Below are 41,893 nucleotides of genomic sequence, written 5' to 3' on the forward strand. Positions count from 1 at the left end.
CGAGGTGTACGACGTGACGCACATCACCGATGGTCATGCGGCGCTCGAGCGCATCCTCAGCGAACGCTTCGACGTGTTCGTCATCGATCGCCGTCTTCCGGGACTCGATGGCGTCGCGCTCGTCCGAGCGGCACGCACGGCCCGGATCACGACGCCCGCGCTGCTGTTGACCGCGCTCGGCGCGGTGGCCGACCGCGTCGACGGGCTGGATGCCGGCGCCAACGATTACCTCGTCAAGCCCTTCGATTTCGACGAGCTGCTCGCCCGGCTTCGCGCACTCGTGCGCGGACACCGCGCGGAGGGACGGCGACGATACCTGGGCGAGTGGACCTTCGTCGCCGATTCTGATGCCCTGTACGGCGCCGGTGGCGAGCGCGTCACGTTGACGGCGACCGAGGCCCGGTTGGTGGCGCTGCTGTCCGAGAGCCCGGAGCACGTCTACTCGCGCGAAGAGATCCTGCGGGCGGTTTTCGCCTCCGACGATGCGGTGAGCTCTGTGGACACCTATGTCCACTACATCCGCCGCAAAGCCTCTGCCGGCATCATCGAGACGGTCCGCGGGCGCGGCTACCGCGCGGGGAGCCCCGTATGAGCGAGGAGGCGGACCGCCGCCGCATCCACCGCGCCGCCCTCCGGGTCGGCGCGCTCGTCGGGGTCGCCTCGGCGATCGTCGTCGCGGGGGGCGTCGCAATCCTCGTGACGGTGCTGATGCTGTCGGCACGGCCGGAGCTCCACCGCGGCGACGGGGACGGCGGCCCCCGGGGCGGCGACGGGGACGGCGACCGCATCGTCGTCGATGTCGATCACATTCTGCCGTGGGTCATCGGACTGGGACTTCTCGGGGTGCTGCTGTTGGCCCTGGTGGCGTGGGTGGCCGCACGGCGCGCCGTGATCCCGCTCGGCGCGGCGCTTCGACTGCAGCGACGATTCGTCGCCGATGCCAGCCATGAGATGCGCACACCGCTGACCGCTCTGACCAGCCGGGTGCAGATCCTCGAACGCCGCTACCGACGCGGGGAGGACATCGACGAGACTCTGGCCGCGCTGCGCGCGGACGCGACGGTGATGGACGATGTGCTCACCGACATGCTGCTGACCGCAGAGGGGGCCAGCGCGCCGGCGTCGCCGACACCGGCCAACGACGCGATCGCTGCCGCCCTGCGGACGATCGCGCCCCTCGCCGACGCCGCCGGGGTGACCGTGCGGATGACCGATGCGACGACGGCGCTCGTCGCGATGCCGCGGGTGACTCTCACACGCCTGTGCGTCGCGCTGCTCGACAACGCCGTCCAGCACACGCCCGCAGGCGGCACGGTGCAGATCTGGTCCACGTCCGACGCGCGCACCCTTCAGGTGCGCGTGCGCGACGAAGGCCCCGGCATTTCGGAGGCCGATCGCGAGCGCATCTTCGAACGGTTCGCCCGCGGCGCGGAGTCTGGACGGCGGCGGGGGTTCGGACTCGGACTCGCGCTCGTCCGGGAGGCCGCGGCAGCCGTCGGAGGAACCGTCTCGATCGAATCGACCTCGCCGTCGGGCACGACGATGACACTGCAGCTCCCGACGCGCTGAAAGCCCTCGTCCCTCTCAGGCCGCTGTCTGCGCGGGAACCGTCTGGACCCCGACTCCGGCCACCCACCGACGAACGCCGCCGTCCGTGACGGTCATCGCGGAACGCAACGGAGCACCCCAGAGCCACGCGAAGTCCTCGTCGCCGGCGACGGCGAGCGCCGTGGCCCACACGTCGGCGGTGGTGAGATCGTCCGCGACGACGGTGGCGCTCACTGCGGCGCGCACCGGCACACCCGATCGGGGGTCGACGAGATGCGCGCCGCGCTCTGCGGTGCCCGACGTCGCGACCGCGCCGTTGCGCAGCCGCAGCATCGCGAGCACCCCGCCCGGCCGCACCGGATCGGCGATGCCCACGTTCCACGACCAGTCCGCGCCGCGTGCGGTCCATACCCGCAGGTCGCCACCGACATTGATGCCGACGGCCATCACACCGGCGTCAGCGAGCAGCGGCGCGAGGTATGCGCTCGCCGCGCGATCGGCGGCCCAGCCCTTGACGTACCCGGTGGGGTCGAATCCGCCAGACCACGACGCGCTGAACCGACCGCCCGTCGCCTCCTCCCGCTCGCGGCAGGCTGCCTCCACCTCGCGCACCCGCGGGTCGGCAGCGGCCAGCGCGAGCGCACCGCGCCGGAGCCGGGAGATCTCCGACGCCCGGCGAAACGGCGAGAAGAGCGCCTCGAGTTCACGCAGCTCGGCGATGGTGGATGCCGCGGCATCCACCGCTGCCGCAGGCACCGCCCGTGCCATCGGTCGACCGACGACGTGGATGCTGACGATGGTGCCCATCAGCTCGGCCGTCCAGGCACGTCGGACAGGCGGATTCATGCCGACGCCTGGTCGATCGCCGATTGGAGCGAGTCGAGGTAGCCGGTGCTGGTGTACGTCGCTCCCGAGATCATGTCGATGGCCGCGCTCTGGGCGGCGAGAGTCTCGGAGATGAGTTGCGGGAGTGCATCCTGGTTGATCTGTCGGTCACGACTGTCGTGATCGGGATAGGCCGGAGTCTGCACATCGGTGATGGCCCCGCCCGAGACGGTGATCTTCACTTGCACGGCGCCGTAGCGGGTGTTCGCTGCCGCTCCGCTGAACGTGCCGTCGGACAGCCCCGTCTTGGCCGGGGCGGCGTTCGCTGCCGCATCGGGCGTGGCGGCCGATGCCGGTGCCGACGCCGCAGCGGACGGCGTCGGCGCCGCGGCGGCCGCGGCGCGCGGTGTGGCTTTCACCGGTGCGACAGCGGCGGTCTCCTGCTCCGGCAGCGACGTGCGGTAGCTGAAGATCAGCACCAGGCCGCTGACGGTGGCCAGGATCGCGTAGACGATTCTCTTCATCGTGTTCTCCTTCTCGGCTCAGACGCCGAACGCCTCGCTGTGGATCTGAGCGGAGGGCACGCCCGCCGCTCGCAGATCTCGTCGGACGGCCGCCATCCACGCCGGGGGGCCGCAGAGAAACACGTCGTGGTCGTCGAGATCGCGCACCATTCGACGCAGCAGCTCATCGCCGCGTCCATCCGCGAACGCTCCCGGCATCCAGGTCGAGCCGGAACGCCGGCGCGCGCCGTGCAGGGCGACGTGACGCACGCCCCGCTCGCGCACGAGGCGATCGATGGCGACCGTCTGCATCGATTCCTCCGCACGGTGGTCGCGGGTCACGAGCGTCGCATCTCCGGGCGCGTAGGGCTGCTCCTCCAGCAGAGCGACGAGCGGCGCGACGCCCGCCCCAGCCCCGAGCAGGAGCATCCGGTCGCGGGTGCGGACGTCTCCGGTGAACTCTCCGTACGGCCCCTCGATCAGTACCCGCGTTCCACGACGGAGCGTCGCGAGTCGTCGCGTGCCGTCTCCCACCATGCGCGCCGCGACGACGAGTTCGCCCCGGGCCGGATCGGCGGCCAGCGATAGCGGGTTGCCCCGCGTCCACCCCGCGCCGTCGAGGAAGCGCCAGACGAAGAACTGCCCGGCGCGAGCCCCCAGTCTCTCCAGCCGCCGTCCGCGCATGCGCACCACGACACCGAGCGGTCCGTCCGCTTCGACCGACACGACACGGATGCCGTGGCGCGCCGATCGCCACAGCGGCAGGGCCACGCGGAAGACGATGACGGCGGCGGCCGTCACGGCCCAGAGCCCCCACCAGTACATCTCCGCGAGAGGGTGGGCGGCGAAGTCGGCGCCGGTCCACAGCATGTGCGGGATCGCGAGACCGACGCCCAGGTACCCGTACAGATGCAGGAGATGCCACGACTCGTACCGCAGCTTCCGACGCGCGCGCCGCACGCTCGTCACGACGACGAGCACGAGCAGGGCAGTGCCGACGGTGGCCAGGAGCATTCCGGGGTAGTTCCAGACGAAATCCCACAACTGAACGAAGACGTTGACGTCTGCCTGTGCGGCGTAGCCGGCCACCAGCAGCGCAATGTGGGCCAGCAGCAGCCAGAACGACCAGAAACCGACCCAGCGGTGCATCCGCGTGATCGCGTCACGTCCGAATCCGCGCTCGAACACCGGAACCCGCGCCATCAGCAGCACCTGGTACAGCAGCAGGTTCGCCGAGACCAACCCGGTGATCCGACCGAGGGTGTTGAGGGCGTCGGCATCCATCGCCGTGAGGTCGCCGACGGCGCCGCCCGCGACCCACAGCGCGACGACGAACAGACTGGTCGCCCAGATCACCGCGATCGCGAGCAGACGCCAGGCGTTGGTTCGCACGCGTGCCGGCGGGGCCGGCGCATCGGCGAGCAATGGAGTGAGCCAGTCGGCCTCTGTGGTCATGGCATGAGCGTGGCTGAGCCGTTCTGAGACAGAGCCAAGAATCGGCAGCTCCCCGCAAATGCAAAGACATCGCACAGGAGCGCGGCGGCGATGCCCCGCAGCGCTGTCAGCAGCCGCAGCTGTGACGGATGAGGAGACGGGGAGCGAAGACCGCGTCGAAACGGCTCTGGCCCTCGGGCACCGGCCCGGCTTTGCCCGCGAGAATGCGCGCGGCGGCGCGCCCCATCGCTTCCATCGGCTGCCGCACGCTCGTCAACGCCGGGACGCTCAAGCGTCCCGCGAGGATGCCGTCGAACCCCGTGACCGCGACCTGCTCGGGCACCCGCACGCCCAGCGCGGACAGGGCATCGAGCGCCATCAGTGCATGCTGGTCGGTCGCGCACACCAGCGCGCGCGGCAACGCCCCGCGCGCCTGCAGGTCGGCGAGTTGCTCGACCATACGGTGCGGTCCGCGCACCGTGCCATCGATCGGCTCTTCGCGCGGGCGCTGGCCCCATCGAGCGAGCGACGCCCGATACTCCAGGAAGCGCTGCGTGTTGTCGAAACCTTCCTGGCGCCCCACGAAGGCGACGTCGTCGTAGCCGTGGTCGTGCACGAGGTGATCGATGAGTCCCCGCATGCCGCCCGCGTTGTCGACGCGCACGCGGTGGTGCGGGTCGTCGCCCGGGGCGACGCTGAACAGCACGGTGGGAATCGTCGCCGGCATCCGCAGCAGGGCGGCGGGCAGCACCGGAGAGGGGAAGATCGCCAGCCCGTCGACCCGTCCCGCGGTATCGGCGACCGAGACGTCGCTGTCGGAGCCGCTGGAGAGCACCACGGGGCGCCCCAGCATCCAGCATTCCAGCGCGAATCCGCGCTGGACCTCGTCGACGTAGAGAGGGAACGCGCGCGGGTCGGCGAGGGTCTCGTCGTCGGTCAGCGACCACGGGATGATATCGCCCGCCGGCAGCGGCGTCGGGCGGGCATCGGGACGCGGCGGCGACACATCACGGGGTTCTGCCCGCTCGAGCATGAGGTCGAAGGCGTGCAGTCCGAGGATGCCGGTGCGCCCATTGGCCAGGCCGCGGGCCGCCGCGCTCGGGGCGTAGCCGAGCCGGCGGGCGGCGGCGAGTACGCGCTCGCGCGTGGCTTCGCTGATGCGCTCGGGCCGGCGGAAGGCGAACGAGACCGACGCGATCGAGACGCCCGCCTCTTGCGCCACGTCGTAGACGGTGGGGCGTCGTGAGGCAGCGTCGGTCATCCTCGGCCCCTCCTCGTCGCGGCGTGCACCCGGCCTCACCCGGCGGCGGGGCCTCCCCCGCCCGACCGCGCAGAGAGCTCGAGGCCGAAGTGCACCGGGAAGAGGGGATCGCCCGTATCCGACGGTACATCCTCGCGCGACGCACGGACGGCATCCATCGACCGCGGAAGCTCCACGGGCAGGCGCCCCTCGGGGGCGATGCGGCCGGTGAGCACGTCGAGCACGGCGCGCGCCGAACTGCCGAAGTCGACGACGATGGCCGACGCGAACTCGGCGAACGGCGTGAGGATGCCGGGGCGGTCGAGGTTGACGACGAGCACGAGCGGGCACTGCTCGGCGATGCGCCGCATGCGGTAGACCCGGCCCGGCGGGAACTCGAGCGAGCCCTGGTGGAACCATGCCTCGAGGAAGAGGTCGTCGCGCGGCTCGAACGGCGCCCCGAGACGAACCAGCGCGAGATCCGCCTCAGCGGGATCGTCGACCGCACGGCCGAGCCCGGCCACATCCTCCGGACGGAAGCCCTCGATGTACACGCGGCGATCGGCGAGGGCGGCAAGGGGCAGCACGGGGTCGCCGTCGCCGTGCGGGGCGCGATTGAGCACGACCGTGAGCGAGCGCGCCTGGGCATGCTCGCCCTCGGCACGGAACTCGGCGTTTCCGACGATGCGCTCCGCCTCGTCGGGGTCGACGAACGGGTTGTCGAACAGGCCGAGCTGGAACTTCACCCGCAGGATGCGGCGGGCCGACTGGTCGATGCGCTGCTCGGAAACCCGTCCGGAGCGCACGAGGTCGAGGAGCAGATCGACGCACTCCTCACCGCCGAACTGGTCGGCACCGGCATCCAGGATCCTGAGCATGCGCTCGCTCGGCGAGAGCTCTTCGACGCCCCACGCGCGCGCGGGCAGCACCTGATCGCCGACGTGGTTGTCGTTGACCAGCTCCCAGTCGGTGACCACGACCCCGTCGAACCCGAGCTCACCGCGCAGCAGATCGGTGACGATCTGACGGTTGTAGCCGAAGCCGACCTCCTCGATCGGCACGCCGTCTCGTTCGAGCCCGACCGGCATGCCGTAGTACGGCATCATCGCGGCCGTGCCCCGACGGATCGCCTCGCGGAACGGCTCGAGGTGATACTCGAACATGCCCCCCGGGTAGACCTGCTCCCGCCCATAGGGGAAGTGCGCGTCCTCACCGTCCTTCTGCGGCCCTCCACCGGGGAAGTGCTTGGTGGTGCAGGCGACGCTGTCGGGGCCCAGCTCATCGCCCTGGAAGCCCTGCAGGTAGGCCGCCGTGAACTCGGCGACGCGCGCGGCATCCTGCCCGAGGGTCTGTGCCTGACGACCCCACCGCGGTTCGGTCGCGAGGTCGATCTGCGGATGGAGGGCGGCGCGGATGCCGACGGCGCGGTACTCCTGCCGGGCGACCTCGGCGAACCGGCGAACGGTCTCGACGTCGTCGATCGCGGCGAGCCCCAGCCCCTCCGGCCACTGCGAGAACGGGCCCGCGGCGAATCCGACCCCGGTGTTCTCGACGAAGGCGTGTCGCGGGTCGGTGCTGATCGTCACCGGAACGCCGTGCGGGGTCTCGGCCGCCAGCGTCTGCAGGTTGTTGTTCCATACGGCGGCCTGACGTGCGCTGCGGATGGCGTGCACATTGAAGTGCGAGATGTTCTTGCCCGCCACGACGGTGGTCGTCGGCGACTTGGAGATGCGCCCGGGCGTCTCGAGCAGTTCTCCCTGCTCCCCCACCTCGATGACGGTCTGGAACATCAGACCGCACTTCTCCTCGAGGCTCATCCGTCCCACGAGGTCGGCGGCACGGTCGTCGGCGCTCAGGCGCGGATCTTCGTAGGGATCCATCACCCCGTTGCCGTTGAGGTCGCGAAAGGGCGTGCCGTCGGGCGCGGTGAGGAAGGTGGGGGTCATGGAGTCTCTTTCTCGAGGCGGGTCGCGGACGCGGGGCTCACTTGAGCCCGGTCGTGGCGACGCCCTGGATGAAGTAGCGCTGCAGGAAGACGAACAGCAGCAGGATCGGGGCGATGATGAGCACGGAACCCGCCAGCAGCAGGCCGTAGTCCGTCGCGTTCTGGCCGGTCGAGTACAGCGACAGCGCGACCGGCAGGGTGTACATCTTCTCGGTCTGGGCCGCGACGAGGGGCCAGAGGAAGTTGTTCCACGAGGCGAGGAACGTCAGGATGCCGAGGGTGGCCAGCGGCGGACCGCACAGCGGCATGACGACGCGCGCGAAGATGCGCAGTTCGCCCGCGCCGTCGATGCGCGCGGCTTCGATGAGCTCATCGGGGATGCCGAGCATGAACTGCCGCATGAGGAACACCCCGAGCGGTGTCGTGATGAACGGGAGGATGAGCGCCGCGTAGCTGCTCGTCAGTCCGAACGACGACACCATCACGAACAACGGGACGAACGTGACGACGCCGGGGACCATGAGGGTCACGAGCACGACACCGAAGAGGATCTTCTTTCCAGGGAAGTCCATCTTGGCGAGGGCGTAGCCGACCATCGAGCAGAAGATGAGGTTGCCGAGCACCGTCAGCAGTGCGACGACGACGCTGTTCGTGAAGAAGCGGCCGATGTCGAGCGGGCCGAACCACTGGGCGAAGTTGTCCCAGGTGAACTCCCGCGGCCACCAGGTCGGCGGACGCTGCAGGATCTCGCCCTGCGTCTTCACCGAGCCGAGCAGCATCCAGGCGAACGGCAGCATCCAGGCGATGAGCCCGACGACCAGCACGGTGTACGTGACGGCGCGGCCGGTGAAGGCTCGGCGGCTGCGCCGCGTGCGCCGGGGTTGCGCAGTGACGGAAGCGGTCATGACGAGGTCCTCTCAGTCCTTCGTCCGCAGCAGTCGGAACTGCAGCAGGCTCAGTAGCGCGATGGCGAGGAACAGGATGTAGCTGGCCGCCGAAGCGACGCCGTACTGCCCGAAGCCGAACTGCTTGAAGGTGTAATAGGCGACCGACAGGGTCGAGTCGAGCGGGCCGCCCTGCGTCATCACGAACGCCTCCTCGAAGAACTGCAGGAACCCGACCGAGATGAGCACGGCGCCCAGCAGAAGGGTCGGGCGCAGCATCGGGAGCGTGACGGAGGCCAGTCGGCGCCAGGCGGAGGCGCCGTCCATCATGGCGGCCTCTTTGACGTCGGTCGGAATGGCTTGAAGTCCCGCGAGAAAGATCACCATGAGCGTGCCGACGTTGCGCCACACGGCCATCGCGATGAGCGAGGGCAGCGCCCACGTCGTGTCGTTGAGCCAGTCCGGTCCATGGATGCCGACGATCGCGAGCGCACTGTTGAGCAGGCCGTCCGGCTGAAGAATGTACCGCCAGACCACGGAGACGGCGACGATGCTCGTGACCACGGGAGCGTAGAAGCCCACCCGCAGGAACGAGACGATGCGGCCCCCGCCCGAGTTCAACGCCAGTGCCAGCGCCAGCGCGACGGCCATCGTCACCGGGATGCCGACGACGACGAACGTGCCCGTGACGGTCAGCGACTTCAGGAACGTCGGGTCGGTCAGCACCTTGACGTACTGGTCGAGCCCCACGAAGTCCACGGAGAACGGCGAGCGGATGTCCTGGGCGCGGAAGTCGGTGAACGACATCGCGAACGATCCGACGATCGGAACGATCATGAACGCCGCGAAGACGATCACGAACGGGAGCGCGAAGCCCCAGGCGATCCAGCCCTGGCGTCGCCGGAGGGACGAGCCCGCGCGGCGACCACGGCCGCGACCGGAGGAGGCGGCGGCCGCTCCGGTCGCGGCCAGTGATGCCTGCGTCATGTCGATCAGCCCAGTCCGAGGGCGTCGGCCTTGCTCTGCAGCTCCTTCATGGCATCCGCAGGGCTCTGGGTTCCGAGGCGCACCTTCTCGAGCACGGCGTCGCCCGCGGCCGCGACCTGCACCCAGGTCGTCGTCGCCGGCACCGACTTGGCGGTCTCGAGCTGCGTACCGAAGGCGGCGAGCGTCGTCTGCGAGGCCAGCGCCTGGTTCTTCCACGCCGCCTGGACGGCGGGCAGGTCGCCGGTCTTCTCGTACCACTGGGCCTGCGTCGTCGGCTCGGTCAGCCACTGCGCGAGCTTCCACGCGGAGTGAGCGTTCTTCGAGTTCTTGAACACCGTGAGGTTCGCGCCACCGCTGAACGAGGTGGACGATTCCTTCGTGGGCAGCACGGCGGTGGCGAACTTGCTCGAGAAGTCAGCGCCGCCGAGCTTCTCCAGGGCGCCGATCATGAAGGGGCCGTCGATGAGCATCGGCGTCTTGCCCGCGACGAAGTCCGCCTCCTGCGCGCCCGACGAGCGGTCAGCGGCGGGGTTGGCGATGCCCTTCTGGAAGAAGCTCTGGTAGTACTCGTACCCCTCCACCATCTGCGGAGTGTCGAGGGTCCAGTTCTTGCCGTCGGTCAACGAGGCTCCGTTGGACCACGGCATCCACAGGGTGCCCTGGAACGAGTCGTTGCCACCGGGCAGACGGATGCCGTACTCCGCGCCGGCCTTGGACTGCATGTCGGCGGCCATCTGGCTGAGTTCGTCCCACGTGGCGGGAGCCTTGGTCCAGCCTGCCTGCGCGGCGAGGTCGGTGCGGTAGTAGAGCACGCGGGTGTCGACGTACCAGGGCGCGCCGGTCATCCGGTCGCCCACCTTCGTCGACGAGACGGCGCCCGGGAACGACCCCGAGGTGTCGAGATCGGTCGGCACGGTCTGGAATGCGTCGGCGAAGTCAGCCATCCAGGTCGAGCCCATCATCGCGATGTCGGGCGTCGTGCCGCCGGCGATGGCGGTCTGGATCTTGCTGTACGCGGCATCCCACGGGATCGCGGTGACCTCCACCTTGACGCCGGGATTGGCGTCTTCGAAGGTCTTCACGAAGGCGGGCAAGGCTTCACCCTCGGCACCCATCGCCCACATGGTGATGGTGCCCGTGGCCGGCTCGCTTCCGATCGTCGTGGCGGCGTCGGGTGCGCTGGCGGTGTCATCTGCGCGACCGCATCCCGCAAGCGCGAGAGCGCCGACGGCGACCAGAGCGATGGCTCCCAGTCGTACGTGTTTCATGGTTCCTCCTCGAACGGGACACCCGCATCAGTGTCGGAGCCCACTTTACTTATGCGCATAACCTACGTCAAGACCGGGCTCGGCAGAGAGGAGGGCGCTTCAGTCGGCGCAGACCGAGGGGCGCAGGAAGCCGCGCACGAACTCGTCGAAGAGAGCGGTCATGTCGACGGTGTCATCGAGCAGCCACTGCTGCTGCAGGCCGTCCATGACGGCGCTGATCAGACGCGCGGCGCGCTCCGGATCGATGTCGGGGGCGATCTCCCCCGCGCGCTGGCCCGCACGCAGCAGCGCGGCCGTGGCCTCCGCGCGAGAGCGGTAGCGTGCCGCGAAGTCACCGTGGAGCGGATGGTCGGGGTCGGCAGCCTCCGCCACCACCGTCGTGTAGAGCGACGTGAGCCCGCGGGTCGTCTGGTTGTAGGCGACGACCTTCGCCGTTTGATCGAGGAGTCCATGTTCCGCCGGCTCCCCCGCGGCAACGCGCACCCGTTCATCGCGCTGGCGCAGCACCTCCGCGAACAGTTCTTCCTTCGATGCGAAGTGGTGGAGCAGGCCCGCCGGTGTCAGGCCCACCCGCTTGGCGACCTCGCGCAGCGAGCCGCTCATCGAGCCCGAGCGCCCGAACACGAGCACCGCCTCATCGACGATCTGCTGGCGTCGGGCCTGACCCTTCGGGTAGCTCCCCCGCGCGCGCGAGGGAGCTACCCGATCAGCGTTGTCGTCCGATGCCACGAGAATCCTCCCCGGCATCCACGCTAGGGCTCAGGGACGCGGACGCCCCCACGACGAGCCGAACACCTGCTGCGCAATCGCCGGTTCGAGGTTCTGCTCCATCGCCGCGTCGACCATGTAGGCCTTCAACGAGTCTCCGGTGAGCTCATTGCCGATCGCCGCCATGATCATCGACTGGTCGAGCGAGAGGTAGCGCTTCGCGATGGTGTCGCTCTTGACCGCGACGGCGTCGTAGAACCCGCCCGGCCCGTACGCCCCGAGCGTCCGCTCGATCTTGCGGAGGTTGTCCATGACGCCCTTGTGGTCGTACGGCAGGGCGAGGAAGGACGCGTGGGGCGTCACCACGCCGTCGCCGAAAGTGGGATTCGGGTTGGTGCCGGTGCGGCATCCGGGACGGTCGATGTCGACATCGGTCTTCTCCCGATCGGACGTGTAGCCGTCGCTGCGCATGCCCGCCAGATCGACCCCGTACTCGGAATAGCCGCCGAACGGATCACTGGCCGGCGAGAAGCCCCAGTATCCGTACTTCGCGTCTCGGAGTCCGTGATCCTTCTGCACCTGCACCGTGATCGGGTGGTTCCGTCCCCACGAGCGCGGACCCCACTGCGCCTCCGGCACGAAGAGGTCGGGCATGAGCGACTCGAACATGCTGCCGCCCCAGCTGGGCACGAACGACATGCCGTCGTAGGAATACGTGCCCTCATAGACGTCGACGCCGTCGTAGTGGCGGGTCGTCCCGGTGGGCAGCTGCTCCTGCCAGGCCCAATCGCAGCCTGGCGGCATCGTGCGATGGGTGCCGTAGAGACCGGTCGCGGGGATGGTGCCGTCCGAGATCGCCAGATACGTCGCGATGCGGCTCTCACTCACCGTCGTGTCGTAGTGGTGGCAGGTGTAGTACGCCGTCTCGCCGCTGCCGTTGTACATGGGAGCGGCGACCGCGCAGCCGTCGCCGGGAGGCGCTTCCCAGAACCCGCCGCGGTTCGTGCCGGCAGGCAGTCCCGCCGCACCGGCGGGGTCGAAGAAGGCGGAGAAGTCCATCGACCGGTACAGCGCGTCGGCGCGATCGTGCAGCGACGGCTCCGCCTCGCGCACGATACGCAGCCCCGTCGCCAGCCAGCCGTTGTCGACCGTCGAGAGGAACGGATGGATCGTGTCGCCCGACGTCGGGAAGACCGTGAGCTTGGCGCCCGTCGCCGGCGCGTACCAGTTGTAGTACATGCCGCTGGCGGTGTTGCGCTCCATGTGCTCGAGCATGGTGATCGTGGTCGTCAGTCGCTGGCGAGCCTCGTCGGCGCCGATGATCCCGAGGTCACGCGCCGTGACCGTCGACCACAGATAGCCGCCGATGTTCGTCGGCGACGTGTAGCCGGAGGCGGATGCCGGATCGAGATCGCCCTCGATGTTGTCGTCGACCAGCCCGGTGTCGGGATGGGCCATCGCCGCCATGGAGGTCCACGTATCGGTGGCGTATCTCAGCAGCTCCCGGGCATCCTTCCCACCCGGATGTCCCGGGTGGCCCGGCCGGTGCGGACCGCCGTCGGGCGCTGACGATAGCGCGGACTCGGGCGGGGGCGCGGCCGTAGCGGGTGCGGCGGCGGCGAGGCCACCGATCACGAGTGCGGCGATCGCGGCCGTGGCCGCGAGGGTCTTCTTCATGGCGTGCTCTCCTCGTCGAAAGCGCTCCGCGGTATCGGAGCCGCGCAAAAAACCTTTCATGTGTCAGGTATTTGCGCAACCCCCTCGCGTCGACGCCGCACCGCGGCCGCAGACTCAGGCGGAGCCGTCGTCGAGGTTGTCGGAGAGGATGCCGAGCACCTGCGCACGCACGAGGCGCGCACGCTCGCCGAGGGCTCCGGCCACGGTGTCGACGAAGGCCTCGACGAAGGCGGCGTGCGCCACCCGCGACGTGTGGGCGAGCTCCTCGCGGAAGCTCACCCCCGTCGGGGCGATCACGAGCGAGAGGTCGGCCAGGTCGGCGAGCGGGCTCGACGCGAAAGACGTGAGCGCGATCACCCGAGCCCCCGCCGCCCGCGCGCCCTCGGCAGCTCGCAGACTGGCAGCATTCGCACCCGAACCGCTGACGACGATGCAGACGTCCGCCGCCGAGAGCTGTCGCGCCGCGATCTGCTGCGCGATGGCATCCGCGATCACCTCCGCCGGTCGCCCGACCGCCGTCAGCCGCATCGCGAGGTCACTCGCGACCGGGGCCGACAGCCCGTTGGCCACGACGAGCAATCGCGTCGCGCCCGAGACGCCGGCGACGGCGGCCGAGACGTCGGCCTCGGTCATCAGACTCACCGCCGTCGTGAGCGACTGCGCCGCGCGGGCGAGGGCGGCCCGGAGTTCGCCGAGCGGCCCATCGCCGTGATCGAGTTCGCGCTCGGTCTGGGCGCCCAGCTCTGCGGCCAGCGCGACCCGCAACTGCGGGTAGCCGCGGTAGCCGAGCGACTGGCAGGCGCGGACCACCGATGACCGCGCCACGCCTGCCCGATCGGCCAGTTGCTGCGCCGTGAGTTCCACGACGGCGTCCGGCTCGGCGACGATCAGGTCGGCAACGCGGCGCTCGGTCGGCTGCAGGCTGTTGCGCATCGCGGCGATGCGCACCGTGGTCGGAGCGTCAACGGGCACGCGGACCCTCCATGATTCGCCGGCGGAGCATGCCGCTGACGGCATCGATCGCCATCGTCACGACGATGACCACGATGAGCAGCATCCCCACGGTGGACCACTCCCGGTACTGGGTGTAGGACGTCAGCATATCGCCGATGCCCCCGACGCCGATGAGGCCCAGCACGGCCGATGAGCGCACGTTGATCTCGAAGCGGTAGAGCCAGAACGACAGGAACACGGGCTGCGCCTGCGGCCACACTCCCCACCGCAGCACCTGAGCGGTAGATCCACCCGCGGCGCGCGCGGCCTCGATCGGGCCGGCGGGAACGGCTTCGACAGCCTCGTACCCCCACTTGCCGAGCGTGCCGATGCCGTTCACCGCGAGGGCGAGGGCACCGGTGAGAGGCGTCAGGCCGGTCACCGACAGGATGATGATCGCGATGATCAGCTCCGGCACGGCACGGACCACCGAGAACACCAGTCGCAGCACACCGCGCAACCACACGAGACCGAACCCGCGGGCGGCGATGAGGCTGAGGGGCGTGGCGAGCAGGATGCCGAGGACGGTGCCCACCCACGCCATCTCGATGCTCCGCCAGGTCTGCCACAGCGCTTCGGGCAGCTTCGACCATTCCGGCGCCGAGAACATCAGCCAGAGGTAGCGGCCGATGTCGGCGGGAAGATCAGCGAGTCGCCCCCACGCGATCTGCACCGACCAGAACGCGGCGACCACGATGACCGTCACGACAACGGTGGCGATCGGTCGCCACAGCGAGCGGCGACGCGTGGGGAGCTGAAGCGTTTGCGGCGCCCGGGGAACGCGGGGTGCCCGCGGAGCGAGGACGGTCATACGAGCCTCCGGCGGATGGCGTCGCTCACGAGGTCGATCACGACGACGACGATGAGCACCTCGAGGATGATGAGCGAGAGCTGGTCGTAGCGATAGAAGGTGCGGACCGCGTCGATGAGCAGGCCGATGCCGCCGGCACCGACCAGGCCGAGCACGGTCGACGCGCGCACGTTCAGCTCGAAGACGTAGAGCGTCTGCGAGACGAACGCCGGCCACGCATCCGGCAGAGCGATGGCGCGATTGATCTGGGCTTGAGTGCCGCCGGCCGCACGCCCGGCTTCGATGGCCCCGGCATCGGTGGCGTCGATCGACTCGGAGACGAGCTTGACGATGATGCCGACGTTGAAGATCGCGAGCGCGATGATGCCCGGCAGCGCCCCGACGCCGACCATCGCGACGAGAACGGCGGCGTAGACGAGTTCGGGAACCGCGCGGATGACGTTGAGCGCCGTCCGCACGACGCCGCGCACCACCGGATGCGGGTTGGTCGGACGCGCGGCCCAGAACGACAGCGGCAGGGAGACGGCCGCCCCGACGACCGTGCCGAGCACGGCCATCTGCAGCGTCTCGACCATCGGCGCGACGGTGCGCGGGAAGAACGACCAGTCGGGTGTGAGCAGTTCGATGATCTTCGTGGCGCCGTTTCGCCAGTTGGCGATGATCGGGGCGATGTCCAAGCCCACTCCGATGCCGGGAAGGCACGTGATCACGGTGATCGCCGCGACGATGGCCACCGCGATCCACACCCGGCCCCGTCCGCGCGGACGGGGAGGAACCGATAGTGCCGCACTCACCGGTCGAGCCGATCGTCGCCGGTGAGCGAACGCCCGTAGATGTTCTCGAAGTCGGCATCCGTGGCACTCGACGCTGACCCGTCGAACACGATCTCTCCACCGCGCATACCGATGATCCGGGCGCCGTATTGACGCGCGAGATCGAGCAGGTGGATGTTGACGAGCACCGTGATGCCGAGGTCGGCGTTGATGCGGCGGAGGTCGCCCATCACGCCGTGCGCGGTGGGTGGGTCGAGGCTCGCGACCGGTTCATCGGCGAGGACGATCCGCGGCTGCTGGGCGAGGGCGCGCGCGATGGCCACGCGCTGCTGCTGCCCTCCCGAGAGCGCCGAGGCGCGTTCCCAGACCTTCGCGAGGATGCCGACCCGTTCGAGCGCCTCGAACGCGATCTGCTTGTCGGCGTCACGGTAGGCACCCACGAGGGTCCGCCACCGCGACGTGTGCGTGAGGCGTCCGACGAGCACGTTGTTCAATACAGTGGTGCGCCCGGCGAGGTTGAACCCCTGGAACACCATGCCGATCTGCCCGCGCAACTGTCGCAGCCGGCCGCCCCGCGCGGTATCGACGCGCTGACCGCCCACCGTGACGGTCCCTTCGGTGACCGGCACGAGCCCGTTGATCGTGCGGATGAGCGTGGACTTGCCCGACCCCGACAGCCCGACGATGCAGACCATCTCGCCGGGGGCGATCTCGAGGTCCACGCCGCGCAGGCCCACGGTGCCGTTCGGGTAGCGCACGGTGACGTCGTCGAGGCGGATGCCCCAGGGCGTCGAGGCCGCAGCCTCGACGCCCTGGGTGTGGATCAGATCGGTCACTGCAGTCCCAGCTGCTGGGCGGCGCGCGCGACGACGTCGAGCGACGCCGGGTTGGCCGGGGCGAGCTTGGTGATCGAGTAGATGCTCTTGAGCACCGCGGAGCCCGCATCGGTGGTGGAGTACGACGCGAGAGCCTGGGTGATCTTGTCCTGCAGCGCGGGCGAGAGCTTCGACGAGACCGCGACACCGTCGTTGGGGATGGGGTCGCTCAGCGCGAAGACGACGACTTTCTGACCGACGTCGGGGGTGTCCTTCTTCACCAGCGTGCGGGCGTCCCAGAAGCTGAAGCCGACCTCGGCATCACCCTTGTACACGGCCATGACCGATGCGTCGTTGGCCGTGACGGGGATCTTCTGGAAGCCGTTGTCGATGTCGATGCCCTTCTCCTTGAGAGCGAGCATCGGGTAGATGTAACCGGCGGGCGAACCCGGGCCGAGCACGGCGACCTTCGCGCCGGCGATCTTGGTGATGGCGTCGAGGCCGCTGGGCGTGGCCAGCTTGTCGGTGCCGTTGCAGTAGAGCATGCCGTCCTTGTCGACGGGGGTGTCGGAGCAGTACTTGCTCGGGTTGTTGGTCATGAACTGCGCCGGGTAGGTGATGGCACCGTTGCGCTCGGTCTGGAGAACGACCTTGGCGCCGTAGCGGTCGCTCGCCTGCCACAGCTGCAGCGACGGGAGGAAGCCGATCTGGGCCTGGTCGGCGCCCATGGCCTCGACGGCGGCCTGGTAGTCCTTCGAGACGACACCGGTGACCGGGATGCCGAGGGTGGAGCTGAGCATGTCGGTGAGGGGCTTGGCCGTGTCGACGAGGCCGGCCTGATCCTGCGACGGAACGAGGGCCAGCACGAGCGAGGTCGGGTCGGCGGCGGGAGCCGCAGAGCCGGATGCGTCGGTGCTGCCGGAGCAGCCGGCGAGCGCGACGGCGGCCACGAGCGCCGTCGCGGCGGTCGCAGCGAGGCGGAGGCGGGAGATACGCATGAGGTTCCTTCGATGTCGGGTGGTGCGTGTGTGCGGGAGGGTCAGCGGGCGTACGCGTGCGCGCGCACCCAGTCGGAGAGGGCGGGAAGCAGTTCGGGAAGCGTGCGGGCGTGGAAGTCGGGCGATGCCGACGGGTCGGGGTACCCGCCGACGAGCGCGGTCGCGTGACCGCGCTCGTGCGCGGGGGCCAGGTCGTTGCGCCAGATGTCGCCGACGGCGAGCACCGCGGCATCGTCGCCGAGGCCGTCGAGCATGTCGGCGAGGCCGTCGGGCTTGCCGGCGCTGACGACGATCCGATCGAAGTGCCGGTCGAGCCCGAGCGCCGAGAGGGCCTCAGGAATGCGCACGCCGGGGGCGTTCGTGACGAGGATGCGCTCGGCGTCGACGTCGGCGAGGAACGCGGCGAGGCCGTCGGGAGCGGTGATCGGGGCGGCCTCCGAGGCGAGCTGCGTCCGGCTGGCCGCGTATCCACGGCTGAGCGCATCGGGAGTTGCCCCGGCGGCCACCGCCAGCACGCGCACGAGGTCGTAGGCGTCGATGGCGGCATCGTCGGTGGCCTCTGCGCTGCCCGCATCCGCACCTTCGGTGGCGGCGAGGCCCGCCGCGACGTCGTCGACGAAGGACGGCCCCAAGCCGGCCTGCTCGGCGACGGCGCGCGCATAGGCGCGCACCGGACCGTCACCGAGGGCGACGGTACCGTCGAAGTCGAAGATGAGGATGGGACGAGGCACGAAACTCCTTGAGGGCCGCCGAACACGAGTGGACGCTTCGTCCATAGTGAGGGAGAGTTGTGGACGCAATGACCACACCAGATGAACAGCGGGTAAAAAGTCGCCATGAGATCGCGCGGCTCGATGTCGTCGCGCACGCCGCGGCATCCGACCCGCGTGCCGCACTGGACGCTCTCCCCTGGCTCGGCGCCGCGATCGACGCGGATGCCGCTGCGGGACGCTTCGTCACGTGGGGCCGATCGACGGCGATCGATGAGAACACCGGCACCGCGGTGGTGCCAGCGCCGGTCTTCGAGGCGCTGCACTCCCGCGCCGGAATCGACGCGCATTTCCCGGTCGGCAACGCGGGACTGCTGCATGTCTACGGGTACCTGCTATCGACCGAGCCCACACCCTACGGCCTCAAACGCGAGCGCTGGCTCGACGGCACCCTCGCCCAGGCGTACGGTCTGGCCGCCGACGCATTCCACCCGTGGGTCGTCGCGGAGGACGACACCCTGCTGGTGCGCGTCACGAACGCGACGACCGCCCTCCTGTCCCGCGAACCGGCCCGACGCGAGCGCATCGGCGACACCGAGGCCCTGATCGCGATCGGCCGACACGCGGCATCCGACCCGTCTGGACCATCAGCGCTCGTTTACGCGCTCGTCCACGGCGAGGAGCGACGACTCATCACGACGTTCCCGGTCGCCGATCCCGCCGCCGTGCTGACGTCCGTCGCGCAGGACGGCCCTCGCCTGCGGTGGAACGCGGTCGCGTAGCCTCACTTCCACGTGCCCCAGACAGGCGATCTGCCGAGAACAGGCGCTCGTGGCGGCATCCATCCTGCGCCGGGCAGATCGCCTGCGCCGCGGCGAACGGCGGTCAGCCGCGCGGCGCGTGCGCCTCGAGGAACTCGTACAGATCGGTCGTGTCGACTCCCGGGAACGCACCGGTGGGCAGCGTCGCGAGCAGAGTCCGCGGCGTCCGCACGTTCGGCCAGGCCTGGTCGCGCCACTGGGTCTCGAGCTCGGCGGGAGCACGGCGGCAGCACACCTCGACGGCATGGCGCGAGACGCCGCGGTTGGTGGTCTCGCGGCCGACGAACCACTTCGTGTCGTCGAAGCGCACACCCACCGACACCGAGTGCGCCCCCTCGCTGGAGGTCTCCACGCGCGCCGTGCACCAGAACGTGCCGTTGCCGGTGTCGGTGTACTGGTAGTACGGGTTGAACTTGTCGGGGATGTCGAACACGACCCGACTGGTCCACCGGCGACAGCACAATTGCCCCTCGATCGATCCCAGACGATCGGCGGGGAAGTTCACGTCGTCGTTCTCGTAGGCCTTCGTGATGGTGCCCGACTCGTGCACCTTGAGGAAGTGCACGGGGATGCCGAGGTGACGGGTCGCCAGGTTGGTGAAGCGATGCGCGGCCGTCTCGTACGACACCGAGTACGCGTCGCGAAGGTCTTCGATCGACAAGGCCCGACGCGCCTTGGCATCGGTGAGCACCGGAACGGCGTGCTCCTCGGGAATCAGCAGCGCTCCGGTGAGGTAGTTCGTCTCCACGCGCTGGCGCAGGAACTCGGCGTACGAGCGCGGCTCGGCGTGCCCGAGGATGCGGCTGGCCAGCGCCTGCAGCACCGCCGTGCGCGAATCGCCCTTCGCCGGCACCGTGCTCGACAGGTACAGCCGGCCGTGCTTGATGTCGGCAACGGAGCGGGTGGATGCCGGCAGGTCGGCGACGTAGTGCAGAGAGAAGCCCAGGTGGGCGGCGATGTCCGAGGCCGTCCGCTGGGTGAGTGGACCGCCGGGGTGATCGACGGCGCGCAGGATGCCGCGGGCATGCTCTTCCAGCTCGGCGAAGTAGTTGTCCTGGCGACGCATGAGGTGACGCAGATCCACGTTCGCGCGTCGGGCCTCCTCGGGAGTCGCCGAACGCTCGTCGCCGAGTCGTTCGATCTCGCCCTGAAGGGCCAGGAGGGCACGGAGGGCGTCGTCGGGAACCGTCTTTCCGATGCGGAAGGGCTCGATGCCGAGCGCTCGGAACGTCTGCCCCTTCATCGCACGCTCAAGCGCGATCTCCAGCGTCGCCCGCTCCTCGAGGGGCTCGGCCTCGAGCAGTTGGTCGACCGTCGCTCCCAGGGCCTTCGCGATCGCTCGCACCAGCGTCAGCTTGGGTTCGCGCTTACCGGTCTCGATCATCGAGAGCTGACTCGGCGCCCGCTCGACCGCGGCGGCGAGCTCATCGAGCGTCATCCCCCGGGCGGTGCGCAGTTGGCGGATGCGTCGACCGATCGTCAGCGCGTCAGCCTCCTCCCCGGCCGAGGAAGAAGCGGCGGAGAGCGGAACATCGACGTTCGTCATGTCGGGGATTGTGTCACAGAAAGAGAAGATCGATCAAACTTCACACCGTCTTTGGTTAGTCCTGGTCGCAATATTCACCCACAGTGGAGTCACGAGCCACTGCCGGCATCACCCCGGCATCCGATGAAGGAGAGCATCATGACGATCCAGGCCACCCCAGGTCAGCCGCCCCTCCGCGCCGGCGACCAGACGCAGACCGCTGCCGAGCTGGAGGAGATCTGGGCGAGCGACCCACGCTGGGACGGCATCGCCCGCACGTACACCGCCGAAGACGTCATCCGCCTGCGGGGGTCGGTCCGCGAGGAGAACACTCTCGCCCGCCGCGGCGCCGAGAACCTCTGGAACCTGCTCCACACCGAGGACTACATCCGGGCTCTCGGCGCCTACACCGGCGGCCAGGCCGTGCAGCAGGTGCGCGCGGGGCTGAAGGCCATCTACCTCTCCGGTTGGCAGGTTGCCGCCGACGGCAACCTCGCCGGCCAGACCTACCCCGACCAGAGCCTCTACCCGGCCAATTCGGTGCCCGCCGTCGTCCGCCGCATCAACAACGCGCTGATCCGTCAGGACCAGATCGAGCACGCCGAGGGCGAGGTCACCCAAGACTGGCTGGCGCCGATCGTCGCGGATGCCGAGGCCGGCTTCGGCGGCCCCCTCAACGCCTACGAGCTGGCGCAGTCGCTCATCCAGTCGGGTGCCGCCGGCATCCATTGGGAAGACCAGTTGGCGAGCGAGAAGAAGTGCGGCCACCTCGGCGGCAAGGTGCTGGTGCCTACGCAGCAGCACATCCGCACCCTGAACGCGGCTCGGCTCGCCGCCGACGTCGCCGGCGTGCCGACCGTCATCATCGCCCGCACCGACGCGCTGGCGGCCGACCTGCTCACCAGTGACGTCGACCCGCGCGACCAGGAGTTCACCACCGGAGAGCGCACGAGCGAGGGCTTCTACCGGGTGCGCCCGGGGCTCGAGTCGGTGATCAGCCGAGGCCTTGCCTTCGCACCGTTCGCCGACCTCATCTGGGTCGAGACGGGCGAGCCGGACATCGAGCTGGCGCGGGAGTTCGCGAAGGCCATCCACGCCGAGTTCCCGGGCAAGCTGCTCGCCTACAACTGCTCACCGAGCTTCAACTGGAAGCGCCACCTCAGCGACGATCAGATCGCGACGTTCCAGCAGGAGCTGGCCGACCTGGGCTACAAGTTCCAGTTCATCACGCTGGCCGGCTTCCACGCCCTCAACTACTCGATGTTCGACCTCGCCTCCGGTTACGCCGAGCGCGCGATGAGCGCGTACGTCGAGCTGCAGGAAGCCGAGTTCGCTGCGGAATCCCGCGGCTACACCGCCACCAAGCATCAGCGCGAGGCGGGAACCGGCTACTTCGATGTCGTTTCCACGGCGCTCAACCCCGACAGCGCGACCCTGGCTCTGGTGGGATCCACCGAGGCACAACAGTTCCACTGAGACCCCCACTCACCCTCCACACAGAAAGAGCAGGGCCATGACTCCCACCGCCACGGGCACCGCGCCCGCATCGACCATCACCATCACGGGACCGATCCGGGACCGCTACGACGAGATCCTCACGCCGGAGGCCATCGCCTTCCTCGCCGAGCTGCACGTGCGTTTCGCCGGCCGCCGTCACGACCGCCTCGCGGACCGGATGCGGCGCCGTTTCGAGATCGGCAACGGGCACGACCCGCAGTTCCGCTCCGACACGGCCCACATCCGCGAGGACGCCGACTGGACGGTCGCGGGCGCCGGCCCGGGCCTGGAGGACCGCCGTGTCGAGATCACCGGCCCGACCGACCCGAAGATGACGATCAACGCGCTCAACTCGGGGGCGAAGGTGTGGCTGGCCGACCAGGAGGACGCCACGAGCCCCACCTGGCGCAACGTCATCGAGGGTCAGCTCTCCCTGTTCGACGCGATCCGCGGGCAGCTGTCGTACACGAGCCCCGAGGGCAAGGAGTACCGCGTCACCGCCGAGCGCACGCCCACGATCGTGATGCGCCCGCGCGGCTGGCACCTGGTGGAGAAGCACATCCGCTACACCGACCGCGCCGGCCGCGACCTCGCGGCATCCGGTTCACTGGTCGACTACGGGCTGTACTTCTTCCACAACGCGCAGCGGCTGATCGACAACGGGGTCGGCCCGTACTTCTATCTGCCGAAGATCGAATCGGCCGAAGAGGCGAAGCTCTGGGACGACGTCTTCACGTTCAGCGAGGAGTACCTCGACATCCCGCACGGCACCATCCGTGCGACGGTGCTCATCGAGACGCTGCCTGCCGCGTTCGAGATGGAGGAGATCCTCTTCGAACTTCGCGACCACGTCGCCGGGCTCAACGCAGGTCGGTGGGACTACATCTTCTCGATGATCAAGAACTACCGCGGCCGCGGTGCACGGTTCGTGCTGCCCGACCGCAGCCAGGTCACGATGACGGTGCCGTTCATGCGCGCGTACACGGAGTTGCTCGTGAAGACGTGCCACAAGCGCGGAGCCTTCGCGATCGGCGGCATGAGCGCCTTCATCCCCAACCGTCGCGACCCCGAAGTGACGGCGCAGGCGTTCGAAAAGGTCGCCGCCGACAAGAAGCGCGAAGCCGGCGACGGTTTCGACGGCACGTGGGTGGCTCACCCCGACCTGATCCCGGTGGCGCAGGCGGAGTTCGACGCCGTGCTCGGCGACCGCCCGAACCAGCTCGACCGTCAGCGCCCCGAGGTGCACGTTCAGGCGTCGCAGCTGATCGACGTGCACATCGGTCTGCCGATTTCGGCGGCTGGCGTGTACGGCAACGTGTCGGTGGCGATCCGCTACATCGAGGCCTGGCTGCGGGGCCTCGGCGCCGTCGCGATCGACAACCTGATGGAGGACGCCGCGACGGCGGAGATCAGCCGCAGCCAGGTGTGGCAGTGGATCCACCAGGATCGCTCGACCGCAGACGGCACGCGCATCACCCGCGAGTACATCGAAGAGCTCATCTCGCGGGTGCTCGCCGAGGTGGAGCGTGGGGATGATGACCGCTTCGACGACGCCGCGGCGATCTTCCGCGACGTCGCCCTCGGCGAGGATTTCCCGACGTTTCTGACGCTCGGGGCGTACGCCGACTACCTGGACGACTGAGCCCGCGCTCCGACGACGGGGGTGGATGCCGCGGCATCCACCCCCGCTTCGCGAGTGCCTTGACAACTTTAGCTAATGCCATTAGCTTTATGGCTATGACATTGACACCCTCTTCATCCGCCACTGCCGCGTTCGCGCAGCTCGACGTTCACTACCTCATGCGCCCCGAGGGCCGGCTTGGGTACCGCCTCACCGGCGACGGTCCGCTCGTCGTCTGCGTGCCCGGTATGGGCGAGATCGCCGCCAGCTACCGCTACACCGTCCCCGCCCTGCGCGACGCGGGCTTCCGGGTCGCCGTGATGGACCTCCGCGGGCACGGCGAGTCCGATGCCACCTTCTCGGCCTACGACGACGCGGCCGCCGGCACCGACATCCTGGCGCTCATCGCCCACCTCGGCGGCCCCGCCATCGTGCTCGGAAACTCGATGGCCGCCGGCGCGGGAGTGTGGGCCGCAGCCGAGCAACCCGCCGCGGTCAGTGGACTGGGCCTGCTCGGCCCCTTCGTCCGCAATGCGCCGACGAACCCCGTGGCCGCCGCTCTGTTCCGTGTGCTGATGCTGCGGCCGTGGGCACGCGGAGCCTGGCTCGCGTACCTCCCCCAACTCTCCCCCGGTCGTAAGCCTGCCGACTTCGCCGAGCACCGCGACGCGATTCGCACGGCGATGAAGCGTCCGGGTGCCACCGCAGCGTTCGCGCGGACGACGCGCACCGACCACGCCGTCGCAGAAGAACGCCTGCCCCGTGTGACCGCGCCCACACTGGTCGTCATGGGCACCGCCGACCCCGACTTCTCCGACGCGCGCGCCGAAGCTGCGTGGATCGGCGAGCAGCTGAGGGCCGAGGTCGTCCTCGTCGAGGGCGCCGGTCACTATCCGCAGGCCGAAGAACCCGACCAGGTCAACGCCGCTCTGGTGTCGTTCTGCCGGACGGTCGCCCGTGCCTAGGGCCGGGCTCTCGCACGATGCCGTGGTCGCCCTCGCTTTGGAGGCCACCGACGACGTCGGCACCGAGGCGCTGACCCTCGCCGAGGTCGCCGCGCGCGCCGGCGTCAAAGTGCCGAGCCTCTACAAGCACATCGCGTCGCTCGATGTCCTCCGCAACGCCGTCGCGACCGCCGCGACGCACGAGCTCGCGCACGAGCTGCGCGTCGCGGCGGTCGGCGTCTCGCGGACCGAGGCCCTGGGCCGCCTGTGTCATGCGTATCGGGGATACGCCCTGCGGCATCCGGGTCGCTACGCCGCGACGCAGCGCGCGCCCCTGCCCGGCGAACGTCGAGAAGCGGCGCATGCGGCGGCCGCAGAGGATGTGCAGACGGTCGTCTCGGCGACGCTGCGGGGCTACGACATCTCCGACGACCAGCTGATCGACGCCACGCGAGCACTGCGCGCCGCCCTGCACGGCTTCTGCGCGCTGGAGAACGGCGGCGGCTTCGCGATCCCGATCAGCGTCGACGAGAGCTTCGCGCGGATGGTCGACGGCCTCGACCGCATGCTGTCGACCTGGCCCGCGTGAAGCGAACGAGACAACCGATGCCGGTCGTCACTCGCGGCCGGGGTCGATGGGCGCGAACCGACGCAGCCCTTCCCCGGTCGTGAGTCGCGAGGCGGCCAGCGAGCCCGCGACCGCGAGAAAGATCGGCACCAGCAGCGTGAACCCCGTGCCGGTGAACTCGATGATGAGGGCGATCGCGGTGAACGGCGCCCGCATGGTGGCGGCGAGGAACGCGCCGGCGGCGACGATCGCCAGCGCCGTGCCGTCGGCGCCCGGCCAGATGAACGACCACCCCGCGGCGGCCGCCGCACCGAGCGCGGCACCGATCGCCACGGACGGTTGCAGGGTGCCGCCGATCGCGCCCGAACCGAGCGAGATCGACGTGGCGATGTACTTCATGACGGCGAGCGCCAACAGCAGGTAGGCGGGCTGCGCCAGGTCGAAGCCCGCCGTGGCCAGCGCCCGACCGTTGCCGAGGAGCAGCGGAAAGAACGAGCCGAGCACGCCGACGGCGGCGAAGGTCAGCGGTAGGGCGACGAGCAGCTTCCAGCCGGTCGGACGCCGCGTGGCCAGGCGCGCGGTGACCGCCGAGAAGCTGGTCGCGCCCCACCCCATCAGCGGTCCGATGAGGAGCGCCGCGACGATCAGCGACGGGGAGACCTCGACGGCGGCGACGCGGTACAGCGACTCGTCCGCGACGAGCGGGCGCGCGACGGTCGTCGCGATGGCGCTGACCAAGAGAGCGACGACGGCCGCACCGGCGCTGAAGCGGGCGAGAAGGATCTCGATGGCGAACAGCGCGCCGGCCAGCGGCACGTTGTAGACGCCCGCGAGACCCGCACCGGCGGCCGACGCGATGAGGATGGTGGCCCAACGGGCGTCGAGACGGAACCAGCCCACGAGCTTCGAAGCCGCCATCGCCGACAGCTCGCGCGGTGCGACCTCCTTGCCGATCGAGGCGCCGAGGCCCACGGAGCTCACCTGGATCACGGTATCGGCCAGGGTCTCCCACAGCGGCATGCGGTGTCCGGCAACACCCTCTTCGACGCTCGCGATGCGCCGCCCGAACCGCCGCAGCAGGTACCAACCAACGGCGGCGATCACCCCCGCGGCCGTCAGGCTCACCATCGGCAGCCACCACGGCGAGGGTAGGGCGAGGCCGTCGAGGAACGGGCCTTCGGCGGTGCCCCACACGAGGTGTTCGACCGTGTGCACGATCCAGACGAGCAGGAGCACGGCGAGGCCCGTGGCGAGACCGACGGCGAGGGTCGCCAGGCCGAGTCGCAGCAGACCGCCGAGTCCGGCGAAGCGACGGGGGCGGTGTCGGGCGTCTCCGGTCACGACGTCACGTTAGCGCACGCGCAGGTATCCGCCTGGGCCGAGGACAGCCGCGACCACTACGCTTTCCCCTGTGACCGAACGCGCTCCCCTGTCCCGCAAACTGTCCGCGATCGCCGAGTCCGCGACCCTCAAGGTCGACGCGAAGGCGAAGGCCCTGCAGGCAGCCGGCCGACCGGTGATCTCCTACGCGGCGGGTGAACCCGATTTCCCCACGCCGCAGTTCATCGTGGATGCCGCCGCGCACGCCCTCCACGACCCGGCGAACTACCGCTACACCCCCGCCGCGGGGCTGCCGGTGCTGCGCGAGGCGATCGCCGCCAAGACGCTGCGCGATTCCGGACTCGAGGTCTCCCCCGCCCAGATCGTCGTGACCAACGGCGGTAAGCAGGCTGTCTACCAGGCCTTCCAGGCCGTGGTGAACCCCGGCGACGAGGTGCTGCTGCCGGCCCCGTATTGGACGACGTACCCCGAGGCGATCGCGCTGGCCGACGGCATCCCGGTCGAGGTCTTCGCCGGCGCCGACCAGGAGTACAAGGTCACCGTCGAGCAGCTCGAAGCGGCCCGCACCGACAAGACGACGGTGCTCGTCTTCGTCTCTCCGTCGAACCCGACCGGGTCGGTCTACACCCCCGAAGAGACGACCGCCATCGGTCAGTGGGCGCTGGAGCACGGCATCTGGGTCATCACCGACGAGATCTACCAGAACCTCGTCTACGAAGGCGCGCGCGCCGTGTCGATCGTGGAGGCCGTGCCTGAACTCGCCGGCCAGACGATCCTCGTCAACGGCGTCGCGAAGACCTACGCGATGACCGGCTGGCGGGTGGGCTGGATGGTCGGACCCACCGACGCCATCAAGCTCGCCGGCAACCTGCAGTCGCATCTGAGCTCCAACGTCAACAACGTCGCCCAGCGCGCGGCGCTGGCAGCCCTCACCGGGCCGCAGACCGAGGCTGAGCAGATGCGCCAGGCGTTCGATCGCCGCCGCACCCTGATCGTCGCCGAGCTGGCGAAGATCCCCGGGGTGACCGTGCCGAACCCGCTCGGCGCCTTCTACGTGTACCCCGATGTCACGGGCCTGCTCGGACGAGAGTGGAACGGCGTGCACGTCGCGACCTCTCTCGAGCTCGCCGATCTCATCCTCGACCAGGCGGAGGTCGCTGTCGTTCCGGGTGAAGCGTTCGGCCCGTCGGGCTACCTGCGCCTGTCGTATGCCCTGGGCGACGACCAGCTGCTCGAAGGCATCCAGCGGTTGCAGAAGCTCTTCGGCACCGCCTGATCAGCGTGTGAGCTCCGGACACACCGACCGCACTCAGAAATCACATAGGGGCACGCGGGACGATCGCATCCCATGCGTTTGTCGTCCTCATCACCTGTCTCCGCGTCTCGCCGGTCGCGGCGCCCGCGCAATGCGCTGCTCGCGCCCGCACGACATCCGGCGACGGCGCTGATCGTGGCGCTCGCGACGCTGGTGTTCCTCATCAGCGCAGGCCTGGCGCTGCGCGCGGCACCCATCGACGCTGGCCTGTCACGCGCGATGAACGCGCTGCACATCGACGGTACGGGCCAGGTGACCGCGCTCGTCTACGACCTCTTCTCGCCGGTGCCGGCGATCATCATCACCGTCATGCTGACGGGGCTCGTCTGGGCGATCACGGGACGACTCGCCCTCGCGGTCGCCTTCGCCGGCACGATCGCCCTGACGTGGATCCCCGCCGATCTCGTGAAGATCGGGGTGGACCGGCCCCGTCCCGACGCGACCCTTCTCCCCCACCCGGTGGCGCACATGCCGATAGATCCGTCGTATCCGAGCGGCCACGTCGTGTTCGTCACGGCCATCGTGGTGACCATCATCGTCATGCTGAAGGGCTCGCGGTGGCGGCCGACCGCGATCGTCGTCGGCGTCGTGCTCGTCGCGGTCATGGCAGGATCGGTGACGGTCATCGGCGTTCACTACCCGACGGATGCCGCTGCGTCCATCCTCTGGGTACTCGGCGTCTTCCCGGCGGCGCGGCTGATCTGGGTGCGGATGATCATGCCGCTCGTCCCGTTCCTGCGTGAAGTGCCGCGAAGCGTTCCCCACGATGCTCCAGGCGTCCGACGCCGCGGCTGAGCCTCAGAGCTCGACGCCGACGAGCACCGGCTCGGGCTGCAGCAGCAGGCCGAACTCGGACTGCACGCGGTGCTGAATGTAGCGAGCCAGTTCCGCCACTTCCCCCGCGGTGGCGCCGCCGCGATTGGTGAGGGCGAGCGCGTGCTTCGTCGATAGGCCCGCTCGCGAGCGCGGCAGGCGGAACCCTTTGCCCAGACCGGCGTGTTCGATGAGCCACGCGGCGCTGACCTTCACGTCCGGCTGGATCGAGACCGGCGTGGGCACCAGGCCGTCGTACGCAGCGAGCGGGATGACCGTGACAGGTTCGACCGCAACCGCCACAGGCCAGCGCGGGCACTCGGGCGGCAGCGTCCGGGCGAAGGCCGCCGAGACGATCGCGTTCTGGAAGAACGAACCGGCGCTGTGGGTGTCGACATCGTCGTCGTCGAGCACCATGCCCTTCGACGCGCGTGTCTCCAGCACGGTCTGGCGGATCCAGCGCAGCGAGACGGCGGCATCCGGAGCCAGGCGCAACGCCTGGCGCAGCTGGCCGCCCCGCACCGGCACGTCACCGTGGCCGACGTCGTCGAGCTCGACGGTGAGCGAGACGATCACACCCGAGCGGCGCGATCCCTGGCCGTAGTGCTGCTTGAGCACCGACGTCCGAAAGCCCAGTTCGAGCTCACGCGCGGACACCGTTTCAACCTCACCCGTCGCCTCATCGAGCAGCTCGACCTCGACGAGGGTCTCGACGATCTCCTGCCCGTAGGCGCCGACGTTCTGGATGGGGGCCGCCCCGGCAGACCCCGGGATGCCGCTCATCGCCTCGATACCGGCGAGACCCGCCGCGACGGTGTACTCGACGAGGTCGTCCCAGTCGTGACCGGCTTCGACGCGCAGACGCACGCGACCATCGGGGGCACCCTCGACCCGGGTGATGCCGTCGGTACGAATCAGCACGACCGTGCCCTCGAAGGGCTCGTCACCCACGAGGAGATTCGATCCCCCGCCGAGAACGAGCCACGGGTCACCGTCGGCCCAGACGCTGCGAAGCGCGTCGATGAGCTCATCACGGCTGCGGGCCTCGATCATCCGTTCCGGCACACCGCCGACGCGCAACGTGGTGAGCTGCGCGAGCGGAACCGGGGCGATCTCGGCCATCAGGACTGCCGGCGCACGCGCACCTGCGCCTTGCCCAGCACGGTGGTGTCGCCGAACGTGACGGTGAGATCGATGCGGGCCGTCTCGTCGTCGACGGCGCCGACCTTCGCCGACACGACGACGTCGGCGCCTGTCTCGGCATCCACGACGACCGGGCGGGTGAAGCGCACGCCGTATTCCACGACGCGGCCGGCGTCGCCCAGCCACTCGACGATGGTCTCGACGGCGAGACCCATCGTGAGCATGCCGTGGGCGAGCACGCCGGGGAGTCCGACGCGCTCCGCGACGTCGTCGCGGTAGTGGATGGGGTTGAAGTCGCCTGACGCGCCGGCGTAGCGCACCAGCGCCTCACGGGTGAGGTGCACGGAGCGCTCCGCCACCACCGCACCGACCTCGAGCGATTCCGTCGTGGACGTCATGCGACCTCGCCTCCGATCAGCAGCACGGATGTCGCCGTGACGACGTGGGCGCCGTCGGCATCGATCACGGTGGACTCGCTCGTGACCATGGCGCCGGCACCGAACGGGCGGACGCCGACGATGCTCAGCTGCGCCGTCAGCTCGTCACCGGCGACGATCGGGCGCGTGTAGCGGAAGCGCTGCTCGGCGTGGACGGCGCGCTCGAGCGCAATGCCGGAGTCGGGCACCGCGAGCAGCTGCTGCAGCGTCAGGTCTTGGATGACGATCGCGAACGTCGGAGGCGCGACCACATCGGCGTAGCCGAGGGCGCGAGCGGCCTCGGGGTCGACGTGCTGCGGCGCGTCGGCGAAGATGGCGCGCGCGAACTCTCGCACCTTCTCGCGACCCACAAGATAGGGGGCGGTCGGCGGGAAGGAGCGGCCGACCAGCTCGGGATTCACTGACACCCCTCGATCCTACCGAGGGCGGGTCTTCTCCATCCGTCCCGTCGCGCCGTATCAGAAACGCCGTGACGACCGATCGCGACGGGAAAGTCGTCAGCGCGCCCGGCGAGCGCGCACGGCGCGGATGGCCATCTGGACGGCGATGAAGGTGAGGAAGACGGCGAAGAGGATGTTCGCGACAAGCGGCGAGAGCAACGTGGCGATCCAGGCGCCGAGCGCCGTCGTCGTGCAGGCCGCCACGCCGACGAGGGCAGCGGCGAACAGATCGACGTTCTGCCGTTTGACGTTGCCGATCGTGCCCGACACTGCGGTCGGGATCATCATCAGCAGAGACGTGCCCTTGGCGATGAGGTCGCTCGTGCCGAAGAGGAAGATCAGCGCCGGCACGACGATGACGCCGCCCCCGACGCCGAGCAGGCCCGCCATCACTCCTGTGAACAGCCCGAGCGCTGCGAGGCCGATGCCGGAAGCGACCGTGAGCTCCAGCACCGCATCACGGGAGGGCACCACCACGAAGAGCATGATGATCACGACAGCCAAGAATCCGACGAACCCCCACCGCAGCGCATTCTGCGGAATGCGTGCGAGCAGCCACGCGCCGATCTGCGCACCGATGACGGCACCCGCCGCGAGGATGAGGGCGGGAATCCAGGCCACCGACCCGTGGACGGCGTAGGAGATCACGCCCACCGAGGCGGTCGGCACAATCGCGGCCAGCGACGTGCCGGCGGCAAGACGCTGGTCGAACCCCAGCAGCAGAACCAGCATCGGCACGATGACGGTGCCACCGCCGACGCCGAACAGTCCCGACAGCAGACCGGCCGCCAGTCCGACCCCGATGCACGACAGCACGAACCGCCGGCCCCGGTGTCTCGGAGGCGCGGCAGGTGCGGCGGCGTTCACTCCGCCGCCCCGTCGGGGTTCTCGTCGCCGCCGGTGGCTGCCTGCTCGAACTGCGAGCGGTACAGCCGCCAGTACGCGCCCTGTGCGGCGATGAGTTCCTCGTGGCTGCCCTTCTCGACGATGTCGCCGTGCTCCATCACGAGGATCAGGTCGGCATCGCGGATCGTCGAGAGGCGGTGTGCGATCACGAACGAGGTGCGGCCTTCGCGCAGGGCCGACATCGCGTGCTGCAGCAACAGCTCCGTGCGGGTGTCGACCGAGCTCGTCGCCTCGTCGAGGATGAGCACGCTCGGCTCTGCGACGAACGCGCGGGCGATCGTGATGAGCTGCTTCTCGCCGGCCGAGACGTTGGCGGCATCCTCATCGAGAACGGTGTCGTAGCCGTCGGGCAGCGAGTGCACGAAACGGTCGACGCGGGTGGCGACTGCCGCCTCGGCGATCTCCAGGTCGGATGCCGATTCGTTGCCGTATCGGATGTTCTCGCGGATCGATCCGGCGAACAGCCACGGGTCCTGCAGCACCATGCCGGTGCGCGAGCGCACATCGTCGCGGGTGAGCTCGGCGATGTCCTGCCCGTCGAGCAGGATGCGCCCGCCGTCGAGCTCGTAGAAGCGCATGAGCAGGTTGACCAGAGTGGTCTTTCCGGCGCCGGTCGGACCGACGATCGCGACCGTCTGCCCGGGCTCGACGCGGAACGACAGGTCGCGGATGAGCGGTTTGTCGGGCGAGTAGGAGAAGGCGACATTCTGGAACTCGATGACACCGCGGCCTTCGCGCAAGGAGGGCGCCTCGTCGGCATCCGGCTCCTGCTCCTCCTGGTCGAGAAGCTCGAAGACACGCTCGGCAGATGCCGTTCCGGACTGGACGACGGCGGCCATGCCGCCGAGCTCGGACAGCGGCTGCGTGAACTGCTGCGAGTACTGGATGAAGGCCTGGACGTCTCCGAGGCGCAACTGCCCCGAGGCCACCATGAGGCCACCGAGAACGGCGATGCCGACGTAGGAGAGATTGCCGATGAACATCATGGCGGGCATCATGAGGCCCGACAGGAACTGGGCCTTGAACGCCGCCCGGTAGAGTTCTTCGTTCTCCTCCTGGAACTTCTCGCGCGAGGCCTGCTCGCGGCCGTACACGCGGACGAGGGCGTGGCCGGAGAACGACTCCTCGACGCGGGCGTTGAGACGGCCGACCTTGCGCCATTGGGTAGCGAAGGCCTTCTGCGACTTGGGTCCGATGACGCCGAAGATGACACCCATGAGCGGCAGCGCGATGAGGGCGACGATCGCCAGTTGCCACGAAATGGAGAACATCATCACGAGCACGCCGACGACGGTCAGCACGTTCGTCACGGCCGTGGACAACGCCTGCTGCATCGTCTGGGTGATGTTGTCGATGTCGTTGGTGACGCGGGAGATCAGTTCGCCGCGCTGCACACGGTCGAAGTACGACAGCGGCAGACGGTTGATCTTCGCCTCGACCGATTCGCGCAGGCGCCACATGGTGCGCACCATGATCACGTTGATCACGTAGCCCTGCACCCAGGTCAGAAGCGCGGAGACGATGTAGATGGCCAGGACGGCAACCAGCACCCACTTGAGCCGTTCGAAGTCGACGCCGGCTCCGACCTGGAAGTCGTGCATGGCGGCGATGATGTTGGCGACGTCGTTCTGTCCAGCCGCTCGGAGCGCGTCGACGACCTGATCCTGGCTCGTGCCGTTCGGGAACTGCGGGAGCGATGTCGAGAGCACCCCCTCGAACAGGATGTTCGTCGCCTCGCCGAGCACCTTGGGAGCGATGACGGCCAGGACGACACCGATCGCGCCGAGGACGGAGACGAAGATGAACGCCCACTTGGACGGCGCGAGCAGCCCGATCATCCGGCCGAAACTGCGGCCGAAGTTCGCGGCCTTTCCGGGCGCGACCGAGTCCCAGTCGCCGGAGTTGAGCCGCGCCTGTTCGGCGAGTTCGAGCTCTTCGCGTTCCTCTTCGGAGAGGGCGGAGGTGTTCGGGGCGCTCATGCGTCCACTCCCAACTGCGACTGCACGATCTCGCGGTAGGTCTCGTTGGCGGCGAGCAGCTCGTCGTGCGTGCCGATGCCGACCATCCGGCCGCCGTCGAGGACGACGATGACGTCGGCATCCGCGATCGTCGAGATGCGCTGGGCGACGACGATCTTCGTCACGTCGGGCAGTTCGCGCCACAGCGCTTGACGCAGACGCGCGTCGGTGGTGACATCCAGTGCCGAGAACGAGTCATCGAAGACGAGCACGTGCGGGCGGTGCACGATCGCACGGGCGATCGACAGGCGCTGGCGCTGGCCGCCCGACACATTCGTTCCGCCTTGCGCGATGCGCGCCGAGAGGCTGCCATCCATCTCTGACACGAAGTCACGGCCCTGCGCGATCTCGAGCGCGTGCCAGAGTTCGTCGTCCGTGGCGTCCTCCCGCCCGAATCGGAGGTTGCTGGCGACGGTGCCGGTGAACAGGAACGCACGCTGCGGCACGTAGCCGATCCCCCGCCACATCTCGTCAAGATCGGCCTCGCGTACGTCGACGCCGCCGACCCGCACGGTGCCGCCGGTCACGTCGAACAGCCGCGGAATGAGGGAGACGAGGGTCGTCTTGCCCGAACCGGTCGACCCCACGATGGCGACGGTCTGGCCGGGTTCGGCGCGGAAGGAGATGTGCTCGAGCACGGGCGACTCCGCGCCCGGGTAGCTGAACGAGACGTCGTCGAACTCGACGGCGCCGAGCTCGGGGAACGCGCTGACCGGTCGCTCGGGGCGGTGCAATGCGTCGGTCGAGTCGAGGACCTCGCCGATGCGGTCGGCCGAGACGGCGGCGCGCGGGATCATGATCGTCATGAATGTCGCCATGAGCACACCCATGAGGATCTGACCGACGTACTGCATGAAGGCGAACAGGGTGCCGATCTCGACATCGCGCGCGTCGACCTGGATGCCGCCGAACCAGATCACGCCGACCACGGTGACGTTGAGCACGAGCATCGCCAGCGGAAACATGATCACGAACAGCGAGCCGACCTTGCGACCGACGATCATGATGTCGGTGTTCGCGACGCGGAAGCGCGCCTCTTCGATGCGTTCGCGCACGAAGGCGCGCACGACGCGGACACCGGTCAGCTGCTCCCGCATGATGCGGTTGACCCCGTCGAGCTTGCCCTGGTAGGCCCGGAACAGCGGCACCATGCGGCTGATGATGAACCCGGCGATGACGAGCAGGACGGGCACGGCCACGGCGATGAGCCAGCTGAGCGCGGCATCCTGCTGCACCGCCATGATGACCCCGCCGATCGCCAGCAGCGGTGCGGTGACCAGCATCGTCGCGCCCATCATGGCGAGCATCTGCACCTGCTGCACGTCGTTGGTGTTGCGGGTGATCAGCGTGCCCGCGCCGAACGACGACACCTCGCGCTCGGAGAAGCCGCTCACCTTGTCGTAGACGTCACGGCGGATGTCGCGGCCGGCGCTCATCGCCGCTCGCGCCGCGAAGAAGGTGGCGATGATAGAAGCGACGATCTGACCGAGGGCGATGAGCAGCATGAAGCCGCCGCGCGACCAGATGTAACCGGTGTCACCGACGGCGACGCCTTTATCGATGATGTCGGCGTTCAGGCGCGGCAGATAGAGGGATGCCATGGCCGAGGCGAACTGGAAGACGAGAACGCCCAGAAGCCACCATTTATAGGTCCAGAGATAACGGACGAGGAGCTTTCCGAGCATGCGAACTCCGTCTGCGGAGGGGTGGGGACGACTCATGGTATCGCCGGGCGCCGACATCCCTCTGCTCCTGCTGCGAGGAGGCTCCGGTCAGGGGATGAGTCGCTCGAGCGTCGCCTCGAGCATCTTCTCCACGCGAGAGCGGTGCGCGGGCAGCCACTCGCCGTCATAGCCGCGAACGTTGATCTCGGTGAGCAGCACGAGCGTCATATACAGCCGGCACAGAGCGAAGCGCGTCGACCCGTGCGGTGAAGACAGCGCGCCGGCGAGAACGCCGCCCGCGTCGGAGTTGCCCGCGAGGACGTCGGCGTCGATGTCCCAGAGGCCGAGCTGATCGGCACCCACGAGCTCGAGCAGCGGGTCTCCCCACACGGTGCGCTCGGTGTCGATGATGCCGGAGATCTCGCCGTCGTCATCCAGGAAGACGTTTCCGGGCCACAGATCCGTGTGCACGTACACCGGCTCCGTGACGCTGTCGAGTGCCGCGGCCTGTGCCTGGAGAGCCGCGCGGATGCGCTCCTCCGGCAGAGCGGTGCCGGAGGCCGCGGCATCCTGCAGGAGAGCCTCGACCATCGCACGAAACGCCGCACCCCACCCGTCGGCCTGCAGTTCCGCTTCGAGAGCGGGATATCCGAAGGCGGGCGCGCGCACGACGTGCAGCCGTGCCATCATCGACCCGAGCCGCCGGCGCACGCCTCTCATGTCCTCTTCGCTCAGAGCCCGATCGTTCCACGGCGTCCCCGACAACAGTCCCGTCACCACGACGTCGGCGTCGATGATGCGGTGACTGAAATCTGTCAAGAGGACGCGAGGCACCGGCACGCGGCGGTGCGAAAGCGTGGAGTAGACGTCGGCCTCGGTGCGCGCGATCCCGCGCTCGTAGCGGCACAGCCGGGCCGGGTCGGTCGCGGTGACTTTGACGACGACACATCGCCCGTCCGTCAATACGACCCGGTGCGCGGAGGCGAACATGCCACCGGAGAGGGGCTCGAACTCCACGGGAACACCGAGGGGCTGCAGCACGGCTCCCAGCTGTTGATCGCTGACCGGGAGCTGCGTCGTCAGCACGAGCGGAGAATCGGCACGCGGAGCGCGGGCGCGTCCTTCATCGTCGACACGGGTCGATTGTATGCTCCCGGGTTCTTGCGCGATGCGCAGGCGACGGACCGTTCCTAGCGTTCGAGGACCACGGCGAGACCCTGGCCGACGCCAATACAGATCGCCACGACCGCGATGCCCGAGCCGCGGCGGGCGAGCTCGTGAGCTGCATGGCCGATGATGCGCCCGCCGGATGCCCCCAACGGGTGGCCGATCGCAAGCGCGCCGCCGTGAATGTCCACCCGTTCGGGATCGAGATCCGGCCAGCCCCGCACACACGCGAGCGCTTGCGACGCGAACGCCTCGTTGAGTTCGACGACGTCCACCTCGGCCCACGTGTATCCGGCGCGGGCGAGCGCCTTGTTCGCAGCTTCGATCGGAGCGATCGGGAAGACGTCGGGGTCCACCCCGTGAGCTGCCCGCGCGGCGATGCGGGCGAGGGGCTCGGCATCCACTGCCCCTTCCCCGCCGACCAGCACGGCCGAGGCGCCGTCGTTCAGGGGTGACGAGTTGCCGGCCGTGACCGAACCGTCGTCGGCGAACAGCGGCGTCAGTCCGGCAAGCACGGCGACGGATGTGTCATCGCGGATGCTCTCGTCCCGGGTGAGCTCGGCGCCGGGCACCTGCACGGTCTCCGCGTCGTACACGCCGTCCGCCCACGCCTGTGCCGCCAGCCGGTGCGAGCGGGCGGCGAACTCGTCCTGCGACTGACGGCTGATGCCCCACTCGCGGGCGATCTTCTCGGCAGACTGACCATTGGAGATCGTCCACGCCGTCGGCAGCTTCGGGTTGACCATGCGCCACCCGATCGACGTGTTCCAGAGCGTCTGGTTGCCGGCCGAGGGCCATGCCCGCGCGGCTTTCTCCACAACGAACGGAGCGCGGCTCATCGATTCGACCCCGCCCGCCAGGACGATGTCGGCGTCGCCCGCTTCGACCGCCCGCGATCCCTGGATCACTGCCTCGACGCTCGACGCGCAGAGCCGGTTGACCGTCACACCGGTGACAGTGGTCGGCAGCCCGGCGAGCAGCGCACCCATCCGTGCGACGTTGCGGTTGTCCTCGCCCGCCTGGTTCGCATCACCGAAGATCACGTCGTCGATCCGCGCCGGGTCGAGACCCGTGCGCTCGACGATCGATCGCATAACGACGGCGGCGAGGTCATCGGGCCGCACCCCCGACAGGACGCCTCCGGCGCGGCCGAACGGCGTGCGCACGGCGTCGTAGATGAAGGATGCCGTCATCAGTGCTCCTCTTCGCTGGCGGATGCCGGTCGGCACAGCGCGCACTGCCCACGCTAGGCCGACGGTTCGCTCCGCGCACCCACCGTTGCGCGCGCAGCTGCTCTCCCGAAGCTCAAGCGACGGCGCTCACGCTGGCAGCACTGAGGCTCAGCCGTCCTTCGAGATCGTCGGGGACGAGTGAAGCGGTTGCTGCCCACGATGGCAACAGACACCTCGTGATCTTCAATCCCGACCGCAGTAATGGGCGCGTCCGCTCCGACCTCACCCACGAGATCGCACACTTCGAGGCGGAGCACGAGCCATCGCCGGCTTGGACAAACGGAGGCGACAGCGGCGTTGGATGCGGTGGCACCTCGAAGTCGCAGGAAAGGGAAGCCGCTGAACTGGCGGGCGCACTTCTCGTCCCCGCGGCCAAAGCCAAGGTGGCCGCAATCCGTGATATCGCGCCACACGTTGTCGCGACACGCTGTCAAGTGAGCATAGAGATGGCCGCGTGGCGCATGCGGATTTCCGGCGGCTACGCCATACGGCGCCGTTCACGGTTGAAGTGGCAACCGATCTCGTAAGCTGAGGACGATACGCCCCATCCGGTCCAGCAACGCGAGGGTGCTATGTCCTCGCTTGCTGCAGCGCCGCGACTGCTTCGTCTACAGGAATCTTGCGGATAAGGAGCTCAATCTGATCCTTGAACGGTGAGTCCGCGCCGTGCCGTAAGTTGAACCTGATCGTTGGAGCAACGCGCCGCCCAATCACGGCGTCAACGGTTCCTTCCTCGATTGAGTCGACTTGCGACCAGTCGAAATTTCCAAGTAGCTCCACATTCTTTACCCCTTGGCTCCGCCAAAGACTCACACCCGCCTTGCTGGCGGCGATCTCTACGCCAAATCCGCGATAGTTCGACGGCGCCGCGCTCGCGTTCTTCAAGAAGGGAGCGAGGACTGCGCTGCTCCACTCTGCGGGAACCACCGTTGCGCCAGGGTTCTTGGCGACCACGATCCGATGCCGAGTGCGTTGCTTTAGCACGCCAGTCGTCAAGCCTAACGATACGAGGATTATCACCGTGCCCGGAACCGCAATCAGGATGATGAGGAGAGCGGCATTCTGCTCGACAGTTTGAGCAACGAGAATGATTGCCACGAGAAGAGCAACAAACACAAAGGCATGCATAACCATGCCGAAAACGACAGGGTTCTTGAACCCTCGCTCAGCACTCATCCGAAACCCCAGTCATTCTTCCCCCTCCTGGGCCTTATGGCAAGACTCAATAAACCCCTTCACGTCGAGTCCGAAGCCGAATCCTGAGTATGGGACACCGTTGGCCCCAACTCCGACGCCCAGTCCCTTCGCGCCGTCGATACCGCTTCGACCCAAGCGGTAGCCTGCCGCCCCCATGCCCGCACCGACTCCGTTCAACATCATCGCACCGCACGCGCCCTGATCTCCCGCCCCCCAGCAGCTCAACCCATCGAGTCCAACGCCGACGGTACTTCCCACGATCGAGACAACTCCGGCCACCGCCCCCACCGACTCTGCAGCATCGACACCGATCGCGATCGCGAGCAGCCCTGCGTCGGCAGCGAGTCCCACACCGGTGGCTGCCAAGGCGACCGCGCCGATCGCAAGCCCAACGCCGCCGATCACCGCCCAGGTAGTAGAGTCCCAGCTTCCGGGGTTCCACCAGTCGGCAAGCCCGAGCGGATCAAGGTGGTTCAGCGGGTTGTTAGTTGTGTATAGGTAGGCGGCGAGCGTCTTGCTCACGAGCGCATCTACGGTGAGGAAGTTCCCCGTTGCTGGGTCGTAGCACCGCGCTTGGAGGTAGAGGAACCCGGTTTCGGCATCGGCGTATGCGGCGGCGAACTGGATAGGTGTGGCGGTGCCGGAGTGTGTACTGACGTTGCCCCACGCGGAGTAGGAGTAGGAGCCCGTCACAGTGCCTGCCTGATTCATCAGCTCAGTCGTGGAACCGTGTGCGTCAGCGAAGTAGTACGTTTGGCTGGATCCGCCTGAGGCGACCTGCTCGATCGGTGTTCCGGTCGGTCCGTAGATGTAATTGGTGGTTCCGTCGCTGATGAGCTCAGGGACCTTCCCGCGAGAATCCCACGTGAACGTTACCGTGCTTCCCGACGCCGTCTTACTCGCCCTGAGCCCGTCGCCGTTGTACGTGTAGGTGGCCGCGGTGGCGCCGGCTAGCGAGGTGAGTTCGCCTGCCGCGTTGTACGCGTAGGTCGTCGCGGCTGTGCCGAAGGGTGCTTTGCGGGTGCGGTCGCCGTTCGTGTCGTACGAGTAGGTCGTCGCGCTGGCTGGTGCCGTCGTGCAGGACGGGGAGGAGACGGCGGTCGTGGTGCTCCAGCAGAGTCTGCCGGCTGGGTCGAAGGTCTGGGTAGCGGCGCCGAGTTTGGTCGGGTTGCCGACGTTGTCGTAGGTGTAGTTCGTGGCCGTGGACCCGACGGTCGAGCTAGTCAGGTACTGGTTGGTGTTGTATCCGTAGGTGGTTGCTGTTCCGGGGGCGCCGGCCGAAGGTGTGGTCGCGTTCAGATCACCCGTGTTGTCACGGCCGTAGGTGATCGTCCCGAGGGCGGTCGCTCCGCGGCTCAGCGCGTTCGAGGCGGGTTGGTCGGCGTTGTCGTAGGCGACGGTCGCGGTGTCGCCGTTGCCGTAGCTGGTTGTGGTCGGCATCCCGTCAGGCGAGTACGCGAAGGAGGTGACAGCGCCGGCGGGGTCGGTCACGCGGTCGAGTTGCTCGAGATTGTTGAAGTGACGAGCGACGCTCGTGCTGGCGCCCGGATACACGATGGTGGTGGTGTTGCCGGCAGCGTCGTAGCTGTACTTCGTGACGGCGCCGGAGCCGGTTTTCACGCTGACGGGTTCTCCGAACGCGTCGTAGCTGTAGCTGTTGGTTCCGGTTCCGTCAGTCATTGCGGTTCGGCGACCGGCGGCGTCGTACGTATAGGAGGTGGCTGGAGTGCTCGTGCCCGAGTAGGTGATGCCGGAAAGCTGGCCGGTGTTGTCCCAGTTCTGAGTGGCGGTGTCGCCGTTCGGTTTCGTCGTGGTCTTGAGCCGTCCCATGCCGTCATAGGTGTAGGTGGTGTTCTTGCCGTCCTTGTCGGTCATCGTCACGACGCGTGCTTGCGCATCGTAGGCGTAGGTCGTGGTGTGGCTGGCCGCATCGGTGACCGCGTGCACGGTGCTGTCGGCGTTGTAGGCCGTTTGGGTGGCGTCGGACGACGGTTGCTGGACCTTGACGGGCCGGTCGGCGGCGTCGAACGTGGTCGTGGTGGTGTGATTGTTAGCGTCGGTGGTCGTGAGCTGGTTGCCGTCGGCGTCGAACGTGGCTGGAGCCTGACCCGGTTTCCCGGACAGTTCTTGTGTGTTGATCATGCCGCGATTTCGGCGGGGATGTGAAGTGCTTCGTAGTCGGCGGGGCTGAGGTCGCCGAGGCTGGTGTGCCGGCGGCGCGGGTTGTAGAACCCCTCGATCCATTCGAACATCGCCGACGCGAGCTGCGCTCTCGATTCCCAGCTCGTGCGGTCGAGGAGCTCGCGTTGCATCGTTGACCAGAACGACTCGATGAGCGCGTTGTCGACGCTGGACGCGACTCTGCCCATCGATCCGAGCAGGCCGGCTTGACGGAGCCGGTGCCCGAAGAGCCAGCTGGTGTATTGCGCGCCGCGGTCGGCGTGGACGACCGTGCCGGGTTCGGGTCGGCGTCGCCAGCGGGCCATCTCGAGGGCGTCGACGACGATCTCCGTGGTGATCCGGTCTGAGATCGACCAGCCCACGATCCGTCTGGAGTACGCGTCGATCACGGCGGCGCAGTAGACCCATCCGTCTCTGGCGCGGTGTTGCGTGATGTCGCAGAACCAGAGCCGGTTCGGCGCGTCAGCGCGGAACTGCCGCTTCACGAGGTCCTCGTGCGTGGCCGTGTCCGGCTTCCACCCACGTCGTTTGCGGCGATGCGAGACCCCGACCAGCCCGTCGGCACGCATGAGCCTCGCGACGCGTTTGCGGCCCACGTGGACGCCGAGTCCTAGCCGCAGTTCAGCCAGCACTCTGGGTGAGCCATAGGTCTCCCGCGAGTCGGCGTGGATGCGGCGGATCGTGGTTATCAGTTCCGCGTCAGCGACCGCCCGCACCGACGGTGGTCGGCGGGCCCAGTCGTAGTAGCCAGACGTTGAGACATTCAGGAACCGGCAGGCCACCGCGACGGGGACCCCGTCAGCGGCGAGCTCCTGGACCAGCCGGAACCCTATTTGGGAGCACGTTCTCCCTCGCGAAGTAGGCGCTGGTGAACTCAACCCGTCAGCGCAACAGTGCTTGGAGCCTATCGGCTGGGGTGTCGAAGTCGAGGGTCTTCCGCGGTC

General features: G+C 68.7%; 39 protein-coding genes (1 of these 39 running past the window's edge). 10 read left to right on the plus strand and 29 right to left on the minus strand.

Annotated features, from left to right (window positions below; all coding sequences use genetic code 11):
• Nucleotides 1-592 carry the 3' portion of a response regulator transcription factor gene (locus ITJ43_RS13135; protein WP_228495866.1) on the plus strand. Its footprint begins 107 nt before the window's first position, so only the last 592 of its 699 coding nucleotides appear in the window; its start codon lies beyond the left edge, outside the window; the stop codon is at nucleotides 590-592.
• Nucleotides 589-1,569 carry a sensor histidine kinase gene (locus ITJ43_RS13140; RefSeq protein WP_194584294.1) on the plus strand — a complete coding sequence of 327 codons (981 nt, stop codon included), beginning with the start codon at nucleotides 589-591 and terminating at the stop codon, nucleotides 1,567-1,569. Before ITJ43_RS13135 ends, ITJ43_RS13140 begins: the two co-directional genes overlap by 4 nt.
• 15 nt (nucleotides 1,570-1,584) lie before the next feature.
• Here the strand turns inward: ITJ43_RS13140 and ITJ43_RS13145 are convergent, their stop codons facing one another.
• From ITJ43_RS13145 to ITJ43_RS13220, 16 genes are all read right to left on the minus strand, one after another.
• The gene (locus ITJ43_RS13145; RefSeq protein ID WP_194584295.1) at nucleotides 1,585-2,394 is read right to left on the minus strand and encodes an FAD:protein FMN transferase; all 810 of its coding nucleotides are present in this window, start codon (nucleotides 2,392-2,394) and stop codon (nucleotides 1,585-1,587) included.
• On the minus strand, nucleotides 2,391-2,897 hold the full coding sequence (locus ITJ43_RS13150) for an FMN-binding protein (protein ID WP_194584296.1): 507 nt from the start codon (nucleotides 2,895-2,897) through the stop codon (nucleotides 2,391-2,393). The genes ITJ43_RS13145 and ITJ43_RS13150 overlap by 4 nt, the downstream gene beginning before the upstream one ends.
• A gap of 18 nt (nucleotides 2,898-2,915) precedes the next feature.
• Complete coding sequence (locus tag ITJ43_RS13155; protein WP_194584297.1) at nucleotides 2,916-4,331, minus strand: ferric reductase-like transmembrane domain-containing protein; 1,416 nt, start codon at nucleotides 4,329-4,331, stop codon at nucleotides 2,916-2,918.
• Between the two features lie 106 nt (nucleotides 4,332-4,437).
• Nucleotides 4,438-5,571, minus strand: a complete 1,134-nt coding sequence (locus ITJ43_RS13160; RefSeq protein WP_194584298.1) for a LacI family DNA-binding transcriptional regulator — start codon at nucleotides 5,569-5,571, stop codon at nucleotides 4,438-4,440.
• A gap of 35 nt (nucleotides 5,572-5,606) precedes the next feature.
• A complete protein-coding gene (locus ITJ43_RS13165) occupies nucleotides 5,607-7,496 on the minus strand; it encodes a glycoside hydrolase family 3 protein (RefSeq protein WP_194584299.1) in 1,890 nt (629 codons plus the stop codon).
• A gap of 37 nt (nucleotides 7,497-7,533) precedes the next feature.
• Nucleotides 7,534-8,400: a carbohydrate ABC transporter permease gene (locus ITJ43_RS13170; RefSeq protein WP_194584300.1), complete on the minus strand. Its 867-nt coding sequence runs from the start codon at nucleotides 8,398-8,400 to the stop codon at nucleotides 7,534-7,536.
• Nucleotides 8,401-8,412: 12 nt separating this feature from the next.
• Nucleotides 8,413-9,366 carry a carbohydrate ABC transporter permease gene (locus tag ITJ43_RS13175; RefSeq protein WP_194584301.1) on the minus strand — a complete coding sequence of 318 codons (954 nt, stop codon included), beginning with the start codon at nucleotides 9,364-9,366 and terminating at the stop codon, nucleotides 8,413-8,415.
• Between the two features lie 5 nt (nucleotides 9,367-9,371).
• Nucleotides 9,372-10,634: an extracellular solute-binding protein gene (locus ITJ43_RS13180; RefSeq protein WP_194584302.1), complete on the minus strand. Its 1,263-nt coding sequence runs from the start codon at nucleotides 10,632-10,634 to the stop codon at nucleotides 9,372-9,374.
• A 99-nt stretch (nucleotides 10,635-10,733) separates the two neighbouring features.
• Nucleotides 10,734-11,363 carry a TetR/AcrR family transcriptional regulator gene (locus tag ITJ43_RS13185; RefSeq protein WP_323741229.1) on the minus strand — a complete coding sequence of 210 codons (630 nt, stop codon included), beginning with the start codon at nucleotides 11,361-11,363 and terminating at the stop codon, nucleotides 10,734-10,736.
• A gap of 30 nt (nucleotides 11,364-11,393) precedes the next feature.
• Complete coding sequence (locus tag ITJ43_RS13190; protein ID WP_194584304.1) at nucleotides 11,394-13,019, minus strand: glucoamylase family protein; 1,626 nt, start codon at nucleotides 13,017-13,019, stop codon at nucleotides 11,394-11,396.
• A 114-nt stretch (nucleotides 13,020-13,133) separates the two neighbouring features.
• Entirely contained in the window at nucleotides 13,134-13,991 is an 858-nt protein-coding gene (locus tag ITJ43_RS13195; RefSeq protein ID WP_194584305.1) for a MurR/RpiR family transcriptional regulator, read from the minus strand.
• Nucleotides 13,981-14,823 (minus strand): phosphonate ABC transporter, permease protein PhnE, encoded by an 843-nt coding sequence (gene phnE / locus ITJ43_RS13200; protein ID WP_194584306.1) that lies wholly within the window; start codon nucleotides 14,821-14,823, stop codon nucleotides 13,981-13,983. The genes ITJ43_RS13195 and phnE (ITJ43_RS13200) overlap by 11 nt, the downstream gene beginning before the upstream one ends.
• Nucleotides 14,820-15,617 carry a phosphonate ABC transporter, permease protein PhnE gene (phnE, locus tag ITJ43_RS13205; protein WP_194584307.1) on the minus strand — a complete coding sequence of 266 codons (798 nt, stop codon included), beginning with the start codon at nucleotides 15,615-15,617 and terminating at the stop codon, nucleotides 14,820-14,822. The genes phnE (ITJ43_RS13200) and phnE (ITJ43_RS13205) overlap by 4 nt, the downstream gene beginning before the upstream one ends.
• Nucleotides 15,614-16,432 (minus strand): phosphonate ABC transporter ATP-binding protein, encoded by an 819-nt coding sequence (phnC, locus tag ITJ43_RS13210; RefSeq protein ID WP_194584308.1) that lies wholly within the window; start codon nucleotides 16,430-16,432, stop codon nucleotides 15,614-15,616. Before phnC ends, phnE (ITJ43_RS13205) begins: the two co-directional genes overlap by 4 nt.
• Complete coding sequence (gene phnD, locus ITJ43_RS13215) at nucleotides 16,429-17,409, minus strand: phosphate/phosphite/phosphonate ABC transporter substrate-binding protein (protein ID WP_194584309.1); 981 nt, start codon at nucleotides 17,407-17,409, stop codon at nucleotides 16,429-16,431. The genes phnC and phnD overlap by 4 nt, the downstream gene beginning before the upstream one ends.
• A 41-nt stretch (nucleotides 17,410-17,450) precedes the next feature.
• Complete coding sequence (locus ITJ43_RS13220; RefSeq protein WP_194584310.1) at nucleotides 17,451-18,140, minus strand: HAD family hydrolase; 690 nt, start codon at nucleotides 18,138-18,140, stop codon at nucleotides 17,451-17,453.
• Between the two features lie 68 nt (nucleotides 18,141-18,208).
• Here ITJ43_RS13220 and ITJ43_RS13225 point away from each other — a divergent pair, with 68 nt between their 5' ends.
• A complete protein-coding gene (locus ITJ43_RS13225; protein WP_228495868.1) occupies nucleotides 18,209-18,901 on the plus strand; it encodes an amino acid deaminase in 693 nt (230 codons plus the stop codon).
• 103 nt (nucleotides 18,902-19,004) lie between these two features.
• On the opposite strand, the gene ITJ43_RS13230 is transcribed toward ITJ43_RS13225, so the two are convergent.
• Nucleotides 19,005-20,486 (minus strand): helix-turn-helix transcriptional regulator, encoded by a 1,482-nt coding sequence (locus tag ITJ43_RS13230; protein ID WP_194584312.1) that lies wholly within the window; start codon nucleotides 20,484-20,486, stop codon nucleotides 19,005-19,007.
• Nucleotides 20,487-20,624: 138 nt separating this feature from the next.
• Here ITJ43_RS13230 and aceA point away from each other — a divergent pair, with 138 nt between their 5' ends.
• From aceA to ITJ43_RS13250, 4 genes are all read left to right on the plus strand, one after another.
• Nucleotides 20,625-21,941: an isocitrate lyase gene (aceA, locus tag ITJ43_RS13235; RefSeq protein WP_194584313.1), complete on the plus strand. Its 1,317-nt coding sequence runs from the start codon at nucleotides 20,625-20,627 to the stop codon at nucleotides 21,939-21,941.
• A 37-nt stretch (nucleotides 21,942-21,978) separates the two neighbouring features.
• The gene (gene aceB, locus ITJ43_RS13240; RefSeq protein ID WP_194584314.1) at nucleotides 21,979-23,604 is read left to right on the plus strand and encodes a malate synthase A; all 1,626 of its coding nucleotides are present in this window, start codon (nucleotides 21,979-21,981) and stop codon (nucleotides 23,602-23,604) included.
• 95 nt (nucleotides 23,605-23,699) lie between these two features.
• Nucleotides 23,700-24,548, plus strand: a complete 849-nt coding sequence (locus tag ITJ43_RS13245; protein ID WP_194584315.1) for an alpha/beta fold hydrolase — start codon at nucleotides 23,700-23,702, stop codon at nucleotides 24,546-24,548.
• Nucleotides 24,541-25,116: a TetR/AcrR family transcriptional regulator gene (locus ITJ43_RS13250; protein WP_194584316.1), complete on the plus strand. Its 576-nt coding sequence runs from the start codon at nucleotides 24,541-24,543 to the stop codon at nucleotides 25,114-25,116. The genes ITJ43_RS13245 and ITJ43_RS13250 overlap by 8 nt, the downstream gene beginning before the upstream one ends.
• A 27-nt stretch (nucleotides 25,117-25,143) precedes the next feature.
• Here the strand turns inward: ITJ43_RS13250 and ITJ43_RS13255 are convergent, their stop codons facing one another.
• On the minus strand, nucleotides 25,144-26,436 hold the full coding sequence (locus ITJ43_RS13255; protein ID WP_194584317.1) for a chloride channel protein: 1,293 nt from the start codon (nucleotides 26,434-26,436) through the stop codon (nucleotides 25,144-25,146).
• 70 nt (nucleotides 26,437-26,506) lie between these two features.
• Here ITJ43_RS13255 and ITJ43_RS13260 point away from each other — a divergent pair, with 70 nt between their 5' ends.
• Together ITJ43_RS13260 and ITJ43_RS13265 are read left to right on the plus strand one after the other, a co-directional pair.
• The gene (locus ITJ43_RS13260) at nucleotides 26,507-27,712 is read left to right on the plus strand and encodes a pyridoxal phosphate-dependent aminotransferase (RefSeq protein ID WP_194584318.1); all 1,206 of its coding nucleotides are present in this window, start codon (nucleotides 26,507-26,509) and stop codon (nucleotides 27,710-27,712) included.
• A 72-nt stretch (nucleotides 27,713-27,784) separates the two neighbouring features.
• On the plus strand, nucleotides 27,785-28,546 hold the full coding sequence (locus ITJ43_RS13265; protein ID WP_194584319.1) for a phosphatase PAP2 family protein: 762 nt from the start codon (nucleotides 27,785-27,787) through the stop codon (nucleotides 28,544-28,546).
• Nucleotides 28,547-28,549: 3 nt separating this feature from the next.
• Here ITJ43_RS13265 and ITJ43_RS13270 read toward each other — a convergent pair whose 3' ends face one another.
• The 8 genes from ITJ43_RS13270 to ITJ43_RS13305 all read right to left on the minus strand — a co-directional run bounded on the left by ITJ43_RS13270 (nucleotide 28,550) and on the right by ITJ43_RS13305 (nucleotide 37,532).
• Nucleotides 28,550-29,686 carry a UDP-N-acetylmuramate dehydrogenase gene (locus ITJ43_RS13270; protein ID WP_194584320.1) on the minus strand — a complete coding sequence of 379 codons (1,137 nt, stop codon included), beginning with the start codon at nucleotides 29,684-29,686 and terminating at the stop codon, nucleotides 28,550-28,552.
• Nucleotides 29,686-30,105 carry a MaoC/PaaZ C-terminal domain-containing protein gene (locus ITJ43_RS13275; RefSeq protein WP_194584321.1) on the minus strand — a complete coding sequence of 140 codons (420 nt, stop codon included), beginning with the start codon at nucleotides 30,103-30,105 and terminating at the stop codon, nucleotides 29,686-29,688. The genes ITJ43_RS13270 and ITJ43_RS13275 overlap by 1 nt, the downstream gene beginning before the upstream one ends.
• Complete coding sequence (locus tag ITJ43_RS13280; protein WP_194584322.1) at nucleotides 30,102-30,551, minus strand: FAS1-like dehydratase domain-containing protein; 450 nt, start codon at nucleotides 30,549-30,551, stop codon at nucleotides 30,102-30,104. Before ITJ43_RS13280 ends, ITJ43_RS13275 begins: the two co-directional genes overlap by 4 nt.
• Before the next feature lie 90 nt (nucleotides 30,552-30,641).
• Nucleotides 30,642-31,451: a sulfite exporter TauE/SafE family protein gene (locus ITJ43_RS13285; protein ID WP_323741230.1), complete on the minus strand. Its 810-nt coding sequence runs from the start codon at nucleotides 31,449-31,451 to the stop codon at nucleotides 30,642-30,644.
• On the minus strand, nucleotides 31,448-33,469 hold the full coding sequence (locus ITJ43_RS13290; protein ID WP_194584323.1) for an ABC transporter ATP-binding protein: 2,022 nt from the start codon (nucleotides 33,467-33,469) through the stop codon (nucleotides 31,448-31,450). The genes ITJ43_RS13285 and ITJ43_RS13290 overlap by 4 nt, the downstream gene beginning before the upstream one ends.
• Nucleotides 33,466-35,193 (minus strand): ABC transporter ATP-binding protein, encoded by a 1,728-nt coding sequence (locus ITJ43_RS13295; RefSeq protein ID WP_194584324.1) that lies wholly within the window; start codon nucleotides 35,191-35,193, stop codon nucleotides 33,466-33,468. The genes ITJ43_RS13290 and ITJ43_RS13295 overlap by 4 nt, the downstream gene beginning before the upstream one ends.
• Nucleotides 35,194-35,280: 87 nt before the next feature.
• Nucleotides 35,281-36,258, minus strand: coding sequence for a phosphotransferase family protein (locus ITJ43_RS13300; protein ID WP_194584325.1), 978 nt, complete (start codon nucleotides 36,256-36,258; stop codon nucleotides 35,281-35,283).
• 104 nt (nucleotides 36,259-36,362) lie between these two features.
• Nucleotides 36,363-37,532 (minus strand): thiolase family protein, encoded by a 1,170-nt coding sequence (locus ITJ43_RS13305; protein WP_194584326.1) that lies wholly within the window; start codon nucleotides 37,530-37,532, stop codon nucleotides 36,363-36,365.
• Between ITJ43_RS13305 and ITJ43_RS15440 the strand changes: the two genes are divergently transcribed.
• Nucleotides 37,523-38,098: an ImmA/IrrE family metallo-endopeptidase gene (locus ITJ43_RS15440; protein WP_416361077.1), complete on the plus strand. Its 576-nt coding sequence runs from the start codon at nucleotides 37,523-37,525 to the stop codon at nucleotides 38,096-38,098. The genes ITJ43_RS13305 and ITJ43_RS15440 overlap by 10 nt on opposite strands.
• 43 nt (nucleotides 38,099-38,141) lie before the next feature.
• Here the strand turns inward: ITJ43_RS15440 and ITJ43_RS13315 are convergent, their stop codons facing one another.
• Genes ITJ43_RS13315 through ITJ43_RS13325 form a run of 3 tightly spaced genes read right to left on the minus strand, consistent with a single transcriptional unit; the run spans nucleotide 38,142 to nucleotide 41,827 of the window.
• Nucleotides 38,142-38,747: a hypothetical protein gene (locus ITJ43_RS13315; RefSeq protein ID WP_194584328.1), complete on the minus strand. Its 606-nt coding sequence runs from the start codon at nucleotides 38,745-38,747 to the stop codon at nucleotides 38,142-38,144.
• A 12-nt stretch (nucleotides 38,748-38,759) separates the two neighbouring features.
• The gene (locus ITJ43_RS13320) at nucleotides 38,760-40,910 is read right to left on the minus strand and encodes an RHS repeat domain-containing protein (RefSeq protein WP_194584329.1); all 2,151 of its coding nucleotides are present in this window, start codon (nucleotides 40,908-40,910) and stop codon (nucleotides 38,760-38,762) included.
• Nucleotides 40,907-41,827, minus strand: coding sequence for an IS3 family transposase (locus ITJ43_RS13325; protein WP_194584330.1), 921 nt, complete (start codon nucleotides 41,825-41,827; stop codon nucleotides 40,907-40,909). Before ITJ43_RS13325 ends, ITJ43_RS13320 begins: the two co-directional genes overlap by 4 nt.
• Nucleotides 41,828-41,893: the final 66 nt, after the last annotated feature.

The organism is Microbacterium sp. VKM Ac-2870 (assembly GCF_015350795.1).
GTDB lineage: Bacteria > Actinomycetota > Actinomycetes > Actinomycetales > Microbacteriaceae > Microbacterium.

Bases quoted from the DNA above. Each gene is read 5' to 3' on its own strand.
- ITJ43_RS13140 (WP_194584294.1), top strand. From the start codon at position 589: ATGAGCGAGGAGGCGGACCGCCGCCGCATCCACCGCGCCGCCCTCCGG.
- ITJ43_RS13145 (WP_194584295.1), bottom strand. From the start codon at position 2,394: ATGAATCCGCCTGTCCGACGTGCCTGGACGGCCGAGCTGATGGGCACC.
- ITJ43_RS13150 (WP_194584296.1), bottom strand. From the start codon at position 2,897: ATGAAGAGAATCGTCTACGCGATCCTGGCCACCGTCAGCGGCCTGGTG.
- ITJ43_RS13155 (WP_194584297.1), bottom strand. From the start codon at position 4,331: ATGACCACAGAGGCCGACTGGCTCACTCCATTGCTCGCCGATGCGCCG.
- ITJ43_RS13160 (WP_194584298.1), bottom strand. From the start codon at position 5,571: ATGACCGACGCTGCCTCACGACGCCCCACCGTCTACGACGTGGCGCAA.
- ITJ43_RS13165 (WP_194584299.1), bottom strand. From the start codon at position 7,496: ATGACCCCCACCTTCCTCACCGCGCCCGACGGCACGCCCTTTCGCGAC.
- ITJ43_RS13170 (WP_194584300.1), bottom strand. From the start codon at position 8,400: ATGACCGCTTCCGTCACTGCGCAACCCCGGCGCACGCGGCGCAGCCGC.
- ITJ43_RS13175 (WP_194584301.1), bottom strand. From the start codon at position 9,366: ATGACGCAGGCATCACTGGCCGCGACCGGAGCGGCCGCCGCCTCCTCC.
- ITJ43_RS13180 (WP_194584302.1), bottom strand. From the start codon at position 10,634: ATGAAACACGTACGACTGGGAGCCATCGCTCTGGTCGCCGTCGGCGCT.
- ITJ43_RS13190 (WP_194584304.1), bottom strand. From the start codon at position 13,019: ATGAAGAAGACCCTCGCGGCCACGGCCGCGATCGCCGCACTCGTGATC.
- phnE (WP_194584306.1), bottom strand. From the start codon at position 14,823: ATGACCGTCCTCGCTCCGCGGGCACCCCGCGTTCCCCGGGCGCCGCAA.
- phnD (WP_194584309.1), bottom strand. From the start codon at position 17,409: ATGCGTATCTCCCGCCTCCGCCTCGCTGCGACCGCCGCGACGGCGCTC.
- ITJ43_RS13225 (WP_228495868.1), top strand. From the start codon at position 18,209: ATGACCACACCAGATGAACAGCGGGTAAAAAGTCGCCATGAGATCGCG.
- ITJ43_RS13230 (WP_194584312.1), bottom strand. From the start codon at position 20,486: ATGACGAACGTCGATGTTCCGCTCTCCGCCGCTTCTTCCTCGGCCGGG.
- aceA (WP_194584313.1), top strand. From the start codon at position 20,625: ATGACGATCCAGGCCACCCCAGGTCAGCCGCCCCTCCGCGCCGGCGAC.
- aceB (WP_194584314.1), top strand. From the start codon at position 21,979: ATGACTCCCACCGCCACGGGCACCGCGCCCGCATCGACCATCACCATC.
- ITJ43_RS13245 (WP_194584315.1), top strand. From the start codon at position 23,700: ATGACATTGACACCCTCTTCATCCGCCACTGCCGCGTTCGCGCAGCTC.
- ITJ43_RS13265 (WP_194584319.1), top strand. From the start codon at position 27,785: ATGCGTTTGTCGTCCTCATCACCTGTCTCCGCGTCTCGCCGGTCGCGG.
- ITJ43_RS13270 (WP_194584320.1), bottom strand. From the start codon at position 29,686: ATGGCCGAGATCGCCCCGGTTCCGCTCGCGCAGCTCACCACGTTGCGC.
- ITJ43_RS13275 (WP_194584321.1), bottom strand. From the start codon at position 30,105: ATGACGTCCACGACGGAATCGCTCGAGGTCGGTGCGGTGGTGGCGGAG.
- ITJ43_RS13290 (WP_194584323.1), bottom strand. From the start codon at position 33,469: ATGAGCGCCCCGAACACCTCCGCCCTCTCCGAAGAGGAACGCGAAGAG.
- ITJ43_RS13295 (WP_194584324.1), bottom strand. From the start codon at position 35,193: ATGCTCGGAAAGCTCCTCGTCCGTTATCTCTGGACCTATAAATGGTGG.
- ITJ43_RS15440 (WP_416361077.1), top strand. From the start codon at position 37,523: ATGCCGTCATCAGTGCTCCTCTTCGCTGGCGGATGCCGGTCGGCACAG.
- ITJ43_RS13305 (WP_194584326.1), bottom strand. From the start codon at position 37,532: ATGACGGCATCCTTCATCTACGACGCCGTGCGCACGCCGTTCGGCCGC.
- ITJ43_RS13315 (WP_194584328.1), bottom strand. From the start codon at position 38,747: ATGAGTGCTGAGCGAGGGTTCAAGAACCCTGTCGTTTTCGGCATGGTT.
- ITJ43_RS13320 (WP_194584329.1), bottom strand. From the start codon at position 40,910: ATGATCAACACACAAGAACTGTCCGGGAAACCGGGTCAGGCTCCAGCC.